Annotated in this window: 46 protein-coding genes, 1 tRNA gene, 1 pseudogene and 1 other annotated feature (1 of these 49 running past the window's edge); of the genes and pseudogenes, 18 read left to right on the forward strand and 30 right to left on the reverse strand. The window is 69.6% G+C overall.

Going from position 1 to position 57,671, the window contains the following annotated elements; genetic code table 11:
* Window positions 1–371 precede the first annotated feature (371 nt).
* From JOD31_RS14355 to JOD31_RS14365, 3 genes are all read right to left on the reverse strand, one after another.
* Window positions 372–448: transfer RNA gene (locus JOD31_RS14355), tRNA-His, on the reverse strand.
* 211 nt (window positions 449–659) lie between these two features.
* Window positions 660–1,136, reverse strand: coding sequence for a phasin (locus JOD31_RS14360; RefSeq protein ID WP_204951099.1), 477 nt, complete (start codon window positions 1,134–1,136; stop codon window positions 660–662).
* A 160-nt stretch (window positions 1,137–1,296) separates the two neighbouring features.
* Window positions 1,297–1,665 (reverse strand): phasin family protein, encoded by a 369-nt coding sequence (locus JOD31_RS14365; protein ID WP_204951101.1) that lies wholly within the window; start codon window positions 1,663–1,665, stop codon window positions 1,297–1,299.
* 260 nt (window positions 1,666–1,925) lie between these two features.
* Between JOD31_RS14365 and JOD31_RS14370 the strand changes: the two genes are divergently transcribed.
* The 3 genes from JOD31_RS14370 to bfr all read left to right on the forward strand — a co-directional run bounded on the left by JOD31_RS14370 (window position 1,926) and on the right by bfr (window position 5,843).
* Window positions 1,926–4,703, forward strand: a complete 2,778-nt coding sequence (locus JOD31_RS14370; RefSeq protein WP_204951103.1) for a PAS domain S-box protein — start codon at window positions 1,926–1,928, stop codon at window positions 4,701–4,703.
* A gap of 235 nt (window positions 4,704–4,938) precedes the next feature.
* The gene (locus JOD31_RS14375; RefSeq protein WP_204951109.1) at window positions 4,939–5,244 is read left to right on the forward strand and encodes a (2Fe-2S)-binding protein; all 306 of its coding nucleotides are present in this window, start codon (window positions 4,939–4,941) and stop codon (window positions 5,242–5,244) included.
* A gap of 119 nt (window positions 5,245–5,363) precedes the next feature.
* The gene (gene bfr, locus JOD31_RS14380) at window positions 5,364–5,843 is read left to right on the forward strand and encodes a bacterioferritin (protein ID WP_204951112.1); all 480 of its coding nucleotides are present in this window, start codon (window positions 5,364–5,366) and stop codon (window positions 5,841–5,843) included.
* A 161-nt stretch (window positions 5,844–6,004) separates the two neighbouring features.
* On the opposite strand, the gene modC is transcribed toward bfr, so the two are convergent.
* The 5 genes from modC to JOD31_RS14405 form a co-directional block, all read right to left on the reverse strand.
* A complete protein-coding gene (gene modC, locus JOD31_RS14385) occupies window positions 6,005–7,078 on the reverse strand; it encodes a molybdenum ABC transporter ATP-binding protein (RefSeq protein WP_204951113.1) in 1,074 nt (357 codons plus the stop codon).
* Window positions 7,075–7,776, reverse strand: coding sequence for a molybdate ABC transporter permease subunit (gene modB, locus JOD31_RS14390; protein WP_204951425.1), 702 nt, complete (start codon window positions 7,774–7,776; stop codon window positions 7,075–7,077). The genes modC and modB overlap by 4 nt, the downstream gene beginning before the upstream one ends.
* Window positions 7,777–7,789: 13 nt before the next feature.
* Entirely contained in the window at window positions 7,790–8,608 is an 819-nt protein-coding gene (modA, locus tag JOD31_RS14395; protein WP_204951114.1) for a molybdate ABC transporter substrate-binding protein, read from the reverse strand.
* A gap of 205 nt (window positions 8,609–8,813) precedes the next feature.
* Window positions 8,814–9,356 (reverse strand): GNAT family N-acetyltransferase, encoded by a 543-nt coding sequence (locus tag JOD31_RS14400; RefSeq protein ID WP_204951115.1) that lies wholly within the window; start codon window positions 9,354–9,356, stop codon window positions 8,814–8,816.
* A 44-nt stretch (window positions 9,357–9,400) separates the two neighbouring features.
* On the reverse strand, window positions 9,401–10,558 hold the full coding sequence (locus tag JOD31_RS14405; RefSeq protein WP_204951116.1) for a type III PLP-dependent enzyme: 1,158 nt from the start codon (window positions 10,556–10,558) through the stop codon (window positions 9,401–9,403).
* A gap of 644 nt (window positions 10,559–11,202) precedes the next feature.
* Here JOD31_RS14405 and JOD31_RS14410 point away from each other — a divergent pair.
* On the forward strand, window positions 11,203–12,783 hold the full coding sequence (locus JOD31_RS14410) for an OpgD/OpgG family glucan biosynthesis protein (RefSeq protein ID WP_204951117.1): 1,581 nt from the start codon (window positions 11,203–11,205) through the stop codon (window positions 12,781–12,783).
* A 480-nt stretch (window positions 12,784–13,263) separates the two neighbouring features.
* On the opposite strand, the gene JOD31_RS14415 is transcribed toward JOD31_RS14410, so the two are convergent.
* Complete coding sequence (locus JOD31_RS14415) at window positions 13,264–13,575, reverse strand: hypothetical protein (protein WP_204951118.1); 312 nt, start codon at window positions 13,573–13,575, stop codon at window positions 13,264–13,266.
* Window positions 13,576–13,838: 263 nt separating this feature from the next.
* Between JOD31_RS14415 and JOD31_RS14420 the strand changes: the two genes are divergently transcribed.
* Window positions 13,839–14,300, forward strand: coding sequence for a Ros/MucR family transcriptional regulator (locus JOD31_RS14420; RefSeq protein ID WP_204951119.1), 462 nt, complete (start codon window positions 13,839–13,841; stop codon window positions 14,298–14,300).
* 271 nt (window positions 14,301–14,571) lie between these two features.
* Here the strand turns inward: JOD31_RS14420 and JOD31_RS14425 are convergent, their stop codons facing one another.
* Window positions 14,572–16,371, reverse strand: a complete 1,800-nt coding sequence (locus JOD31_RS14425) for a pyrroloquinoline quinone-dependent dehydrogenase (protein ID WP_204951120.1) — start codon at window positions 16,369–16,371, stop codon at window positions 14,572–14,574.
* A gap of 283 nt (window positions 16,372–16,654) precedes the next feature.
* On the opposite strand from JOD31_RS14425, the gene JOD31_RS14430 reads away from it, so the two are divergent.
* The gene (locus JOD31_RS14430) at window positions 16,655–17,965 is read left to right on the forward strand and encodes a UDP-glucose dehydrogenase family protein (RefSeq protein ID WP_204951121.1); all 1,311 of its coding nucleotides are present in this window, start codon (window positions 16,655–16,657) and stop codon (window positions 17,963–17,965) included.
* A gap of 30 nt (window positions 17,966–17,995) precedes the next feature.
* On the opposite strand, the gene JOD31_RS14435 is transcribed toward JOD31_RS14430, so the two are convergent.
* From JOD31_RS14435 to JOD31_RS14465, 7 genes are all read right to left on the reverse strand, one after another.
* Entirely contained in the window at window positions 17,996–18,730 is a 735-nt protein-coding gene (locus JOD31_RS14435; RefSeq protein WP_204951122.1) for an ABC transporter ATP-binding protein, read from the reverse strand.
* Complete coding sequence (locus JOD31_RS14440; RefSeq protein WP_204951123.1) at window positions 18,723–20,531, reverse strand: branched-chain amino acid ABC transporter ATP-binding protein/permease; 1,809 nt, start codon at window positions 20,529–20,531, stop codon at window positions 18,723–18,725. The genes JOD31_RS14435 and JOD31_RS14440 overlap by 8 nt, the downstream gene beginning before the upstream one ends.
* Complete coding sequence (locus tag JOD31_RS14445; RefSeq protein ID WP_204951124.1) at window positions 20,524–21,357, reverse strand: branched-chain amino acid ABC transporter permease; 834 nt, start codon at window positions 21,355–21,357, stop codon at window positions 20,524–20,526. The genes JOD31_RS14440 and JOD31_RS14445 overlap by 8 nt, the downstream gene beginning before the upstream one ends.
* A gap of 208 nt (window positions 21,358–21,565) precedes the next feature.
* Window positions 21,566–22,723, reverse strand: a complete 1,158-nt coding sequence (locus tag JOD31_RS14450; protein WP_204951125.1) for a substrate-binding protein — start codon at window positions 22,721–22,723, stop codon at window positions 21,566–21,568.
* Window positions 22,724–22,770: 47 nt separating this feature from the next.
* A complete protein-coding gene (locus JOD31_RS14455; RefSeq protein WP_204951126.1) occupies window positions 22,771–23,616 on the reverse strand; it encodes a nitrilase family protein in 846 nt (281 codons plus the stop codon).
* Between the two features lie 173 nt (window positions 23,617–23,789).
* Window positions 23,790–24,416: an ANTAR domain-containing response regulator gene (locus tag JOD31_RS14460; RefSeq protein WP_204951127.1), complete on the reverse strand. Its 627-nt coding sequence runs from the start codon at window positions 24,414–24,416 to the stop codon at window positions 23,790–23,792.
* Entirely contained in the window at window positions 24,413–25,567 is a 1,155-nt protein-coding gene (locus JOD31_RS14465; RefSeq protein ID WP_204951128.1) for a transporter substrate-binding domain-containing protein, read from the reverse strand. Before JOD31_RS14465 ends, JOD31_RS14460 begins: the two co-directional genes overlap by 4 nt.
* A gap of 354 nt (window positions 25,568–25,921) precedes the next feature.
* Between JOD31_RS14465 and JOD31_RS14470 the strand changes: the two genes are divergently transcribed.
* Genes JOD31_RS14470 through JOD31_RS14480 form a run of 3 tightly spaced genes read left to right on the forward strand, consistent with a single transcriptional unit; the run spans window position 25,922 to window position 32,045 of the window.
* Window positions 25,922–30,967, forward strand: coding sequence for a galactose oxidase-like domain-containing protein (locus tag JOD31_RS14470; RefSeq protein WP_204951129.1), 5,046 nt, complete (start codon window positions 25,922–25,924; stop codon window positions 30,965–30,967).
* Window positions 30,964–31,392, forward strand: a complete 429-nt coding sequence (locus JOD31_RS14475; protein WP_204951130.1) for a hypothetical protein — start codon at window positions 30,964–30,966, stop codon at window positions 31,390–31,392. The genes JOD31_RS14470 and JOD31_RS14475 overlap by 4 nt, the downstream gene beginning before the upstream one ends.
* A complete protein-coding gene (locus JOD31_RS14480; RefSeq protein WP_204951131.1) occupies window positions 31,389–32,045 on the forward strand; it encodes an SCO family protein in 657 nt (218 codons plus the stop codon). The genes JOD31_RS14475 and JOD31_RS14480 overlap by 4 nt, the downstream gene beginning before the upstream one ends.
* Here the strand turns inward: JOD31_RS14480 and JOD31_RS14485 are convergent.
* On the reverse strand, window positions 32,042–32,722 hold the full coding sequence (locus JOD31_RS14485) for a TetR/AcrR family transcriptional regulator (RefSeq protein ID WP_204951132.1): 681 nt from the start codon (window positions 32,720–32,722) through the stop codon (window positions 32,042–32,044). The genes JOD31_RS14480 and JOD31_RS14485 overlap by 4 nt on opposite strands.
* A gap of 253 nt (window positions 32,723–32,975) precedes the next feature.
* Between JOD31_RS14485 and JOD31_RS14490 the strand changes: the two genes are divergently transcribed.
* From JOD31_RS14490 to JOD31_RS14505, 4 genes are all read left to right on the forward strand, one after another.
* Complete coding sequence (locus tag JOD31_RS14490) at window positions 32,976–34,031, forward strand: efflux RND transporter periplasmic adaptor subunit (RefSeq protein ID WP_487345446.1); 1,056 nt, start codon at window positions 32,976–32,978, stop codon at window positions 34,029–34,031.
* A gap of 6 nt (window positions 34,032–34,037) precedes the next feature.
* Entirely contained in the window at window positions 34,038–37,163 is a 3,126-nt protein-coding gene (locus JOD31_RS14495; RefSeq protein WP_204951134.1) for an efflux RND transporter permease subunit, read from the forward strand.
* 6 nt (window positions 37,164–37,169) lie between these two features.
* Entirely contained in the window at window positions 37,170–38,654 is a 1,485-nt protein-coding gene (locus JOD31_RS14500) for an efflux transporter outer membrane subunit (protein WP_428980909.1), read from the forward strand.
* Window positions 38,655–38,733: 79 nt separating this feature from the next.
* The gene (locus tag JOD31_RS14505) at window positions 38,734–39,000 is read left to right on the forward strand and encodes a hypothetical protein (RefSeq protein ID WP_204951136.1); all 267 of its coding nucleotides are present in this window, start codon (window positions 38,734–38,736) and stop codon (window positions 38,998–39,000) included.
* Window positions 39,001–39,114: 114 nt separating this feature from the next.
* Here JOD31_RS14505 and JOD31_RS14510 read toward each other — a convergent pair whose 3' ends face one another.
* Window positions 39,115–40,593: a SulP family inorganic anion transporter gene (locus JOD31_RS14510; protein ID WP_204951137.1), complete on the reverse strand. Its 1,479-nt coding sequence runs from the start codon at window positions 40,591–40,593 to the stop codon at window positions 39,115–39,117.
* 68 nt (window positions 40,594–40,661) lie between these two features.
* Window positions 40,662–40,717, reverse strand: a sequence feature (sul1 is cis-regulatory element that is thought to sense ions involved in sulfur or methionine metabolism; They are found in Alphaproteobacteria).
* 180 nt (window positions 40,718–40,897) lie between these two features.
* On the opposite strand from JOD31_RS14510, the gene JOD31_RS14515 reads away from it, so the two are divergent.
* The 4 genes from JOD31_RS14515 to arsH are packed head-to-tail and all read left to right on the forward strand — an operon-like array spanning window position 40,898 to window position 43,489.
* Entirely contained in the window at window positions 40,898–41,290 is a 393-nt protein-coding gene (locus tag JOD31_RS14515) for an ArsR/SmtB family transcription factor (RefSeq protein ID WP_204951138.1), read from the forward strand.
* 3 nt (window positions 41,291–41,293) lie between these two features.
* Window positions 41,294–42,349 carry an ACR3 family arsenite efflux transporter gene (arsB, locus tag JOD31_RS14520; RefSeq protein WP_204951139.1) on the forward strand — a complete coding sequence of 352 codons (1,056 nt, stop codon included), beginning with the start codon at window positions 41,294–41,296 and terminating at the stop codon, window positions 42,347–42,349.
* Window positions 42,350–42,359: 10 nt separating this feature from the next.
* Window positions 42,360–42,782 carry an arsenate reductase (glutaredoxin) gene (gene arsC / locus JOD31_RS14525; protein WP_204951140.1) on the forward strand — a complete coding sequence of 141 codons (423 nt, stop codon included), beginning with the start codon at window positions 42,360–42,362 and terminating at the stop codon, window positions 42,780–42,782.
* Window positions 42,779–43,489, forward strand: coding sequence for an arsenical resistance protein ArsH (gene arsH / locus JOD31_RS14530; RefSeq protein WP_204951141.1), 711 nt, complete (start codon window positions 42,779–42,781; stop codon window positions 43,487–43,489). The genes arsC and arsH overlap by 4 nt, the downstream gene beginning before the upstream one ends.
* A 135-nt stretch (window positions 43,490–43,624) precedes the next feature.
* Here arsH and JOD31_RS19840 read toward each other — a convergent pair whose 3' ends face one another.
* From JOD31_RS19840 to JOD31_RS14575, 9 genes are all read right to left on the reverse strand, one after another.
* Window positions 43,625–43,774 (reverse strand): ribosome modulation factor, encoded by a 150-nt coding sequence (locus tag JOD31_RS19840; protein WP_428980910.1) that lies wholly within the window; start codon window positions 43,772–43,774, stop codon window positions 43,625–43,627.
* Window positions 43,775–43,878: 104 nt separating this feature from the next.
* Window positions 43,879–44,091 (reverse strand): hypothetical protein, encoded by a 213-nt coding sequence (locus tag JOD31_RS14540; protein WP_204951142.1) that lies wholly within the window; start codon window positions 44,089–44,091, stop codon window positions 43,879–43,881.
* Between the two features lie 167 nt (window positions 44,092–44,258).
* Window positions 44,259–44,465, reverse strand: coding sequence for a hypothetical protein (locus JOD31_RS14545; protein ID WP_204951143.1), 207 nt, complete (start codon window positions 44,463–44,465; stop codon window positions 44,259–44,261).
* A gap of 68 nt (window positions 44,466–44,533) precedes the next feature.
* Window positions 44,534–45,220, reverse strand: a complete 687-nt coding sequence (locus tag JOD31_RS14550; protein ID WP_204951144.1) for a response regulator — start codon at window positions 45,218–45,220, stop codon at window positions 44,534–44,536.
* On the reverse strand, window positions 45,220–47,907 hold the full coding sequence (locus JOD31_RS14555; RefSeq protein WP_204951145.1) for a sensor histidine kinase: 2,688 nt from the start codon (window positions 47,905–47,907) through the stop codon (window positions 45,220–45,222). The genes JOD31_RS14550 and JOD31_RS14555 overlap by 1 nt, the downstream gene beginning before the upstream one ends.
* A gap of 35 nt (window positions 47,908–47,942) precedes the next feature.
* A complete protein-coding gene (gene kdpC / locus JOD31_RS14560; RefSeq protein WP_204951146.1) occupies window positions 47,943–48,518 on the reverse strand; it encodes a potassium-transporting ATPase subunit KdpC in 576 nt (191 codons plus the stop codon).
* 32 nt (window positions 48,519–48,550) lie between these two features.
* Window positions 48,551–50,587 (reverse strand): potassium-transporting ATPase subunit KdpB, encoded by a 2,037-nt coding sequence (gene kdpB, locus JOD31_RS14565; protein WP_204951147.1) that lies wholly within the window; start codon window positions 50,585–50,587, stop codon window positions 48,551–48,553.
* Between the two features lie 177 nt (window positions 50,588–50,764).
* Window positions 50,765–52,474: a potassium-transporting ATPase subunit KdpA gene (gene kdpA, locus JOD31_RS14570; RefSeq protein WP_204951148.1), complete on the reverse strand. Its 1,710-nt coding sequence runs from the start codon at window positions 52,472–52,474 to the stop codon at window positions 50,765–50,767.
* Window positions 52,475–53,092: 618 nt separating this feature from the next.
* Window positions 53,093–53,710: a TetR/AcrR family transcriptional regulator gene (locus tag JOD31_RS14575; protein WP_204951149.1), complete on the reverse strand. Its 618-nt coding sequence runs from the start codon at window positions 53,708–53,710 to the stop codon at window positions 53,093–53,095.
* Between the two features lie 47 nt (window positions 53,711–53,757).
* Between JOD31_RS14575 and JOD31_RS14580 the strand changes: the two are divergent.
* A pseudogene (locus JOD31_RS14580) lies at window positions 53,758–54,607 on the forward strand (oxidoreductase).
* Between the two features lie 36 nt (window positions 54,608–54,643).
* On the opposite strand, the gene JOD31_RS14585 reads toward JOD31_RS14580, so the two are convergent.
* The gene (locus JOD31_RS14585) at window positions 54,644–56,755 is read right to left on the reverse strand and encodes a TonB-dependent receptor (RefSeq protein WP_204951150.1); all 2,112 of its coding nucleotides are present in this window, start codon (window positions 56,753–56,755) and stop codon (window positions 54,644–54,646) included.
* Between the two features lie 119 nt (window positions 56,756–56,874).
* Window positions 56,875–57,671, reverse strand: the 3' portion of a protein-coding gene (locus tag JOD31_RS14590) for a GTP-binding protein (protein ID WP_204951151.1). Its footprint extends 418 nt past the window's final position; 797 of the gene's 1,215 nt are visible here — the last part of the coding sequence; its start codon lies beyond the right edge, outside the window; its stop codon occupies window positions 56,875–56,877.

Below are 57,671 nucleotides of genomic sequence, written 5' to 3' on the forward strand. Positions count from 1 at the left end.
GATCTCCGGTCCTCGACCCGCCGGAGATTGATGGGGACCCGAGCTGCGGGCGACGACCCAGCGTCCCCACGCGTCGCCCGCAGCTCACCCTTCCCTGTCGAACGGCGCTTGTACGTCGCGATGCGGCGGCCTTTCGCCGTCGCTCCAACGTCATGGAAATCGTGCACCACCTCGGCCGCGGCGAACGCCGAGGCGGCCCGCTCCGAACGTCAGGACGGGCCGCCTCACCCATCGCCCCGCGTCGGCGGCCAGGCACGGCCGCGAACAGGCCGAGACGCAAAGCCAGGAGGAGAGTTCGCGCGCCGACGGCGACGCGAACGCAGATCATCCCGCGCGCAGGGTTCGTCAGACTCTCAATCTCAAGAGAATGTTGGTACCACCACCTGGGCTCGAACCAGGGACCTCTAGATCCACAATCTAGCGCTCTAACCAACTGAGCTATGGCGGCACCGGGCCTTTTCGGCGCGGCGGAACCTAGGCGAAACCGGACGCGCAGGCAAGCGGCGGCGGCGCATTTCCGACATGGGTTTCGCGCCGTTGGCGACGACGCCGCCTGGCGCGGGCGGCGCCTCTTCCATAACCCTTGCTCACGAACGAAAACGCCCGGGCCTTGGGAGGCCCGGGCGCGATGTAGGCGACGGTCGCCTCTCGACGAAGCGTCAGCGGGTCGGGGCGAACTTGAGGCCCTTGGCCGCGACGTCCTGGAACGGCTTGGCGCTGTCGGCCGCCGCGCGCTGCGCGAGCGCCGAAAGCTCCTTCGCCTGCGAACCGATAACTTCGAACTGCCGGCGGGCGTAGGAGGCCTGAAGCTCGACCGCTTCGCTGAGCGACTTGGCGGCGGCCAACGACGACAGGAAGTCGAAATGCGCGTTCACGTTGCTGCGCGTCGCTTCGACCGACTTCTTGCCGAGCTCCTTGTAGTTCTTGGACAGCGTGGCGTAGACGTCCTCAAGCGCGTCCGTGGCCTCTTCAGACGCGCTCTTCAGACGGCTGTAGTTCTGCTTGGCCTGCTGTACGCCCTTCTCAGCCAGTTCGCGCACCTGAGCGGGGGTCTCAAAGGTCTTGTTCGCCGCCGCAGCGACGTCGTCGATCACATCATCCGCCTTGGTGGCGGCGGCTTTCGGAGAGGTTACCATAATCGCAGTCCTCAGCTCGTGCGGCGGAATCCGTCAACACGAAAGCCGCGCGATCCGCCGTGCCGCGCCGACCCGCAACCCGTCGAACGACAGGTCTTGTGTGCAGCGCAACATAAGCGGCCGGCGGTGACGCATCAACCCCTCCGCCGGCCGGAAACCGTCATTTTGTTTCCGGACGACGTCCTGAGAACTGTCCTTTTTCGTTTATCTGCTTCGTAAGTGTTTCGACTTGCGATTTTGCGAACTCTGTCTGGATCGCCACCATCTCGTGCAGATCCCGCGCGCGCACGAGTTTTTGCGCATATGCGAAGGTGGCCGCGATGTTCGCTTCGGCGTAGGCGACCGCGGAGGCGTTCGCCTGGCGCGCCCGCTCGCCGACCTCTTCCTGCTGGCTTTCCAGCGTCGTCGAAGCTTTCTGGGCCGCGTCCATGAAGCTGTCGAACGCCTTGCGGGCCTGCTCGACGCTCTTCTCCGCGAAATCGCGCATTTCGTTCGGTATTTCGAACTTGGGGTTCGCGTCGTTCGCCATCGGTCGCTCCTTGAGTTGGCGCTTGATCCCGAAGCCCTCGACGCGCGACGCCTCGTCGCGGACGAGCCCTCCCGTCCGTTGGTAGCAGCGGCCCCGGAGCCGCGCAAACGTCCATTCGGCGAGCCGCGTTAACCTTCCCGCCCGATGCCGTTGGACGAGGGGTCGGCGCGGATGGACGGCGTTTCGCCCGACCGATATTTAAGTGTTTGTTAACGCACGCCGCCGCGATCCAGTCGGCCGGCGCGCGCCGGAGTGGCCCAATGACCGATAACGCCCCCCTCGACGCGATCGCAGCCGACCCTCGGCTGGCGTCGCTCGACGGCGTCCCCGGTCCTGTGATGGCGCTGCGCGCCGACGGGGCGCTCGTTTGGGCGAACATGGCGGCTCGCGCGCTGGATCCCGCCGCCCGTTTCGAGCCATCCGCCATGCGGGCGGTGGCCGCCGCCGCGCGCGGAGGCCTTGCCCGGCTGCGGGTCGGCGCCGCCGGGGCGTTCACCCCTCAACTGTTCAAGGCGCAGTCCGTCGTGGTCGCCGGCGAACCGCTTGTGGTGCTGGCCTCGCCCGAGGTCGCGCTCGCGGCGCTCGACGCGGCGGCGGCGGCGCCTGCGCCCCCCGAACCCGCTCTTCCGCCGGCGGCCGCGCCGTCGCTGTCAGACGGCGCCGTCTCGGGGCCCGAGGCCCCTCTCGCGGCCGAGGACGCCGACGCGCCGGCTGCGGATTCCGCCTCCGACGCCTCGACGGAGAAAGGAGCGTCCGCTTCGGAGGAGGCGCCCGTAGTTCCCCTCGCCGACCCCGCGGCGCTGCGTTTCGTGTTCGAGATCGACGCCGACGGCCGCATCGCCTTTCTCTCGCCGGACCTGGCGGACGTAGTCGGCGCGTCCGGGCGCGGCCTCGTCGGTCGCGACTGGACCGAAGCGTCGGTGACCCTTGGGCTCGACCCGGACGGCGCCGTCGCGCGCGCGCTGCCGCAGCGCAGCGGCTGGAACGGGCTGCTGGTCTCCTGGCCGATCGCGAGCGGCGGCCGCCTGCCCCTGACGCTTTCGGCGCTGCCGATGTTCGACCGCGGTCGCACCTTCATCGGCTTCCGCGGCCTCGGGCTCGCCGTCGCGGCCGAACCCGCGCTCGAGGCTCCGGCCGATGAGATCGACGCCTCGGCGCCTGAGGCCGGCGTCGCGACGTCGGCCGACAGGGCGGCGGACGCCGAAGCCGAGCCCGAGGCCGAGGCCGAGGCGGAAATTTCAATCGCACGGCCCGACGAGGAGCCGGCGCCGCACGAGCCGGAGGCGCAGCCGGAGGCGCAGCCGGAGGCGCAGCCGGAGGCGCAGCCGGAGGCGCAGCCGGAGCCGCTGGCGATTTTCGCCGCGCCCCCTCCGCCGCCCTTCCCCGCGAACGTGGTGCATCTCCGCGAGACCTCTGCGCCGCGCGCCGTGCTGACCCCGGTCGAGGAAAGCGCGTTTGACGAGATCGCCCGCCGCCTGCGCGGGCTCGGCGGGCCGGACGCGCCCGCTCCGGCGCGCGCGGTCTGGGAGGACATCGCCGCGGACGCCGAGATGTCGCTCGGCTCCGACAAGCCGCCGGTCCCCGCAGCGGATGAGGGCCACGTCTCCGCCGACGACTTCGCCCGGATGCTGGACCGCTTGCCCCTCGGGGCGATCGTGCTGTCGGGCGGACGCATCGCCTATGCGAACAAGGCCGCGCTCGACCTGACCGGCGACGGCGACTTCGCGAGCCTCGCCGCCCGCCCGCCCGAGCGGCTGTTTGCGGAGGCCGCCGCCCCCACCGAGAGCGCCCCGTCGACCTTGCAGTTGCTGAGGACGAACGGCTCGGCGGTCGAGGTCGAAGCGACCCTCGCCGCGATCGCCTGGAACGAGATGGCCTCGACGCTCGTGGCCCTTCGACGGCCGGGCCTCGGCGTGGAAGCCGCGCGGCGGCGCGAGCAGGAACTCGCGGCGATCCTCGACACCGCGACCGACGGCGTGCTGACGCTCGATTCCGCCGGCCGGATCCTCTCCATGAACCGCAGCGCCGAGGCGTTGCTCGGCTACGAATCCCGCGAGATCGTCGGCAGCCTGTTCTCTCTGGCGCTCGCGCCGGAAAGCCGCCGGACGGCCTTCGAGTATCTGGACAGCCTGCGCGACAACACGGTCGCCTCGTTGCTGAACGACGGCCGCGAGGTGCTGGGACTTGTGCGACAGGGCGGCGCCGTGCCGCTCTACCTCACGCTCGGCCGCATCGGCCGGGACGAGGACGTCCGCTTCTGCGCCGTGCTGCGCGACGTCACGCACTGGAAGCGGGCGGAGGAGGAGCTGATCGCCGCCAAACGCCAGGCGGAGCGCGCCAACGCCCAGAAATCGGACTTCCTGGCCAAGATCAGCCACGAGATCCGCACCCCGCTCAACGCCATCGTCGGCTTCGCCGAGGTGATGATGGAGGAGCGGTTCGGCGCGATCGGCAATGAGCGCTACAAGGACTACCTCAAGGACATCCACCTCTCCGGCCGCCACCTCGTCAGCCTGGTCAACGACCTGCTAGACCTCGCCAAGATCGAGGCCGGCAAGCTGGAGCTCGAGTTCCGGGAGGTCGACCTCAATGAAATCGCGGCGGAAGCCGTCGCGCAGCTTCAGCCGGAGGCGAACCGCGGACGGATCATCATCCGCACCTCGCTCGCCCGCAGCCTGCCGCTGGTGCGCGCCGACCTGCGCTCCGCCCGCCAGATCGTGCTGAACCTCGCCATGAACGCGGTGAAGCTGACGCCCGGCGGCGGTCAGGTCATCGTCGCGACCGCGATCAACGACCTCGGCGAGCCGGTGGTGCGGGTCCGCGACGCGGGCGCCGGCATGTCGAAGAAGGAGCTGGCCGTGGCCCTGGAGCCGTTCCGCCCGCTGACGACGTCCGGTCCGGAAAGCGCTGGCGTCGGCCTGCCGCTCACCAAGGCGCTGGTCGAAGCCAACAACGCCAAGTTCGCCATTCAGAGCGCGGTCGGCGCGGGCACGCTGATCGAAGTGACGTTCCAGACCTTCGCCAAGGCGCGCCGGTGAGTCCGGCGCGATAGCCGTCCGACAGCCGGAACATCCCGTTCGCGGAAGCCGGCGTCCCGGAGCAATTTTAACGACAATCCAGACGATTCCGCGTCGGGCGCCGCCTTGCGCTCGAATCCACGTTGACGTCGGCGCGCTGAGTCCCTACTTAAAATTGCAAGCAAGACCAATAGTTTAGATGAATTCCAAACTGTAATCTTCCTGCAATCCGCCCTCGGGACTCGACGGACGCCTCATGATCGTCTGCTCCTGCAACGTGCTGAGCGACACCCAGATCCGGACGACCATCGGCGACGAGTCCGCGAATCCGCGGACGCCGGGGCAGGTCTACCGTTGCCTTGGCTGCAGCCCCCAGTGCGGCCGCTGCGCGCGCACCATCAAGGCCATGCTGGACGACATCAAGGGCCTGAAGGCGCATGAGCCGTCCGCCTGCGGCACGTGCCCGGCGGCATGCCCGGCGGTGACGCACGGCCATGGCGAGGTCGTCGATTTCATCGGCGACGTGGTTGGCGTGGCGACCCTCGAGCGCGCGCGCCGCTGAACGGTTTTTTCCTGTTTGGGCGTCAAATCGCGCATGCAAGGGCGCTTGCGGGGCTCCGCGCTGTAGTTTAGAACTCCTCCAATGTTTGGACGGGCGGCTCTGCCGCGGAGGAGGACGCCATGAAGGGCGACGCAAAGGTCATCGACTATCTCAATCGCGGGCTTCGGTCCGAGATGACGGCGATCAACCAGTACTGGCTGCACTACCGCCTGCTGGACGATTGGGGCTACGCCGCCCTCGCTAAGAAGTGGCGCGCCGAGTCGATCGAGGAGATGCAGCACGCGGACAAGTTCGTCACGCGCATCATCTTCCTCGAGGGCTTCCCCAACATGCAGGTCCTCGATCCGCTGCGGATCGGCCAGACCGTCAAGGAAGTGCTGGAGTGCGACCTCGCCGCAGAGAACGAGGCCCGCGCGCTGTACCGCGAAGCCGCGCTCTACTGCCAGCAGATCGGCGACCTGCCCAGCAAGAACCTGTTCGAAGAGCTGATGACCGACGAGGAAGGTCACATCGACTTCCTCGAGACCCAGCTCGACCTGGTCGCCAAGCTCGGCGAGCAGCTCTACGCCCAGCACCACATCGGCGAGCTCGAAGACTGAGTTCGAGCGACGCCGCGCAATCGATAAAAGGGCCCCGCCGCGGCGGGGCCCTTTTTCGTTCGGGCGGGCGGACCGATCGGTCGCCTTGCCAAGCGCCCGCCTCGCGCCGGATCTGCGCAAGGAAGCGTCCAGCGCTCCCCTCCCGCCCACGTGCGCCGGCGTCACGCTCGCGCGGTCGCCACGCTCTTCACCAGCGCATGCACCACACGGCCCGGCGCAAGCTTCAGCTCGTCGGCGGAGCGGCGGGTGATCTCGGCCTTGAGCACCGCGCCACCGACGTCGACGAAAGCCAGGACATAGGGTCCGCCGGTCCGCTTCAGCGTGCGCACCACGCCCGTCAGAACGTTGCGGGTGGAAATCCGCCCCGGCGGATCGAGCGCAAGCGCGACGTCGCGGGCGAGAAGGCGCAGCCGCACCGGCTCGCCGACGGGGCCTAGAAGACCCGGGACCCAGACGAGATGAGCGCCGAGCGCCACGCCGGTCAGTTCATAGGCCTCGTCCAGTTGCGCGATGCGGGCGTCCACCGTGACGCCGTCCGCGAAGCGGTCGCCGGCGGTCGCGAGCCCAGCCTGCGCGATGGCCGCCTCCACGCCGCCCTCGGCGACGACGACTCCCGCCTCCAGCACCACGAGCCGATCGGCGAGGCGGCGCGCCTCTTCCAGCGCGTGGGTCACGTAGAGCACGGGCAGCGCGGTCGCCCGCGTCAGCGCTTCGAGGAACGGCAGAACCTCCGCCTTGCGCTCGGCGTCGAGGGCCGCCAGCGGCTCGTCGAACAGCAGCGCGCGGGGGCCGGACAGCAAAGCGCGACCGATCGCGATCCGCTGGCGCTCGCCGCCGGAGAGCGAGCGCGGACGGCGGTCGAGCAGATGGCCGACGCCCAGCGTCTCCACCACCTCGTCGAAGGTCGGCGCCGCGGCCTCGCGCCGTCGCTTGCGGCCGAACAGAAGGTTGGAGCGCACGGAGAGGTGCGGGAACAGCCGGCTTTCCTGGAACACCACGCCGACCCGGCGCTTGGCGGCAGCAAGGTTCACCCGGGCCGAGGAGTCGAACAAAGCCTCGCCATCGAGCGCAATGCGGCCGGCGTCAGGGCGCGTCAGCCCCGCCACCGCCGCGACCACCGTCGACTTCCCGGCGCCCGACCGGCCGAGCACGGCCGTTACCCCTGCGGGCGCCGAAAATCCGACGTCGAGCGTGAAGGCGCCGACTGCGCGGCGGATGTCGACCTCGAGCGTCATCCGGCGATCCGCGCGGAGAGCCGGCGAGCGAGCAGTTCCGACAGGATCAGCGCGCCAAGCGACAGCGCGATCGCGACCAGCACCAGGCGTCCCGCCGCGGCGTCGCCGCCGGGGGTCTGGGTCAGGGTGTAGATCGCGGCCGGCAGGGTGCGGGTCTCGCCGGGGATGTTCGAGACGAAGGTGATGGTGGCCCCGAACTCGCCGAGCGCCTTGGCGAAGGCGAGCACGGCGCCCGCCAGCACGCCCGGCAGGCTGAGCGGCAAAGTGACAGCGAGGAAGGCGCCGATGCGGCTCGCCCCCAGCGTCTCCGCCGCCGCCTCAAGCCGTTGGTCCACCGCCTCGATCGACAGCCGGATCGCCCGCACCATCAGCGGAAAGCCCATGATCCCGGCCGCGAGCGCGGCTCCGGTCCAACGGAACGAGAACACCAGCCCGCAGCAGCTTTCGAGCGCGGGGCCGAGAATCCCGCGACGGCCGAAGGCGATCAGCAACAGGTAGCCGGTGACGACCGGCGGCAGCACCAGCGGCAGATGGACGAGCCCGTCGAGCAGGATCTTGCCGGGAAACCGGCCGCGGGCGAGCGCGACCGCGACCAGCACCGCCAACGGCAAGCTCGCAAGCGTGCCGACGGAGGCGACGAGCAGGCTCAGGCGGATGGCGTCGGCGTCGCCGACCTCCAGCCCCAGCGCGTGCTCGATCCCCTCCAGCGCCTCAGCTCCCCGAGACGGGCGGCAGCACCGCGAAGCCGGCGGCCTCGAAGGCCTGGCGGGCGGGCGCCGCGGTGAGGCGCTTCAGCAGGGCGTCGGCGTTGGCGCTCTTCGAGTCCTTGAGCTTCGCGACGGGGTAGACGATCGGCGGGTGGCTGTCGGTGGGGAAGGTCCCGACGATCTTCACCTTCGGATCAGCGGCGGCGTCGGTCTTGTAGACGACGCCGAGCGGAGCCTCGCCGCGGGAGACCAGAGCCAGCGCCGCGCGCACGCTCTCGGCGCCCGCGACCTTGGCCGACACGCCGTCCCAGGCGCCGAGCTTTTCGAGCGCGGCCTTGCCGTACTTGCCGGCGGGGACGGAGGCGACCTCGCCCATGGCGAGACGGCCGTCGCCGAGAACGGCGGCGAGATCGACGCCGGGGTTCAGATCCACGTCCCCCTTCGACCAGTCGCTGGCGGCCACCAGCACGAGGCGGTTGCCGAGCAGGTTCTGGCGCGTGTCGGCGACGATCAGGTCCTTCTTCGCGACGTAGTCCGTCCAGTCGAGGTCGGCGGAGATGAACAGGTCGGCGGGCGCGCCCTGCTCGATCTGCTTGGCGAGCGCGGAGGACGCGGCGTAGCTCACCTTGACCTCGACGCCGGTCTCCTTGGTCCAGTCCGCGCCGATCCTGTCGAGCGCGTTCTTGAGCGAGGCGGCGGCGAACACGGTGACGGGCGCCTTGTCGCCGGAAGGCTTGGCCTCATCGGCGAAGGCGAGGCCTGCGGGCGTGGCGATCAGGGCGAAGGCAAGCGCGAGGCGCCCGAGAACGGTGCGGCGGAACATGTGCGGTCTCCACGCCGCGGCGCTTCGGACCACGGCGTCACGATCGGTGGGGACGCGAATCGACGCCCTCTCCATCGGGAGGGCCGAAGACCCACGCGGAAACCGCCGTCAGCGGCGGATGCGTCGCGTGCGAAAATGCCTGAGCAACGCCGGCGGAGCAAGCGGGGACGGCGAGGCGCAGAGCGCCTCGCCGCAAAGGCCGCCGTCAGGCCGCGCGCTTCGGGGCCGCTGCCGGGATTTCGCGCGTCGGCAGGGCGACGGCGCCGGTCGCGCGGACCAGGCCGGCGGCGCCTGCGAGCGCGCCGGGGATGAGCTCGAGGCCGAGGAAGCGCGCGCGCTCCACCGGTCCGGGCATGGCGAGGCCCCCGACCGAGCCGGCGTCGAAGCCGAACCGGGCGTAATAGGGCGCGTCGCCGACGAGGATCACCGCCTGGTGGCCGAGCGCCGCCGCGCGGGCGAGGCCCTCGTGCATCAACGCGGCGCCGACGCCGCCTTCGCGCACGTCCGCCTCGACCGCGAGCGGCCCGAGCATCAGCGCGGCGCGGTCGCCGGCGGCGACATGCCAGAATCGCAGCGTACCCACCAGACGGCCGTCGATCTCGGCCTTTAGCGCAAGACCGCGGGCGGCCAGACGGCCGGCGCGCAGGCGCTCGCAGGTCTTCGCGAAGCGGGCGGAACCGAACGCGCGGTCGAGCAGCGCCTCGCGGGCCCCGGCGTCGGCCGGGGCCTCGTCACGAATGACGGCCATGAAACCCTCCTGAAGGGGTTAGATGACGACGTGTGAGGTCGGGGTCAGATGACGACGGAGGCGAGCGGCGCGAAGCCGTTGAACGCCACCGCGGCGTAGGTCGTGGTGTAGGCGCCGGTCGCCTCGATCAGCACCTTGTCGCCGATCTCGAGGCTCACGGGCAGCGCGTAGGGCGCCTTCTCGTACATCACGTCCGCGGAGTCGCAGGTCGGACCGGCGAGCACGCAGGGGGACATCGCATCCTGGTCCCGTCCGGTGCGGATGGGGTAGCGGATCGCCTCGTCCATGGTCTCAGCCAGGCCGCCGAACTTGCCGATGTCGAGATAGACCCAGCGGATCTCGTCCGCCGCGTCCGACTTCTTCGACACCAGCACCACCTCGGCCTCGATCACGCCGGCGTTGCCCACCATGCCGCGGCCCGGCTCGATGATCGTCTCGGGGATGCGGTTGCCGAAGTGCGCGCGCAGGCCCTCGAAGATCGCCTCGCCATAGGCTTCGACCGCCGGGATGTCCTTGAGGTAGCGGGTCGGGAACCCGCCGCCGAGGTTGACCATCGAGAGCGTGATGCCGCGCTCGGCGCAGTCGCGGAAGATCTGCGCGGCCGAGCCCAGCGCCGCGTCCCACGCGCCGGTGTTGTTCTGCTGCGAGCCGACGTGGAACGACACGCCGTAGGCCTGCAGGCCGAGACGATGGGCGTGGTCGAGCACGTCCGCGGCCATCTCGGGCGCGCAGCCGAACTTGCGCGACAGCGGCCATTCGGCGCCGGCGCCGTCCGCCAGGATGCGGCAGAACACGCGCGCGCCGGGGGCCGAACGCGCGATCTTCTCCACCTCGGCGCGGCAGTCGACCGCGAACAGGCGCACGCCGCGGGCGTAGGCGGCGGCGACGTCACGCTCCTTCTTGATGGTGTTGCCGAAGGAGATGCGGTCGGGGCCCACGCCGGTCGCGAGCGCCATGTCGATCTCGACCACGGAGGCGCAGTCGAAGCACGAGCCCATCTCGGCCAGCAGGTTCAGGATCTCCGGCGCCGGGTTCGCCTTCACCGCGTAAAACACGCGGGTGTCGGGCAGCGCATGGGCGATCTTGGCGTAGTTGTCGCGCACGATCTCGCTATCGACGACCAGGATCGGCTCGTCGGACTGCTTCTCGGCGAGGAAGCGTCGGATGCGGTCGTTGTCGAGGGCGGAGAGGTGCGAGGCCATGGCGGTGTCCCAACGGAAGTCAGAGTGACGGTTGAGGGACGCCGATCGCCCGGAGCGCGCGTTGGAGACGCGCTTCGGTCGTCGTCAGCATCCCGCGGGCGGATCCAACTGGACCCGACCGTTCGATCACGCCGTAGTCACGACGACCTTTCGCGACGGAACGAACCGTCTCGGACAAGGTCGGCGCCACGTTTGGGGCTTGGGGAACACCCGCGACCCGCACGCCCGGCAAGGAAGTAGTCGCCTCTTCAGTGACCCCGGCGTTTGGACAGCCGGCAGAGACCAAAAAAGCCCTCTACGTCGTTGCTTCACGTCGCGTCCGCCGTCGGAGAGACGACTTAGAGCCGGTTGGGATTTCCGGCCATCGGGTTGCCCGGCGGGGAGTTCCCGCCAACCCGACACACGACACAGGCACGCGTTCATTGGGCAAGCGACGAGATAGGGACGTTCGCCGTCGCATGCAACAGAAACTTTGAATTGTGACGGTGTTTTTTGTCGAGCGAGTCCAGATGGTTCAGGCCGGCCAGCGGCTTGCCCGCGCGGGGTCCGCCCGTTACGACTTAAGCCTCGTGCGGGCGGCCCGCGCGTCCGAGCTTTTCCGATGCGCCTCCGGCGGGGGACGGCGCGCTCCCATTAGAGTTTCGATGAGCGATTTTTCGATCAGCCAACTCACGCGCCGCGACGCGCTCAAACTCGGCGCGGCCGGCGCGGTCGCAGCCGCTTCCGTACCCGCCTTCGCCCAGCAGCCGACGCCGCAGCCGGCTTTCGGCTACGAAGACGTCGTCCGCCGCGCGCGCGATCTCGCCAAGCAGCCCTACGACCCGGCCGCGCGGGAGCTGCCGGAGGAGCTGCGCAACCTGAGCTTCGACCGGTACCGCGACATCCGTTTCCGGCCGGACCGCTCGCTGCTCGCCGCCGGCGGCGGCCCTTTCCGCATGCAGATGTTCCACCCCGGCTTTCTCTACCGCCGCCCGGTGGTGGTGAACGTGGTGCGGGACGGGATCGCCACCCCCGCGCCCTACTCCAGCGCGCTGTTCGACTATGGGGCCAACAAGTTCGAACGCCCGCTTCCGGTGGACCTCGGCTTCGCCGGGTTCCGCCTGCACTACCCGTTGAACGATCCGCGGGTGTTCGACGAACTGATCTCCTTCGTGGGCGCGAGCTACTTCCGGGTGCTCGGCCGCAACCAGGTCTACGGCCTCTCCGCGCGCGGCGTCGCGGTCGACTGCGGCGGCCCGAACCCGGAGGAGTTTCCGGACTTCCGCGAGTTCTGGGTCGAAATGCCCGGACCGGGCTCCGACCGCGCCACGATCTACGCTTTGCTCGACGGACCCTCGCTCGCAGGCGCCTATCGCTTCGTGGTCTATCCCGACGTCGAGACCGTCGTGGACGTCACGGCGACGCTCTGCATCCGCAAGCCGATCGCCAAGCTCGGCGTTGCGCCGCTGACGTCGATGTTCTTCTACGGCGAGAACCAGCGGCGTCATTACACCGACTTCCGGCCCGAACTGCACGATTCGGACGGCCTGCTGGTCCAGACCGGCGGCGGCGAATGGGTGTGGCGACCGCTTCGGAACCCGAAGACGCTGCAGTCCTCGTCGTTCTGGGACACGAACCCACGCGGCTTCGGCCTGATGCAGCGCGACCGGCTGTTCGAGCACTACCAGGACCTCGACCTCTCCTACCAACTTCGTCCGAGCTACTGGATCGAGCCGCGCGAGGGCTGGGGCCAGGGCCACGTCGAGCTGATCGAGATCCCGACCGACGACGAGACCAACGACAACATCGTGGCCTTCTGGGTCCCCGCGGGCCCGGTCGAGGCGGGCCAGGAGCGCGTCTTCGGCTACCGGCTGAAGTCGCTGTCGTCGGACGGGCGCATGCACCCCGGCGGCCGCGCGCTCAACACCTTCCCGACCCGCGCCGCGGCGCTCGGCTCGGCGGAGCCCGTGCCCGCCGGAACCCAGCGCTTCATCATCGACTTCGCCGGCGGCGACCTTCCCTATTATCTGGGCGACCCGTCGCGGGTGGAGGTGGTGCCCTCCTCGTCCTCCGGCCGTATCAGCCGCACCTTCGTGACGCCCAACCCGAAAATCGGCGGCTTCCGCGTCGGCGTCGACGTGCAGGCCGACACGGGCCAGACGATGGAGCTCCGCGCCTTCCTGAAGGCGGGCGAGCGGGCGCTGACTGAGACTTGGACCTTCCCCTACGCGCCCGAGAACGGCTGACCGCTAACGATCAAGCCGCCAGCGCTGGGCGTCGCGGGGGCTGGCGGCTCGATGGACCTTGGGCGAACGCTCGCCGCACCGCCGGCACACCAGCGCCCGGGCGAGCCGCTCCGGCGGCTGCGCTGTCGGCGGACTGCCTGCCTCGAACACGCAGCGATGGCCGCAGCGGCGACACTCCACGCAAAGCCAGCCGATGAATCGCGCGAGATCCTCGCGCCGCGCGGCCGCGCATGTCAGCTGCGCTAGGACCTCGGACGGCGGCTCGATCCTGGGCATCATCCATCTCCCTTGAGAGAGACATTTCATAAGAACAAATAAAGAACAATACCTGAGCGTTCGCGGGCGCTCGGCGACAGGCGCGCAGCGCGGCGCCTCGCATGATCGGCGGACGGCTGAACCAACGCGCGTTGGGCTGGGGGCCAATGCGACGCGGTGAGAGCATGCGCCGGCCTTTCGCCGCAGCCGGAAGAGTTCGGGAGATCAGTTCAGGCGGGACCACGCCATGGCGGCGACCGAGCGCAGCACGGCGGCGATCTGGCCCGCGGTCGCCAGCCTCAGGTCGGCCAGATACTGCGCGAAGACCGCCTCGTCGTCGCTCGTCCAGCTGGCGGAGCCGCGCCGGTGGTGCCGGCTTCGCCCCGCGCGCAGGACGGTCATGGCCTCCGCCTGCTCGGCGATGCGGGTCTCGATGGCCGCGAAACGCGCGCGGGCGGCCAGCGCCCCCGACGCCCCATACGCCTGCGTCGACTGCGACGCCGCCCCCTCGGTCTCCATGAACGCGACATTAATCATGACGCCTCGCCGCGCAACCGCGTCCGCTTGGCTGTGCACAGGCGATCCGACGCAGTTGCCGCGGCCCCGACGGCGCGCCCAATTGCGCGCTTCGTCCATTGTTCAGATCACGTCTCAGCAGACGGCGGGGCCTGCGTCTGCTGATATCGGCGCGACCATTCAATAACAACGGCAGAAACGGATCAGGATTTTTGGAAATTTATCTTGCAGCACCTACTCAAATCAGAACATGAATATAAAATGGAAGATAAATGGAGAGTGACATGAGCTATGCGCACGACCCTATCACGCTAGCCGGCGACATCGTGGCAGCCTATGTCAGCAACAACTCCGTTCCCGCCGCCGATCTTCCAGAGCTGATCGCGAGCGTGCACGGCGCGCTGGTCAAAGCTGCGACGGGCACCGTCGAAGAACCGAGGATCGAACTCAAGCCCGCGGTCGCCGTCAAGAAATCGATCTGGCCCGACTACATCATCTGCCTGGAGGATGGGAAGAAGTTCAAGTCGCTGAAGCGCCATCTTCGCACACGCTACGACCTGAGCCCCGAGGACTACCGCGCCAAGTGGGGCCTGCCGCTGGACTATCCCATGGTCGCCCCGAACTACGCCGCGGCCCGGTCCGAACTTGCCAAGAAGATGGGCCTTGGCCAACAGCGGGCCAAGCCGGTCGAAGCTCCCGCGCCGGCCCCGGCGAAGCGCGGTCGCAAGCGCGCCGCAGCGGAGTAGGCGCCAGCCCCGGCTCTCGCGCCGCGCTGAGAAGCCTGGCTCACAAAGCAGACCCCTGACATGAGTAAGCCCGGCCGATCCCCATCGGCCGGGCTTACTTCGCTGGTTCGTGACGGAGAGGGGCGGGAGACCGTCACGACGCCGTTCAGGGCGGGGGATCCAAATGCGAAGCTTGCGTCTTTGTAGACCGAGGTCCCTGAACGCTTTCCCGCCGTGGCGTTCATCGCGCGTTCATTGGGGCAAGCACGGCCGGGCTGAAGCCGCCCTCGCCTCAGTCCGGCAGGCCGAACACGATCACCGCGCCGCCTTGCCGGAAGCCCCAGATCTGGCTGCCGCCTGCCGCCACCGCCACGTACTGCTTGCCGTCGACCGCGAAGCTGATCGGCGGCGCGTTGACGCCGGCCCCGCAGTTGAAGCTCCAGAGCTTCTCGCCGGTGGCCGCGTCGAAGGCCGAGAAATCGCCGCCGCCCTCCCCCGTGAAGACCAGCCCCCCCGCGGTCGCCAGCGCCCCACCGATCAGCGGCTGCGGCAGCTTCGTGCTCCAGGCGATCTTGCCGCCCGCCTTCAGGTCGATCGCCGCCAGAATTCCATAGGTCCCTTCCGACACGGGTTCGATCGAGAAGTAGCGGACTTCGGGCTTGCCGTCGGCCGCGGGGATCACCTGCGAACGGTAGGTGGCCGGCCAGTGCATCGCGGCGACGAACGCCATCTGGCTGGCGGGGTCGACGGCGGCCGGCGACCAGTTCACTCCGCCGCCGACGCCGGGCGCCACCACGACGCCGTCCGGCGTCGGCGCATGAAACAGGTTCGACTGCGGCGAGTAGGGTTCGGACTTGAACAGCAGCGCGCCGGTGGCGCGGTCATGGACGAAGTACCAGCCGAGCTTGCTCGCCTGCCCCACCGCCGCGACCGTCCTCCCTCCGACCTCCACGTCGAACAGCGAGGGCGGGCTCGCGACGTCGTAGCCCCAAAGGTCGTGCGGCGTCTGCTGGTAGCTCCAGACGAAACGCCCGGTCCTGGCGTCGAGCGCGACCAGCGACGAGGTGTAGAGATTGTCGCCCGGCCGGCTTTCGCCCGCGGCCTGCGGCGACGGATTGCCGACCCCGAAGTAGATCAGCCCCGTCTTCGTATCGAGCGCCGGCGCATGCCAGATCGAGCCGCCGCCGAAGCGCCAGGACTCCTTGTGGTCGGGGGCCGCCGCCTTCTCCGCCGCGGCGTCCCGCGGCAGCTTTTCGCCATAGGCGGTCTTTTCCAGGAACTCGCCTTCCCAACCCTCCTTGGTGGTGTCGAACCGCCAGACCTCCTTGCCCGTCGCGGCGTCGTAGGCCGCGAGGAAACCCGGCCGCCCGTAGCGCCCGGCGACGCCGACCACCGCGCCCAGCGGCGCGCCCGGTCGGTCGCTGTCGAGGTGCAGGCCGTACCCGACCCCGGTGATGCCGATGATGATCTTGCCGTCATAGACCAGCGGCGCGGCGTTGGCGCCGACGCCCGTGGCCCCCGACACGGCGCCCTTCAGCGTCGCGTCGCCGGGGCTGATCGAGCCGCGGTCCTCGCTCGGGCCGTCGGTCGCGGCCGGATCGAGCGCGACGTCCCAGACGACCTTGCCGGTGGACTGGTCGAGCGCGACGAGGCGCGCGTCCACCGTCGCCACGTAGACCCGGCCGTAACCCAGCGACGCCCCCCGGTTCGCCGGTCCGCAACACAGTTTCTTCGTCGCCGCCTTATGCTCGTAGCGCCAGATCTCGCGCCCCGTCCGGGCGTCGACCGCCATGACGTGGGAGAACGGGGCGGTGACGTACATCACCCCGTCGGCCACTAGCGGGGTGGTCTGAAAGGTCGCGGCGGTTCCGGTCTGGTAGATCCACTTCGGAACCAGACGCTTGACCGTCTCCCGACTGATGTCCTTCAGCGGCGAGAACCGGCGGTCGCCGTAGTCGCGGCCGGGCAGGATCCAGTTCGCAGCGTCCTGATCGGCCGACTGCAGCCGGGCGTCGTCGATCGCCGCTGCGACGGCGGGCGGCCCCAGGAGGCAGAGAGCCGACGCGACGATCAGGCGGCGAATGAAGGTCATCGGAAGTTCCTGACGCTTGGGACGATCAGCACGGTCGGCGGGACGATCTCCCGCCGCCAGACGACTTAAGGTCTACGCGCGAAGCGCCGCGGCGGCTCAAGCGCATCGTGTCATCGGACTGTTATTGCGTTCCGCCAAGATTTGGGCAGACGCCGAGGGGCGAAGCGGCGACGGCCGGACGCCGGGCGTCAGCGGCGTCCATGGCTGTTCCCACCGCCTCCGACGTGATAACCGGCGGCGTCCGGGCGCCGGCGCCCTCCCTCGAGAACGGACACCAACGCCTTTGCGTATCGTGATGATCGGCGCCGGCTATGTCGGCTTGGTCTCGGGCGTCTGCTTCGCGGACTTCGGCCATGACGTGACCTGCGTGGACACCGACGCCGGCAAGATCGCCGCCCTCGAGGCCGGGGGCATCCCGATTTACGAGCCGGGCCTCGAGGATCTCGTCGCAAGCAACGTCCGCGGCGGACGGCTGACCTTCTCGACCGACGTCGCCGCAGCCGTCGCGGGCGCGGACGCCGTCTTCATCGCGGTCGGCACCCCTTCGCGCCGGGGCGACGGCCACGCCGATCTGTCCTACGTCCACGCCGCGGCGCGCGACATCGCGAAGGCGGTTTCCGGCTTCACCGTTGTGGTGACCAAGTCGACCGTGCCGGTCGGCACAGGCGACGAGGTCGAGCGCATCATCCGCGAGACCAACCCGGACGCCGACGTCGCCGTGGCCTCGAACCCCGAATTCCTGCGGGAAGGCGCCGCGATCTCAGACTTCAAGCGGCCGGACAGGGTGGTGATTGGAACCGTCGACGAGCGCGCCCGAGCCGTGATGAGCGAGATCTACCGCCCGCTGTCGCTCAACGCCTCGCCGCTGATGTTCACCGAGCGCCGCACGGCGGAGCTCATCAAGTACGCCGCCAACGCTTTCCTCGCGATGAAGATCACCTTCATCAACGAGATCGCCGACCTGTGCGAGAAGGTCGGCGCGAACGTGCAGGAGGTCGCCCGCGGCATCGGCTCGGACAACCGGATCGGCTCCAAGTTCCTGAACGCGGGCCCGGGCTACGGCGGCTCGTGCTTTCCGAAGGACACGGTCGCGCTGGTGAAGACCGCCCAGGACCACGACAGCCCGGTCCGGTTGATCGAAACCACCGTCGCGGTCAACGACACGCGCAAGCGCGCCATGGCCCGCAAGATCGTCGCCGCCATGGGCGGCGACGTCCGCGGCAAGACGATCGCCGTGTTGGGCCTGACCTTCAAGCCGAACACCGACGACATGCGCGAGGCGCCGTCGCTGTCGATCATCACGGCGCTGCAGGACGCCGGGGCGACGGTTCGGGCCTACGACCCCGAGGGCATGGAGCAGGCGAAGCCGCTGCTCGAAGGCGTCGTCTTCTGCGCGGACGCCTATGCCGCCGCCGAGGGCGCGAGCGCCGTCGCGCTCGTGACGGAATGGGACCAGTTCCGCGCGCTGGATCTCCCCCGCCTGAAAGCCGCCATGCGCGACGCAGTGATGGTCGACCTGCGCAACGTCTATCCCCCGGCGGAGGTCGTCCGTCACGGATTCGCCTATGCGAGCGTCGGCCGCAACGCCGGCTGAGATGGCCGGACCCGCTAGGCGGGTCCGCGATCAGACGCTCAGGTGACGAAGGATGCGTTCGCGCGCATCGGGGCTCGTCGCGCCCTCGTCGTCGATCTCGCCGAGCTTCAGCACCGCCCAGCGGTCGGCGACGCGCAGGGCGAAGTCGAGGTTCTGCTCGACGATCAGCATGGTGGCGCCGCTCGCCGCCCGCTCGGCCGAGAGGGCGGCGGCGATGCGGTCGACGACGGAGGGCTGCAGGCCTTCCGAAATCTCGTCGATCAGCAGCAGCCGCGGCTTCAGCATCAGCGCGCGGGCGAGGATCAGCATCTTCTGTTCGCCGCCCGAAAGCGTTCCCGCACGCTGCGCGAGCCGGTCCGCGAGAAACGGGAAGTGGCCGAACACGCGCTCCAGGGCCGCGGGCAGCAACCGGTCGCTGGAGACCGCGAGCCGCAGGTTGTCGCGGATCGACAGGTCCTGGAACAGCGGCTGCTCCTGCGGCGCGTAGCCGACGCCGAGCGCGACGAGCTTCGCCGGGGAGAGCCCTGCGACCGAAACCCCGTCGACCGCGATCGCGCCGCCGCGCAGGCCGACCATGCCGAGGATGGTCTTGAGCAAGGTGGTCTTGCCCATGCCGTTCTTTCCGAGCAGCGCCACGATCTCGCCGGGCGCGACCTTGAGCGAGACGCCCTTCACGATCGAGACGGCGCCATAGCCGCTCGTCACCCCGTCGAGCGTGAGGGCGCCGCCCCGCGAATCCGCCGACTGCCGCGCCGCGTCAGACATGCGCGCCTCCCGAATAGATGGTCCGGACGAGCTCGGAGTTGACGACCTCGTCCACCGTGCCGTCGAGCACCAGGCGCCCCTGGTGAAGCACCACGATGCGCGAGGAGATCTGCCGCACGAAGTCGAGGTCATGCTCCACCAGCACCGCCGCGATGCCGAGGTCGGCGGTGAGGGTCTTCAGGACGGCGCCAATGGTGGTGCGCTCGGCCTTGGTGAGGCCGGCGGTCGGCTCGTCGAGCAGGATCACCCGCGGCTCCAGCGCCACCACCATCGCAAGCTCGAGCGCCTGCTTCTGGCCGTGCGAGAGCAGACGCGTCGGCTCCGCCAGCATGCGATCGAGGCCGGTCATCCGGAGCACGTCGAGCGCCGCCTGCGGCAGGGTCAGGGTCTCGGCGCGACCGAGGGCGCTCAACCCGTCATGCGGCGCCCGGGCGAGCAGCAGGCAGTCCGCCACCGTCAGGCTCTCGAACACGCTCGCGACCTGGAACTTGCGGCCCACGCCGAGCGTCACGATGCGGTTGGGCGTCAGGCCGGCGGTCGAGACGCCCGCGATCGAGACCGCGCCCTCGAAAGGCTCCGTCCCGTCGCTCAGGCAGCGCATCAGCGTGGTCTTTCCCGCGCCGTTCGGGCCGACGAGGCTGACCAGTTCGCCCGCGCGGATATCGAGGTCGATGTTCTCCAGCACCGTCAGGCTGCCGTAGGACTTGGCGAGCCCGTCGATCTTGAGCAGCGGGCCGTCGGAGGCGTCCGCCTCCGGGCGTGGGGGACTCACGACCAGCCGCGGCGCGAAGCCTGACCGGCGTCCGACCGGCAGCGCGCCCCAGGCCCGACGGGCGAGTTCCGCGAGCCCGCCCGGCAGCAGGATGATGACCGCCACGAAGGCCGTGCCGAGCAGCAGCTGCCACAGGAACGGCAGGTCGCCGGAAAGGTTCGCCGCGAGATAGTCGATCGCGATCGTGCCGAGAACCGGCCCGAGCAGCGTGCCGCGGCCGCCGAGCGCGACCCAGATCACGAGCTCTGTGCCGAACAGGAACCCGGCGTTCTCCGGCGCGACGACCGACGAGGCGTTGGCGAAGACGAAGCCGGCGAGACCCGCGACGCCTGCGAGCACGGCGGTGAGCGCGATCTGCAGCCGCTTCGGGCTGAGGCCGAGATAGGCGCAGCGCGCATCGTTGTCGCGGACAGCGATCAGCGCGCGACCGGCGTCGGAGCGCACGAACACCCAGGCCGCAAGCGTCACCGCGATCAGCACGAACGCGGCAAGCCGGAAGAAGCCCTCGAGCTCGAGCGGCAGCACGTCGAAGCCGACGAGGCCGCTCGACGACCCGGTCCACTCGCCGCCCGAATAGATCAGCTGCGTCACCACGATGGGCGTCACCAGCGAGATGACGGAGGCGTAGAGCGCGGTGGAGCGGTGGTAGAACGACAGCCAGCCGACCGCGAGGCCGAGCGCCATCGGCGCCGCGACGGCGAGCGCGAGGGCGACCGCAATCCACGCCGGGGTCGCCCCGAGATAGGTCAGCGCCATCGCGGTCGCGTAGGCGCCGACGCCGAAGAACGCCGCCTGCCCGAAGGTGAGGATGCCGGCGAAGCCCCACAGCAGGTCGACCGTCACCGCAAGCACGGCATAGATCATCGAGCGGGTCAGGACGTTGACGGCGAAGGTGTCGAGCACGAGCGGGGCGATCCACAGCGCCACGGCGGCGAGACCCGCGGCCACGAAGGGCGCGGTCCGCGACAGCCGCGCGCGGCCCCGCTCGGGCCGAGCGGCGCGCCCGAGGGCGGAGACGTCGTCAGGCACGGGAGAATCCTTTCGGGCTGATGCGCAGCACGAGCGCCGCAAGCACGGCGATGGCGATGCTTCCCAGGATCGGGCTGACGAAGGTGCTGATCAGCACCTGCGCCGCCCCGAACACGAGGCAGGCCACGCCAAGCGCGAGGAAGGACGCGTCGGCCACCATCACCAGCATGAAGGCGCCGATCAGCCAGCTGACGCCCATGTTGGGATCGACGCTGGTGAGCGGGGTGAGCAGCACGCCCGCAAGCGCGGCGAGGCCGGCCCCGATCATGAAGGTGAAGAGCCGCACGCGGGCGGTGTCGATGCCGAGGCCGCGGGCGAGCGTCTCGTTCATGATCACAGCGCGCGCCGACAGCCCGAGCCGCGTGCCCTCGATGGTGAGCGCGAAGGCGACGCCGATGACGACCGCCGCTCCGAGCGCCACCAGCCGGTAGGCGGAATAGTCCGCGCCGAAGACCTCGACGGTGCCGGAAAACAGGTTCGGGGTCATCTGCACGTCGCGGCCGAAGCCGAGCGTGATCAGCTGGCCGATGACGATGCCGAGCCCCCAGGTCGCGAGGATCGCGTCAAGCGGCCGGCGGTAGAGCGGTCGAATGATGAAGTGCTCCGCCAATCCGCCGAGCGCGCCGCCGATCACGAAGGCGAGCGGCAGCGCGGCCCAGGGATTGAGGCCGAGCTTGGCGGCGACCACGGCGCAATAGGCCCCGATCGTCAGCCAGGCGCCGTGGGCGAAGTTGATGATCTTCAGCACGCCGAACACCGCCAGCAGGCCGATCGAGACCACGAACAGGATTCCGGCGGTGGTCAGGATGTCGAGGATGAGGAGCATCTTCGGACTTTCCTTGAGGCGTCATCGCGACGCGTGGAAGCGCGGTCCTCGGTCCCCCTCCCCGTTGCGGGGAGGGGTTAGGGGTGGGGGTCGCGCAGAACCAAGCTCGTCAGGGGAGAGAGGCGCCGGCGGCCAAGCGCCGCCGTACGAACTCAGCCTGCCCCCACCCCGGCCCCTCCCCACAAGGGGGAGGGGAGAAGGACTGGCGTCAGTTCAGCTTGGGGCACTGCTCGCCGGGGTCGACGTCCTTGAAGGAGCCGACGACCTTGACCGAGCCGTCGCCCTGCACCTGGCCGAGGTACATGGTCAGCGGCGCGTGGTGCTGCTTCGACATGCTGATCGCGCCGCGCGGGCCGGTGAAGCTGACCGTCGGCAGCGCTTCGAGCACCTTCGCGGTCTCCGTGCCGCCCGCCTTCTCGACGGCGGCCTTGTAGAGGTAGATCGCCTCGTACTGCGGCACCGAAAGGTCGTTCGGAGTCTTCAGGCCGGCGCCGAACTTCTTGCTCATCGCGGCGAGGAAGGTCTTGTTCTCGGGGCTTTCGATGCCGGTGACATAGGAGGCCGAGAGGTAGACGCCCTCGGCGTCCGCGCCCATGCTCTTCGCCGTGCCTTCGTCGACCGCGAGGTTGGCGTAGGGCAGCGCGACGCCCGCGCCGCGCAGCTGCTTGGTCAGCGTCACGTTCGGCGCGCCGCCGGCGGTCGAGGTGATCAGGGCGTCCGGCTTGGCGTCCTTGAGCTTCGAAATGATCGCGGTCCAGTCGCTGCCGTCCATCGGCAGATACTCTTCGCCGACGACCTTGCCGCCGATTTTCTCGATGTAGCTCTTGGTGAACGCAAGCATGCCCCGGCCGAAGGCGTAGTCGCTGCCGATCAGGAAATAGGTCTTGGCGCCCTTGTCCTTGGCGAAGGCGTCGACCACCGGCGGCACCTGCTGCTCGGGCACCCAGGCGTTGACGAACATGTTCTTGTTGCAGGAGCGGCCCTCGTAGAACGAGGTGTAGATGTACGGCACCTTGCCCTTGGTGACGGCGGGCAGGCCGGCGTTGCGGGCGGCGCTGGTCTCCATCGAGATCAGCACGTCGACCTTCTTCTGGTAGATCAGGGAGTCGAAGGCCTTCTGGGCGCCTGCGGCGCCGGAGGCGTCGTCGGCGACCTCGAGCTTGAGCTGGCGGCCGAGCACGCCGCCGGCGGCGTTGATCTCCTCGACGGCGAGTTCGGCCGACTGCACGACAGACGGGGCGACGACGCTGTTCGCGCCGGAGAGGCCGACCGGCACGCCGATCACGATCGGTTTGTCGGCCGCGAAGGCGGGCGACGCCGCGAGCGCGAGAGCGGCGGCGACGCCGGCGAAGTGACGCTTGAGCATGGAATATCGGCTCCTCGGAAGCAGGGTGTGACGGCGAGGCATGGGCTTCAGCCGTAAACGTCGCTGCGCCGGTCGCGCAGGACGGAGTTGAACTCGTTGAGGTCCTTGACGGAGGCCTCGTCCAGGTCGATGATCGCAGTGAGCGTCTCGGGCCGGTCGCGGCTCGCCGGGCCGGCGATCGTCCAGCCCTTCGGCCCGATGATCAGGCTCTGGCCCTCGAAGGGCTGGCCGCGCTCGACGCCGACGCGGTCGGCGCAGGCGATGAAGATCCCGTTGGAATGCGCCGCCGCGCGGTGCAGCGTGTTGGCCATCGCCGCCTCGCCCTCGGGCTGGCTCGGCATCGGCACCCAGTTCGTAGGAATGCAGACGATCTCCGCGCCGGCGAGCGCGAGCTGGCGGAAGGTTTCCGGGAACCAGCCGTCGTAACAGATGGCGACGCCGATGGTCCCGATCGCGGTGTCGAATACGGGAAAGCCGAGATCGCCCTTCTGGAAGAAGATGTTCTCCCGATACCAGAGGTGCGACTTGCGGTAGACGCCGATGAAGCCCTCCGGGCCGAGGATCATCGCGGAGTTGTAGAGCGCGTCGCCGTCGCGCTCGGCGAAGCCGGCGACGAGGTGGACGCCAAGTTCCTCGGCGAGCGCGCCCCAGGCGAGCGCGGTCGGCCCGCCCTTTGCGGGCTCGGCCAGCGCGGTCGCCTCCTCCATGCTCTCGAAGACATAGCCGGTGTTGGCGAGCTCCGGCAGCACGATGAGCCGGCTCCCCGAGGCCGCGGCCGCGCGGATGAGCTCCGACGCCCGCGCGACGTTGTCGGCGACCGCGCCCATCCTTGGCTCGAACTGGATGCAGGACACCTGCAACGGCGGACGCGCGGGTTCGTTCGCTTGGATCATGTGAGCTCCAAAACGCAAAAAGCCCCTGGACGCGGAAGTCATCCGCAGACCAGAGGCTCCATAGCCGAGATGTGATGCAGCAATCTTGCTGCGGGGCAATCTTGCCCGAAGTCGCTACGATAGCCGCGATGACGCGGCGAGCAAGACGATAAATGCAGCAGGACCTGCTGTAATCATGATCTTTCGGCCAATGAGATGTGCAATCCCAAGCCGCTCATCGCCTCGTGCGCAGCCACCACGCTTTCGGCCACGCTCGCCAGCGGCACGCGGGCCGCGGTGGCGCGGTCCCGCAACAGCTTGTAGGCCGCGTCCTCGTCGATCCGGTTGAGGTCAGTCAGGAGGCGCACCGCCTTCTCGACCATCCGCCGGCCCTTCATGGTGTCTTCGAGCTTGACGATCTTGGCCGCCAGCCGGCCCTCGTAGCCGCGCCGGTAGCGGGCCAGCGCGAACTGGGTCAGCACGCCGCGCGGCCGGAGCGGCTTGCTCAGCACCCCGTGGGCGTTGAAGTCCACGATCGCCTTAAGCGACGTCGGGCTCTCGTAGGCGACGATGGCGATCACCGCGGGCTCCGTCTCCTCGATCGAGGGCAGCAGATGCCCGACCTCCGCATCGTCGAGCTGGATGAACAGCGTATCGATGTCCGGCGGCAACGCCGCGGGCGGCGGCCAGGCCATCGAAACCTCACAGCCGAGACGGCGCAACTGGTCGACCAGCGAGGCGCCCTCCTCGTCGCGGGGATGGACGACCAGCGCCCGGGCGCGGCGAAGATCCTCGAGGATCCTGCGGGCCGGCCCGCTCACGAGGCGAGCCCCTCCTCGAGCCAGTTCGCTTCGAACCGCGACGCCGCGAGGTAGGGATCAGGACGCACCGGACGTCGGGACCGCCAGACGACGTCGAACTGACCGTCCGCGCGGGCGACGCCGATGCCAGGGGTCAGCCAGATGTGGCGGGTCTCGCCGTCGAAGGCCAGTTCGCCCTCGGGCGCGGCGAGGCTCTGCCGCATGGCCGCGGCGCTGAGCCGCTCGGCGTCCAGTGTGCCGGCCTCCGCGAGCGCCTTGGCGAAAAGATGCACCTGCGCATAGGCCGTCTCGGACCACATGCTCGTCGGCCGCTCCTCGCCGAAGCGCGCCCGGAACGCCTGGACGAACCTCCGATTTTCGTCGCTGTCGAGCTGCTCGAAATAGTGCGCGGCCAGCACGTGGCCGGAGCATCGCTCCGGGCCGATCGCCTGGATCTGGCCCTCCGACATGGTGAGGCTCGCGATCGGTCGCCGCGCACGGTCGATCCCGGCGTCGGCATAGGCGCGGTAGAGCCGCTCCGCGCCGCGCCCCACCACGGTCGAGAACACCGCGTCGGGCGCGGCGCGCAGGATCTCCGCCACCATCGTCTTGTGGGCGTCCTCGCCGGCGTCGAGCGGCGCATAAAGCTCGCCGACGATCGTCCCGCCCTTGGCCTCGATCAGGTCGCGCATCACCCGGTTGGACTCGCGCGGATAGATGTAGTCCGAGCCGACGATGAAGATGCGCGGCCCGTACTCCTGCAGCAGGAAGTCCGCCAGGGCGAACACGTTCTGGTTCAGCGTGGCGCCGGTGTAGATGACGTTCTCGGAGTACTCGAACCCTTCGTAGATCGACGGGTACCAGAGCAGCCCGTTGTGCCGCTCGATGGTCGACAGCACCGACTTGCGGCTCGCCGACAGCGAACAGCCGAAGATCACCCCGACGCCGTCGTCGGCGAGCAGCCGGCGCGCAAACGCGCGGTAGGCCTCGTTGTCGGCGGCGGGATCGTAGCAGATCGGCTCGATCTGCCGGCCAAGCACGCCCCCCGCGGTGTTGATCTCTTCGATGGCGAGCGCCGTGCCGAGAAAGTGCTCGGTCTCGGTGACGCCGCTCACCCCGCTGCGCGAGAACAGCACCCCCACCCGCCACGTCGCGTCGTCCTCTTTCGCCATCCCTGCCCGTCTCATCCTTGTTCGTGCGACCCCGGCGCGAAAGTCGGCCGCAGCCGACGGCGCATGTTTGGCGCCCTATCGATCTTCAGCGTCCGTCGGCCGCCGGTTCATCGTCCGGCGCCATAGTGTCCGGAGCGAGGGCGCTCGTCATCAGCGCCGGGGGCGAATGATGTTTGCGAAGCAAACCGATCAGGACATAAGCATATTTCCAACATTGAAGCATTTATTCCGAAGCGCGCGTTAATCATCGAACAACGAAGCTTTTGACTCTTTTTCCTAAACATTGAACCAATTGATCGCAGAGAACGGTGATCGGCGGGGTTGATGGATCGGCCGATCACCTTGGGGGCTGACATGAAACTCAGCATCGCGGCCGCCGCCGTCGCGGCGTTGGCGGCGTGCGCCGTTTCCCCGGCGAGCGCGGGGGGCGAAAACGTGTCGGGCAAATGGTCCGGCGTCGTGACGCTGCCTCTGATCCCGTCCTCAGGCGCCGTGCTGGCGGACGGCAAGACGCTGCTGTGGTCCGCGGACGACGAGTTCACCTTCGGCGCGGTCGGCCAGGTGAAGGCGCTCCTGTTCGACCCCGCGACGTCGACTTACGTGCGGCAGGACGCCGACGTCGGCCACAATATGTTCTGCACCGGCACGACCATGCTCGCGGACGGGCGCGTCCTCGCCAACGGCGGTTCGAACGCCGCGGTGACGAGCATCTACGATCCGAAGACCAAGAGTTACGCGCGCGCGCAGGACATGAACATCCCGCGCGGCTACAGCGGCAACACGATCCTGGCCGACGGCTCCGTGCTGACGCTCGGCGGCTCGTGGTCCGGCCAATGGGCGGACCGCAAGGACGGCGAGATCTGGACGCCCGACGCCGGCTGGCGCGTGCTCCCCGGCGTCACCACCAACGGCATGACCACGCCGGACGCGGCCTCCGGCTTCGCCTACGACAGTCACTACTGGCTGATCCCGGCGGGCAACGGCAAGGTGCTGTTCGCGGGCCCGTCCCCGGCCATGAAGTGGATCGACGCCACGGGCGGAGGCGCGGTGAGCGACGCCGGCCTACGGGGCGACGACGCCTTCGCGATCAACGGCGTCGCCGCGATGTTCGACGCCGGCAAGGTGCTGAAGGCCGGCGGCTCGATCACCTACAACGGCAATCCGGCGCGCGCCGGCGCCTATGTCATCGACGTCTCGACCGGCGACGCGGCGGTGACCAAGGTCGCGCCGATGGCCTACGCCCGCACCTACCACAACGCGGTCGTGCTGCCTGACGGCGACGTGATGGTCATCGGCGGCCAGACCTACGGCCAGAACTTCTCGGACTCGAACGCGGTGCTGGCGGCCGAGATCTGGAGCCCGAAGACCAACGCCTTCCGGACGGTCGCGGCCGCCGCACGGCCGCGCAACTACCACAGCATCGCGCTTCTGCTTCCTGACGGGCGCGTGCTGTCCGGCGGCGGCGGCCTGTGCGGCTGCTCCGCCGACCATCCCGACGTCCAGATCTACTCCCCGCCCTATCTCTTCGACCCGAACGGGGCTCCGGCTTCTCGGCCCCGGATCCTGTCGGCGCCGGACGAGTTCGGTTTCGGCGCGGAAGCCGCCGTCGTCACCGACCGCGAGGTCGTCGCGTTCTCGCTGGTGCGGATGTCGGCGACCACCCACTCAATCAACAGCGACCAGCGGCGGCTGTCGCTCGCCTTCCGCCGGACCGGCGCCAACGCCTACGCCGTCAGCGCGCCCTCGAATCCCGGCTACCTGCTGCCGGGCAACTGGATGCTGTTCGGCCTCGACGCGGCCGGCGTCCCGTCGGTCGCGAAGATCGTCCATGTCAGCCCCAACAGGGTGGCGTCGATAGTCAGCCCGGGGACGATCGTCGCGAGCGTCGGCGCGGGGCTTCTGGTGGAGCCCAACGTCGTCCCGCTGTCGAGCGACACTATCTTCAGCGCCGTCGGCCTGCCTGCCGGAATGACGGTCGACCGCAAGACAGGCGCCATTTCCGGCGCGCCCTCCGCCGCCGGCGCGTTCCAGGCGACGCTGATCGCCACGGCCGGGGGGCAGACGGTCTCGACCGACCTCAAGGTCGCGGTGGACGGCGCGCTGGCCGCCGGGGACGGCCTCCTCGGCGAGTACTACGCCTCCACGGACCTCACCGGTTCGGTCGCGATGCTCAGGCGCGAGGCGCCCTATTTCTCGTTCCCGCAGACGGGGCCGGGCGGAAACGTGCCGGGCGCCTTCTCGGCGCGCTGGAGCGGCGAGATCACGGCGCAACGCAGCGGGGTCACCCGGTTCCGGGTCGAATCCGACGACGGCGTGAGGCTGTGGATCGGCGGCAAGCAGCTCGTGGACGACTGGGTCGCCCACGCGCCGTTCGCCAGGGAAGGTCAGGTCGAGCTGACGGCCGGACAGGCGGTTCCCGTCTTCGTCGAATACTACAACAGCCGGGACGCCGGCGTGCTCCGCCTGAGCTGGCTCAGACCTGGAGACGCCGACTTCGCTCCCGTTCCGGCGGCGCAGCTCAGCGGCCCGGCCGCGCGGCTTTCGACTGCGAACCTCGCGCGCGGAAAGACCGCGACCCAGTCGAGCGTCGCGAACGGAGGCGCGCCGGCGCGCGCCGTCGACGGCGACCCCAACGGCGACTGGGCGGCAGGCTCGGTCACGCACACCGCCGCCGAGGACAATCCGTGGTGGCAGGTCGACCTCGGCGGGCGCGCGGCGCTCGATTACGTCAGGCTGTGGAAGCGGTCCGACTGCTGCGCGGAGCGGACGAAGAACCTCTCTGTGTTCCTGTCGGCTTCGGACCCGACCGGCCGCAGCTACGCCGAGCTGATGGCGGACCCCGCCGTCATCAAGCGCTATCTCGGTCCGGACGTGACGATCCCGCAGTTCATCGACGTGCCGCTGGGCGGCGTCGGGAGGTACCTGCGCGTGCAGGCCGCGGGCGCGGCGACGCTTCAGCTCGCGGAGGTTCAGGCGTTCGGCGTCTTCGCGAACAAGCCGCCGACGCTGACGGCGCCCTCCGCGCAATCGGCGGCCGTAGGCGCGGCGGTCTCGCTCGTCGTCAAGGCGACCGATCCGGACCGGGACGCCGTCACCTTTAGCGCGACCGGTCTTCCCGATGGCCTGACCATCACCGCCACTGGCCGGATCTCGGGAACGCCGACCACGCCCGGATCCTACGTCAGCTCGGTCACGGCGGCAGACGCGCTGGCGGCGACGACGGCGAGCTTTTCCTGGACCATCACCGACGCCGTCCCGTCCGTGCGGTCTCTCATCGTCAAGCCGGCGCCGGTCGGCAGGACCGTGACCTATGCGCCGAGCATCCTGAACGGCGACGGGGTTCGCTACCGCTGGAGCTTCGGCGACGGCGCGGCCGCCACCGCCTTCTCGGCCAGCCCGGTGACGACGCATGCCTTCAAGGCGGCCGGCAGCTTCGACGTCACCTTGACGATGCAGACGGCGAACGGCCGGCAGACGACCTACAGCTTCGACCAGGCGGTCTATGTGAAGCCGGCCGCCGACGCCCGCGGCGCGACGAGCGGCGCCGCCGGCTACGAGGCGCGCGCCGGAATGTCGCCGCGGCTTTGGATCGCAAACCCCGACAACGACAGCGTCGCCGTCCTCGACCTCGGAACCAACACGCGCGTCGCGGAGATCCCGGTCGGCGCCTCGCCCCAGAGCCTCGCGATCGCGCCGAGCGGCAAAGTGTGGGTCGTCAACCGCGACAGCGCGACGGTCAGCGTTATCGATCCGGCGTCGCTCGCGGTCGTCAAGACCATCGCCCTGCCGCCGGCCTCCCGCCCGTTCGGCATCGCGTTCGCGAACGGGAACGGGAGCGCCGTGGTCACGCTCGAGGGCCTCGGCCAGGCCGCGTTGATTTATCCTAACGGGGTTTACGGCGCCGCCGCGTCTGTCGGGCCGTCGCCGCGCTTCATCACCGTCAACCAGGCGCAAGACCGCGTCTACGTCTCCCGCTTCGTAACCGCTCCCCAGCCCGGCGAAGGTACGGCGGAGGTCAAGAGTGTGGACCCCGCCGGCAATCCGACAGGCGGAGAGGTCCGCGTCGTGACGCTGGACGGGAGCGTCGAGAAGACGATCGTGCTGCGCCACTCGAGCGCGCCGGACAGCGAGGCCGGCGGGCGCGGCGTGCCGAACTACGTCGGCGCCCTCGCCCTGTCGCCCGACGGCAAGACCGCCTGGGCGCCCTCCAAGCAGGACAACATCGCCCGCGGGACGCTCCGGGACGGCCAGAACCTGACCTTCCAGAACACCGTGCGCGCGATCGTCTCCAAGATCGACCTCGCGTCCGGCCAAGAGGATCCGAGCGCGCGGATCGACCTCGACAATTCCGGCGTGGCGAGCGCCGCCGTGATGCATCCGACGGGGGCCTATCTCTTCGTCGCGCTGCAGACCACGCGTCAGGTGGCGGTCGTCGACCCGGTCGGCCGGCGCGAGCTCTTCCGTTTCAACGTGGGCCGCGCGCCGTCATCGCTTACGCTCTCGCCGGACGGCGACAGGCTCTACGTCGGCAACTTCATGGACCGCACGGTGTCCGTCGTGTCCCTGACGTACATCCTCCGCTACGGCCAGATGCGGGAGCGCGTTCTCGCGACGATCCCGACAGTCGCGCAGGACAAGCTGTCGCCCACGGTGCTCAAGGGAAAGCAGTTCTTCTACGACGCCGCCGATCTTCGCCTTGCGCGGGACGGCTATCTCAGCTGCGCCGCCTGCCACGACCGCGGCGAGGACGACGGCCGCACCTGGGACTTCACCGGGTTCGGCGAAGGCCTGCGCAACACCATCTCGCTCGTGGGACGCGCCGGGGTCGGCCAGGGCTTCATGCACTGGAGCGCGAACTTCGACGAGGTGCAGGACTTCGAAGGCCAGATCCGCAGCTTCGCCGGAGGCCGAGGCCTGATGTCAGACGCCGCCTTCGCGCTTGGAACCCGCTCCGATCCGCTTGGAAAGAGCAAGGCGCGCGCTAGCGCCGATCTCGACGCCCTCGCGGCGTTCGTACAGTCGCTCACCGTCTTCCCGGCGAGCCCCTACGCGCAGGCCGACGGGACGCTGACCCCCGCCGGCGTGACCGGCAAGGCGACGTTCGACCGCCTGCGCTGCGCCTCCTGCCACGCGGGCGACGCGATGACGATCAGCGGCAACGAGCGTCGGGTGAAGGACGTCGGCACGATCAAGGCCTCCTCGGGACGTCGCCTCGGCGGGCCGCTGCCCGGCATCGACGTGCCAACGCTGCGCGGCGTCTGGGCGACGGCCCCCTACCTCCACGACGGCTCCGCGCCGACGCTCGCCGACGCGGTGAAGGCGCACGCCAACGTGCGCGCCTCCGCTGCGGACATCAACGCCCTCGCCGCGTACCTCGAGCAGATCGGGCCGACGCCTTGAGGCTGAGCCGGCGGAGCTGGGCGGCGGTCGCGGCGCTGGCGATCGGATCGGTTGGCGCCGCCTCGGCGGCCGCGTTCCTGCCTGGGGTTCGCGGCTACGCGCTCTACCATGGTTACGCGACGCTGCAGGCCTCGGTCGCCGCGACGGAGGTGCCTTTGCCGACCTCCGCCTCGCGGTGCGTGAACTGCCATGACGCCGCGCCGTCAGGGGCGCCGCGGCGGGTCGTCCGCCTCGATCGCGCGAGCCTCGTCCAACCCACCGCCCGGCGCGGCGGACCGGTCTCGGCTTACGACGCCGCCTCGTTCTGCGCAGCGGTCCGCGAGGGCCTCGACCCCTCGTTCGTCATCCTCGACCGAACGATGCCGCGCTTCGCCCTCTCCGACGACGACTGCGGCGCGCTGTGGCGCTACGTGAGCGCGCGATGAGCGTCCGGCGCGCGGCGATCGCCGGGGCGCTGGTCGGCTGCGGGCTCGCCGCCGCAGGTCTCGGCGCCGGCCTTCTGCTCTCGGCCCAGCGAGCCGCGCCGCCGACGCTTCCGCCCGTCGCCGCAGCGCTGCAGGAGACACATCTGCCATTCGGTCCGATCCGCCCCCCGCGCGCCCTTCCCGCGGTCGCGCTGAGGGCCGACGACGGCGCCGCGACGACGCTCGCCGCATTGACGCAGGGGCGCTACACGCTGCTGCAGCTGATGTTCACCGGCTGCTCCGTGACCTGCCCGATCCAGGGCGCGATCTTCAAAGCGACCCAGGCCGCGCTGACGGCGGAGGGCGTGGAGGCGCAGTTGCTGTCGATCAGCGTGGACGTCGTGGGCGACACGTCCGAGGCGCTGGCTCGATGGCTGAACGGCTTTGACGCCCGAACGGGCTGGCGCGCCGCGGTCCCCTCCCCCGACGGGCTCGGCCCCTTGATCGATGCGCTCAATGGCCGGGGATCCGGCCCGGACGTGCACGACGCCCGGGTCTATCTCCTCGCGCCCTCGGGCAAGCTGATCTTCGTCACGGAGGACATGCCCAGTCCGCGCTACCTCGCGAAGCTGCTGCGCGACGCCGCCGCCTTCGAGGCGCGCACGCCGGGCTAGACCGCGCTCTCTTGCGCCGCGCCGTCGCGTCCTCGCGGGCGCACGCCGTTGAGAAACACGGAAATGCAGTACCGCTGGTGCGCCGCCCGCGACGCGAGGTCGGGCCAGGGGCCTGGCCGGAACGCCGCCGCTCCCGCCGAGGCGAAGATCAGGTCCATCAGCAAGCGCGCGGTCTGTTCGGCGTCGGCGAAGGCGAGCCGGCCCTCCCGCCGACGCTCGTCGAGCCACTCCGCAAGGGCGCGGCGCGAAGGCTCGACGCCCTTGGCGACGACGAGATGGTGGACCTCGGGGAAGGCGTCGCCGTCCTTGAGCGCCGCGCGGATGAAGGCGTTCCGGATGCGATCGCTGTCCTCGTCGATGTCGAGGCGGAAGATTTCCGCGAGCGCGTCTTCGAGCGACATACCGGCGTCGGCAGGCGGCAGCCGAAGCATCTCCGGGCGATGCGAGTCCACGATCGCGCCGAACAGTTCGGCCTTGTTGGCGAACTGTTCGTAGATCGTGCGCTTCGAGACCTGACAGCGGGCGGCGACCGCGTTGGTCGTCATCGCGCCGTACCCCGCGTCGACGAAGATCGCGCGCGCCGCGGCGACGATGCGCGCGCGCCGCTCGCCTGACGGCGTCCGCGGCCGACCGCGTGCGGTTCGGTCGGTTGACGGCGCTGGAGCCGCGTCGGGCATGTTCTGGGAAACCTTCCGAAACCTTTGGGGCGTTGACAGCATGATGCGCCGCACAATAGTGGTACCTCACGGTACCGTAAATAGCGTGGGACGGCGCACAATGACGATCGAACAGCGCGCCTCGTGCGCTCGGCGCGGCTTTTCGGCTGCGGCCTTAGGGCTCGTCCTCGCCCTCGCGCTCTCCGCATGCGATGGCGAGGACGCCAGCGGCCGTCAGGCTCAACCGGCCCAGCGTCCCACGGTCAGCGTCGTCGTGATCGACGGTCGCTCGGTCGCCGTCACCGCCGAGTTGCCCGGGCGCGTGAGCGCCTCGTTGGTCTCCGAGGTCCGGCCGCAGGTCGGCGGCATCATCCAGACGCGGTTGTTCAAGGAGGGCAGCGAGGTCAAGCAGGGCGACCCGCTCTACCAGATCGACCCCGCCTCCTATAAGGCGAGCTACGACAGCGCCATCGCGGCCCAGCAGAAGGCCGAGGCCGCGGTGCCGAGCGCGCAGGCCAAGGTTGACCGGTACCAGGGGCTCGCCAAGGGCTCCGCGGTCTCGAAACAGGATCTCGACGACGCCGAGGCCGCTCTCGCCCAGGCGATCGCGGACGTCGCCTCCGCCAAGGCCGAGGTCGACACCGCGAGGATCAATCTGGACTACACGACGATCCGCGCGCCGATCGGCGGCCGCGTCGACGCGTCGTCGCTGACGCCCGGCGCGCTGGTGACGGCGAGCCAGGATACGGCGCTGACGACCGTGCGCACGCTCGATCCGATCAACGTCGACGTCACCCAGTCGAGCACCAACCTGCTGCGCTTCAGGGAGGCGGTGAAGACCGGCCGCCTCAAGTTCCGCGGGCCCGACGTGGCCGTGAAGCTCCATCTCGAGAACGGCTCCACCTATGGCCAGAACGGCGCGCTGCAGTTCGCCGAGGCCAACGTCGACGAGACGACCGGCACCTTCACGGTGCGCGCCTCGTTCCCCAACCCCGATCGGCTGCTGCTGCCCGGCATGTATGTGCGAGCTGTGATCGAAGAGGGCGTGGCGCCGAACAGCGTGCTCGTCACCCAGCAAGCGGTCGGCCGCAACACGAAGGGCGAGGCCACCGTCAAGGTCGTCGGGGCCGACAGCAAGATCGAAGAGCGCGTGATCGTGGTCGGCCGCCAGATCGGCAATTCCTGGCTCGTCGACCAGGGACTGAAGGCCGGCGACAAGGTCGTCGTCGAGGGCGGCCAGAACGTTCGCGCGGGTCAGGAGGTGACGGCGGCCGAGGTCTCGGTGGACGACGCCACCGGCGACATTCGCGATGCGGCTCACAAGGACTGATCGCCCATGTCCCGCTTCTTCATCGATCGCCCGATCTTCGCCTGGGTGCTGGCGATCGCAGTGATGCTCGGCGGCGCGCTCGCCATCGTGAACCTGCCGATCTCGCAGTATCCCGAGATCGCGCCGACGACCGTCAACATCTCCGCCACCTACTCCGGCGCGGACGCGCAGACCATCGAGAACTCGGTGACCAAGGTCATCGAGCAGGGCATGACCGGGCTCGACAACCTGGACTACATGACCTCGACCTCGACCTGGTCCGGCTCGGCGGAGATCAAGATCACCTTCACCAACGCGGCCGATCCCGACGTCGCGCAGATGCAGGTCCAGAACAAGCTCAACCTCGTCGAGTCGCAACTGCCGCAGGCCGTCCGCGACGTCGGGCTGACGGTGACGAAGTCGACCGGCGGCTTCCTTCTGGTCGCGGCCTTCACCTCGGAAGACGGGCGGCTGAACTCGACCGATCTCGCCGACTACGTCGACTCCACGCTCAACGACACGCTGAAGCGCATCGAAGGCGTCGGCCAGACCCAGCTGTTCGGCTCCGGCTACGCCATGCGGATCTGGCTCGATCCGGCGAAGCTCCAGAAGTACGCGCTGATGCCGAGCGACGTGACCTCCGCGATCGAGGCGCAGAACACGCAGGTCTCCGCGGGACAACTCGGCGGCCTGCCGTCGGTCAGGGGCCAGAAGCTCAACGCGACGATCACCGCGAAAAGCCGGCTGCAGACGCCGCAGCAGTTCGAGAACATCATCCTCAAGAGCGCCGAGGGCGGCTCCATCGTCCGCCTCAACGACGTCGCGGCCGTCGAGCTCGGCGCTGAGGACTACACCACCACCGCGTCCTACAACGGCAAGAACACCGCCGGTCTCGCGGTCAGCCTCGCGACCGGCGCCAACGCGCTCGACACGGCCTCCGCCGTGAAGGCTGCGATCGAACGTCTGAAGGCGACCTTCCCCGAGGGCGTCGAGGTCTACTACCCCTACGACACCACGCCGTTCGTCCGGCTCTCGATCGAGGAGGTGGTGAAGACCCTGCTCGAGGCGATCGTGCTCGTCTTCGTGGTGATGCTGGTCTTCCTCCAGAATCTGCGCGCGACGCTGATCCCGACGCTCGCCGTGCCTGTCGTGCTGCTCGGAACCTTCGGCGTGCTGGCGCTCGCCGGCTACACCATCAACACGCTGACCATGTTCGCGATGGTGCTCGCCATCGGCCTGCTCGTCGACGACGCCATCGTGGTCGTCGAGAACGTCGAGCGGGTGATGGAGGAGGAGAAGCTTCCGCCAAAGGACGCCACCATCAAGTCCATGCACGAGATCACGGGCGCGCTGGTCGGCATCGCCCTGGTGCTCTCGGCGGTGTTCGTGCCGATGGCGTTCTTCTCGGGCTCGGTCGGCGTCATCTACCGGCAGTTCTCGGTCACGATCGTCAGCGCGATGGCTCTCTCCGCCCTCGTGGCGCTGATCCTGACGCCCGCGCTCTGCGCCACGCTGCTGAAGCCGAAAAAGCATGGCCCCCGGCGCGGCTTTCCGGGCTGGTTCAACCGAACGTTCGACAGGCTCGCGACGGGCTATCGCAACGCCGTGGGCGGACTGGTCCGACGCTCACTCCGCGCGCTGCTGGCGTTTGCGGTGATCTGCGGCGCGACGGCGTGGCTGTTCGCCAAGCTGCCGAGTTCGTTCCTCCCCGAGGAGGACCAGGGCATGCTCATCACGGCGGTGCAGATGCCGGTCGGCGCGACCGCCGACCGGACGCTGAACGCGCTGAAGCAGGTTCGCGAATACTACATGACCAAAGAGGCGGACGCCGTCGACGGCGTGTTTTCCAGCGTCGGCTTCGGTTTCGGCGGGTCGGGCCAGAACGTCGGCATCGCCTTCATCAAGCTCAAGGAGTTCGCCAAGCGGAAGGACGCCAGCCTCTCGGCGCAAGCGGTCGCGCGCCGCGCGCAGGCGGCGTTCTCCGCGATCCGCGATGGGCAGATCTTCGCGCTGGCGCCGCCCGCGATCCAGGGCTTCGGCAACAACAGCGGCTTCAGCTTCTATCTGCAGGACATCAATGGCGCGGGCCACGCGGCGCTGATGGCGACCCGGAACAGGCTGCTCGGCGAGGCCGCCCAGAACGCCGCTCTGGTGGGCGTCCGGCCGAACGGCATGGAGGACACGCCGCAGTACTCGGTCGCGATCGACCAGGAGAAGGCGAGCGCCTACGACCTTAACCTGTCCGACGTCGACACCACGCTCTCCACCGCCTGGGGCGGCGCCTACGTCAACGATTTCATCGACCGCGGCCGCGTGAAGACCGTCTATGTGCAGGCCGACGCGGCGTTCCGCATGCAGCCGGACCACCTCGGCCTCTGGTACGTCCGCAATTCGAACAGCGAGATGGTGCCGTTCTCCGCTTTCGCGACGGGCGACTGGAGCTACGGCTCCCCTCGGCTCGAGCGCTACAACGGCTCCTCCGCCGTTGAGATCCAGGGCACAGCGGCGCCGGGCGTCAGCTCCGGCGACGCGATGGACGAGATCGACCGCATGATCGCGGCGCTGCCGCCGGGCTACGCCCACGAATGGACCGGCCTGTCGCACCAGGAAAAGCTCTCGGGAAGCCAGGCGACCGCGCTCTACGCAATTTCGATCCTCGTCGTCTTCCTCTGCCTCGCAGCGCTCTACGAGAGCTGGTCGGTCCCGCTCGCCGTCATGCTCGCCGTGCCGATCGGCGTGTTCGGTGCGGTCGCCGCCGCGACGCTCTTCGGCCAGACGAACGACGTCTACTTCAAGGTTGGCCTGCTCACGACGATCGGCCTCGCGGCGAAGAACGCGATCCTGATCGTCGAGTTCGCGATCGAGCGGCAGGCGGCGGGCCAGGGCCTGGTGGAGGCGACGCTCGAAGCGGCGCGTCAGCGCCTGCGGCCGATCCTGATGACCTCCTTCGCCTTCATCCTGGGCGTCACGCCGCTCGCCATCGCCAGCGGCGCCGGCTCAGGGGCGCAGAACTCGATCGGCATCGGGGTCATGGGCGGCATGATCGCGGCCACCCTGCTCGGGGTGTTCTTCGCGCCGCTGCTTTACGTGCTGGTCCGTCGGCTCTTCCCGGGCCGACCCGCGGCCGCCGCCGCCACCCCGTCGGAGGCCTGAACGATGATGAGCCTTTCCACCGGCCGCCTCCTGCGCCGCCTCGCGACGGTCTCGATGGCGGCCCTTCTGGCCGGCTGCGCGGTCGGTCCCGACTATCGGACGCCGTCGCTGTCGCTGCCCGCCCGCTGGGGCGCGGAGGCCGAGGCGACCAAGCCGGCCCGGCCCCAACTCGCCGAGTGGTGGCGCAACCTGAATGACCCGCTGCTCAACGCGCTCGTCTCCGAGGCGGTGGCGGGCAATCTGGACGTTGCGACCGCAAAGGCCTCGATCCGCGAAGCGCGGGCGTCCCGGCGCCAGGCCGCCGGCGGCCTGTTCCCGACCCTCGACGGCGTCGGGTCGGGCGACCGCGCCAAGACCGCCGCAACCCAGACGGGGACGGGAAAATCGGCGCTGACCAGCACTTTCCAGGCCGGCTTCGACGCCAGCTGGGAGCTCGACCTGTTCGGGGGCACGCGCCGCGAGGTCGAAGCCGCGACCTACGGCGTCGACGCCGCCGAGGAGGATCTGCGCTCCACCCTGCTGACGCTGATCGGCGACGTGGCGCAGAACTATGTCGAAGCGCGCGGCTACCAGGCGCGGATCGCCCTCGCCCGCCGCACCGCCGCCTCCCAGCGCGAGACCGCGAGCCTCACCGAGCAGAAGCTGGAGGCGGGTTCGGCCTCGGGCGTCGACGTCGCCAACGCGAAGGGGCTGGCCGCCTCCACCGAAGCCGAGATCCCGACGCTCGAGACCTCGTTCGCGCAGTCGGTCCACCGGCTGGGCGTGCTCACCGGCCGTGCGCCGAGCGCGCTTGGGCCCCGCCTCGCCGCGGCCAGACCGATCCCCGCGCCGAAGGGCATGCCGGCGGCGGGCGTTCCCGCCGACGTGCTGCGGGCGCGGCCCGACGTGCGGCTCGCCGAACGCCAGCTCGCGCAGTACACGGCCAAGATCGGGCAGGCCGAGGCCGCGCTCTACCCCAGCGTCAGCCTGACCGGATCCATCTCCACCACCAGCGCGAAGGTCGGAGACCTCGCGAAGCGCTCCACGATCGGCTGGTCCTACGGACCCTCGGTGAACGTGCCGCTGTTCGAGGGCGGCTCGCTCGTCGCCGCGGTCGACGTGGCGCGCGCCCAGCGGGACCAGTACTTCGTGGCCTTCAGGGCCTCGGTGCTGACAGCGTTCGAAGACGTCGAGAACGCGCTCGTCGCCCTGCGCAAGGAGCGCGAGCGGACCGCGAAGCTCGGCGCATCGGCCTCCGCCTACCGGGATTCAGCCCGGCTGTCCCGCGAGCTCTACAGGGCCGGCAGCTCCGCCTTCCTCGATGTGCTCGACGCCGAGCGCTCGCTCTACGACGCGGAAGACGCGCTGCTCGCCAGCCGCGTGCTGGCCGCCACGAACTATGTGGCGCTTCAGAAAGCGCTCGGCGGCGGCTGGGGCAAACCGGTCGAGGTGTCGAAGCCGGAAGTTGTCGACGTCGCGACGGGACCTCGGCTCGCCGCCCGGGCGCGCTGATCGCGCGCGGTCCGACGCTTGCCGCCACGACGATCGCTGGTTACGTCTCGCTGCGTTCGTTGTCGAGAGGAACCGCAAAGTGGCGCTGAAGGACTGGAAACGGCATCCGGGCGGCGGCCTCGCCGTCAATCCGATCGTCGGCTACGAGACCGCCGCGATGACCGATGGGATGGCGGGCATGCTCCGGATCGAGTTCGCCCTTGATCCGACCATGCGCAACAGCGAGGCCGTCCAGCTCGTGGCGACCGCCAAGCAGCTGGAAGACCTGATCCTCGTGCTGCGGGATCTGGCGGACAACCTTGCCGTCAACGTCGCGTCCGACAAGCCGGCGGGACGGCTGAGCTGATCGGACCGGCCTGACGGGGAACAGATCGCGACGGTCCGGATTCGTTCCGCGTGATCGGACAGGGAACGCTTTCCCCGCACGACATCCTACCCAAAGGTTAAGCCCGCTCCGCCGTCAGTGGGCGGCGCGGGACGCCGGCGCCTCTTTGTCGTGCTCGGCGAAGCGCTCGACCATGGTGGCGCTGGCCTCGTTCAGGCCGACGATCTGGACCTCGCGTCCGAGCGCCCGCGCCTTCAGCACCACACGGTCCAGCGCCGCGATCGCCGAGATGTCCCAGAAATGCGCTGCGGCGACGTCGATGACGAGGCGATCGACGTCCTCCAGCAGATCGATCCGCTCGGCGAAGGCTCCGGCGGACGCGAAGAACACCTGGCCTTCGACCCTGTACGTCCGCGTGCGCCCATCGGGGGAGAGCGCCGAGACCACGCGGCTGAGGCGCGAGACCTTTCCCGCGAAGAACACGCCCGACAGCAGCACGCCGACGATCACGCCCTTGGCGAGGTCATGGGTCGCGACCACCGTCGCCACCGTCGCCACCATGACGACCGAAGAGGGCCACGGATTGGTGCGCAGCCGCTTCAGCGACCCCCATGAAAAGGTGTTGAGCGACACCATGATCATGACGGCGGTCAGCGCCGCGACCGGCACGAGCTTCAGAAGGTCCTGCAGGAGCACCAGCAGGACCAGCAGGAACGCCCCCGCCGTGAAGGTCGACAGCCGCCCCCGCGCGCCGGACGAGACGTTGATGACCGACTGACCGATCATCGCGCAGCCGCCCATGCCGCCGAAAGCGGCCGCGGCCATGTTGGCCGCGCCCTGCCCCAGGCATTCGCGGTTCTTGGACGACGGCGTGTCGGTCATGTCGTCGACGATCTGCGCGGTGAGCAGCGACTCCAGCAGGCCGACCGCCGCGAGCGTCAGCGCGACAGGGGCGATGATGCGCAGGGTCTCGAAGGTGTAGGGCACGGCGGGCAGCCCGAGCGTCGGCAGGCTGGACGGCAGTTCGCCCAGATCCGCGACCGTGCGGACGTCGAGGCCGAGCCATGCCGCGAGAGCCGTCAGCGCGACGATGGCGACCAGCGGCGAGGGGATCGCGCTCGTCACCCGCGGCAGCAGGTAGATGATCGCCAGTCCGAGCGCGATCAGCCCATAGGTCGCGGGCGGGACGTTCACGAGTTCCGGCGCCTGGGCGGCGAGGATCAGGATCGCGAGCGCGTTGACGAACCCCGTCATGACGGACTGCGAGACGAACCGCATCAACCGGCCCAGCTTCAGCAGCCCGGCGACGATCTGGAAGACGCCCATGAGAAGGGTCGCGGCGAAGAGGTAGTCGACGCCGTGGTCGCGCACGAGCGGCGTCATCACGACGGCGGTAGCCGCCGTCGCCGCCGAGATCATCGCCGGCCGGCCGCCCACCACCGAGATGACAATGGCGATCACCACGGAGGCGTAGAGGCCGACCTTGGGGTCGACGCCGGCGATCACCGAAAAGCCGATCGCCTCCGGGATCAGGGCGATGGCGACGACGACGCCCGACAGGACGTCCGCTCGAAAGCGGGACAGCCGGCTGGAGGCGAGAGAGGTTTGGGTCATGGAAACATCCGCAAGACGCAAGCGCGCGCCGCCGCGAGGCGCGGCGTGAAACGCTGTGGGGTCGATTGCGTGGTCCGGCGGATCGGCGGCCGGAAGAGCCACCCGGGCTTGCACCGGGTCCGAACGAATGTCCGCTTGTAGCGGCATGGCGCTTGGCGTTGCAACATAAGAAACCGCGGCGCAGGGAAGCTGACAGGACGGTCGCGAAAGGGCGACGACCGCCGCCACGCCCCGGCGTCGATCCCCATATCGACATTCTTCGATTTATCGATAAGAATGGGTCCATGATCGCACGGAGCCGCGAATGCCCGCCCCTGCCTCTCCGAGCGCCCGCCTCCACGAAGACGGGGCGCTCGACGCGCTGTTCGCGCTTGGCCAGCCCACGCGGCTCCGGGTCTTCCGGCACCTTGTGACGATCGCGCCGAATCCCCTTCCCGCAGGGGGGATCGCCGACGCCCTCGGCTGCCTTCAGAACACGCTTTCGACGCACCTCGCGATCCTGTCGCGGGCGGGCCTGATCACCGGCGTCCGCGACGGGCGGTCGATCCTCTACGCCGCGAACTTCGACGGCATGCGCGGCCTCGTGAACTACCTGCTGGAGGACTGTTGCGGGGGACGGCCCGAGGTGTGCGCCCCGGTTTTCGAGCAGCTCGAGCGGAGCTGCGGTTGCGCCCCCGCGCCGACTGCGGGGTCCTGACCGATGTCCCTGTTCGAGCGCTACCTGACCGTCTGGGTCTTCCTGTGCATCGTCGTAGGGGTCGCGCTGGGTTACGCCGCGCCGGACCTCTTCCAGGCGATCGGCGCCCTGGAAGTCGCGCGGGTCAATCTGCCCGTCGCGGCGCTGATCTGGCTGATGATCATCCCGATGCTGGTCAAGGTCGACTTCGCGGCGCTGCGAGAGGTCGCCGCGCATTGGCGCGGGATCTCGGTGACGCTGTTCGTCAACTGGGCGGTGAAGCCGTTCTCGATGGCGCTGTTGGGCTGGCTCTTCGTCGGCTGGCTGTTCCGGCCCTGGCTGCCCGCCGAGCAGATCGACAGCTACATCGCAGGGCTGATCCTGCTGGCCGCCGCGCCTTGCACCGCGATGGTGTTCGTGTGGTCGAACCTGACCAAGGGCGACCCGCTGTTCACCCTCTCCCAGGTCGCGGTCAACGACGCGATCATGATCGTGGCCTTCGCGCCGATCGTCGCTCTGCTGCTCGGACTGTCATCGATCACCGTGCCGTGGGAAACATTGATCCTCTCGGTCGCCCTCTACATCGTCGTGCCGGTGATCGTCGCTCAGGCGCTGCGGCGGCAGGTTTTGGCGTCTGGCGGACCGGCTGCGCTCCAACGCCTGCTGGCGCGGATCCAGCCGCTGTCGCTCGCCGCCCTGCTCGCGACGCTGGTTCTGCTGTTCGCCTTCCAGGGCGAGCAGATCATCGCCCAGCCGGTCGTCATCGCCCTGCTTGCCGTTCCGATCCTGATCCAGGTCTACTTCAACTCCGGCCTTGCCTACCTGCTCAACCGCGCGACTGGCGAGGCCCATTGCGTGGCCGGCCCGTCGGCGCTGATCGGGGCCTCGAACTTCTTCGAGCTCGCGGTGGCGGCCGCGATCAGCCTGTTCGGCTTCAAGTCAGGCGCGGCGCTCGCGACGGTCGTCGGCGTGCTGATCGAGGTTCCGGTGATGCTGTCGGTCGTCTGGATCGTGAACCGCTCGAAGCCCTGGTACGAGGCCCGCGGCGTGCGCGCGGCCGCCCCCGAAACCCGTTCCTGAGGAGGCCGCTGTGAGCGAGGCCGTCACCATCTGGCACAACCCCGCCTGCGGGACGTCGCGCAACACGCTGGCGATGATCCGCGCGGCGGGCGTCGAGCCGACCGTCGTCGAATACCTGAAGACGCCGCCGACGCGCGACGAGTTGGCGAAGGCGATCTCCGACGCCGGACTGAGCCCGCGGGAGGCCGCCCGGGAGAAGGGAACGCCCTTTGCGGCGCTCGGTCTCGGCCAGCCGGGCGTAACCGACGACGGGATTCTCGACGCCATGCTGGCGCACCCCATTCTGATCAACCGCCCGTTCGTGTTCACGTCGCGCGGCGTGCGGCTCTGCCGCCCGTCGGAAGCCGTGCTCGAGATCCTGCCTACGCCCCTAGCCGACGACTTCACCAAGGAGGACGGCGAGGTCGTGGCGAGCGGTCGAGGCGCGGGATGACCGACCTGCCGAACGTGACGGACGCCCTCCTCCCGACGCCGGACCTCTCGCGTCTCCACGGACCGCGCTCGACCCACGCCCCCCGCGTGCTGCTGCTCTATGGCTCGCTGCGGCCCGTCTCCTACAGCCGCCTGCTGACCCTCGAGGCCGAGCGCCTGCTGAAGCGCCTGGGCTGCGACACGAAGGTGTTCGACCCCACGGGCCTTCCCCTGCCGGACGGGGCTCCCGTCGATCATCCCAAGGTGCAGGAGTTGCGCGAACTGTCGCTGTGGTCCGAGGCGCAGGTCTGGACGAGCCCCGAACGGCACGGCGCGATGACCGGCGTCATGAAATCCCAGATCGACTGGATCCCCCTCGCCCTCGGCGCGGTGCGGCCGACGCAAGGACGCACGCTCGCGGTGATGCAGGTATCCGGCGGCTCGCAGTCGTTCAACGCCGTGAACCAGATGCGCATCCTCGGCCGGTGGATGCGCATGCTGACGATCCCGAACCAGTCGTCGGTCGCGAAAGCCTTTGAGGAGTTCGGCGACGACGGACGCATGAAGCCCTCCGCCTATTACGACCGCGTGGTCGACGTCATGGAGGAGCTGGTGAAGTTCACGCGTCTCACCCGCGACGTCTCCGACCATCTGACCGACCGCTACAGCGAGCGGAAGGAAAGCGCCGCGGCGCTCGAGGCGCGTGTCTCGCTCACGCAGGCGACCTAAGCCGCCGGGAGCGGATCGCGCGCGGAACGCGTCGACCGACGCACGCGGCGCCTCTCCGCCCGGAAGCGGCCGTCCAGGCGCGAAAAAGCCGCCCGACGAGATGCCGTCGGACGGCTTTTTGAAAGCGGACGGATGTCAGTCCGGCGCGCGTGAGGTCTGACGGGCTTCGACCCAACCCTTCAGCCAGGCGTCCCGCCGGCTGGAGTCCTTGTAGGGGCAACGCCGCATTTCAACGCCGGCGACAAAGGCCTCACGGCCCTCCTGAATGACCTGATCCAAAAGCAAACTCCTTGTGCAAGTTCGCCATCATACAGGAGACGCGACCGATCCGCGACGTTCCCCTGCGCAAATCGGCGATAGTCCCCTCGCCTGCCGCGCGGAACCGCGTCTCAGCCAGCCTCGTCGGCGGCCGCGTTGGCGATCTTCGCGACCTTGCGATCGAGACGCTTCGCCTTCTTGATCGCCTCCTTGTCCGCAAGCTTCTGCGCTTGCGCCGCGGCTTTCGGATCCGCCGCCAGCTTCCTGGCCCGAGCCTTGGCCGTTTGCCGATCGGCGCGCTTCTTCGCCTGAGCGTCGCTCACTTGCTTGGTGTTTTCCGGCATATCCAGCTCCCAGTCTTGCGGCTTCGCCAGTCAGCATCAGGTACGGCGGAGGTCAAGCGAACGCGGGGCTCGTCGTCCGCCGCGCGCGATCTGCGCGGCGCCGCTCCTGAAGAGCCGCCGCCATGCCCCGAGAGTCGGGACGGCGCGGCTCGGGCAGCACGTCGCAGTCAGGTCGAGCTGTCCTTCGGCTCGTCCCGGCGATCCGTCACCGGGCGCCGCGGCGCGGAGTGGTCGTCCGGCTTGCGCGTCGCGTCTCGATCGCCGCCCGGTTTTGCGCTGTGCGCGCCGTTGTTCCGGCTGTCGCCCTGCGAGGGCGCCATGGCGCCCTTCGCGTCGTTCTTGACCTTCGACTTCGACGATGGGCTATCGGTCATGACCTGCTCCTTCAGCCATCAGGCTTGAAAACGACTTTGGCGCATTCTCGGACAGCCAGCGGAGACCGTCATCCTGAAAGTCGATAGCCGACGCCGGGTTCCGTCAGAACCAGCGACGGGCGGGCGGGATCGGCTTCGAGCTTGACGCGCAGCTGGCGGATGAAGACCCGCAGCGAAGTCTGGTCGCCGTCGTCCTGGCCCCAGACGGCGCGGAACAGATGCCGGTGGGTCAACACCTTCCCGGCGTGGACGATCAGCTCCCTCAGGATGGCGAACTCCTTGGGGCTGAGCTTCACCTCCGCGCCGTCGCGGGTCACGAGATGGCGCGCGAGATCGACGGTCAGCGGACCCGCGCTGAAGACCGGCTCGGCGCCACGGTCGGCAAGCCGGTGGCGGAGCGCCGCGCGCATGCGCGCCATCAGTTCGTCGGCCCCGAACGGCTTCGTCACGTAGTCGTCGGCGCCGAGATCGAGCGCCGCGACCTTGGCGGCCTCGTCGCCTCGGCTCGACAGCACGACGATCGGGACCGGGCTCCCGGCGCGGATGGCGCGGATCACGTCGAGCCCGTCCATGTCGGGAAGGCCGAGATCGAGCAGCACGAGTTCGGGCGAGACGTGGCGCAGCAGACGCAGCGCCTCGGCCGCGGTCTCGGCTTCGAACGTCCTGTAATCGTTGACAGCCAGGGTCGCCTTCAGGAAACGCCGGATCGGCGCCTCGTCGTCGACGATCAGGACGGTGATCGCGCTGGACGCCATCAGGACGGGCTCCGGGTTTCGGCGGCGGCGTCCGTCTTCAGGCGCAGCACGAAGCGCGCGCCCTGGCCGGACGGAGCGGGGCCAGCTTCCGCCGAGCCGCCCTGCGCTTCGAGAAAGCCCTTGGCGATGGCGAGGCCGAGGCCCGCGCCCGGGGTTTTGCGGTCGCCGCCAGCCGAGCGGTAGAAGCGGTCGAAGACATGCGGCAGATCCTGCGGCGCGATCCCCGGCCCGTCGTCCGTCACGGTCAGCACGACGTCGCCCGCGTCGCGCGCGCCGCGGATGTCGATCCGGGCGCTTGGCGGCGTGTGCTTGCCTGCATTCTCCAGAACGTTCATCAGCGCGTGCTCGAACAGCACGGGGTCGCCAAGGGCCACCAGCGGCTCGTCGGGAAAGTCGAGCGTCACGACGCGGTCGCCAAGCGCCGCGCTGGCGCGGCGGAGCGCGACGCCGGCCATGTCCTCGACGTCGAGCGGCTCCAGCTTCACGGCCATGCCGCCGGCGTCGAGCCGCACCACGTCCAGCAGGTTCGCCACAAAACGGTTGAGCCGCTCGGTCTCGCTCTGCGCGCTCGCGAGCATGTCGTCGCGGGTGGCGTCGTCGTAGCGGCTTCCGAAGCTCCGGAGGCTCGTGATCACCCCCATGATGGTGGCGAGCGGCGTCTTGAGGTCGTGGCTGACGGAGGTCAGCAGCGCCCCGCGCAGCCGTTCAGTCTCCGCCTCGAGCCGCGCCTGGTCGACGTCGGCTCCGAGCCGGACGCGTTCGAGCGCGACGGCGGTCTGGTCGGCCAGGGCGTCGAGCAGGCGGCGCTCGACCGGCGTCAGCACCGGACCGTCGACGCCGCGCGCGACGCCCACGACGCCGAGCCGGCCGCGGCTGGTCTTGAGCGGCAGGAACAGCCGGGTCGCGCCGGGAAGCGTCGGGGCGCCGCGGCCCGTGGGTTCGTCGTGCTCGTAGGCCCAGGTCGCGGCGGCGCGTTCGGCCGGAACGAGGTCGTCCTCCGGCGGATAGGCGCCGCCGATGGCGAGGCCGTCGGGCTGGGCGGTGAGCAGCACGACGTCGGCCTTCAGCATGAGCGCGACCTGATGGGCGGCGGCCCACAGCAGATCGTCCTCGGTCGCGACGGCCGCGAGCTTGCGCGAGAAGGCGTAGAGCTCGGCTGTCACGCGCGCCTGGGTTCGGGCCGAGATGGTCTGCGCCCGGGCCCGGGCCGCGACCGAGCTCGCCAGCACCGCGGTCAGCGAGAAGAACCCGAGCGCGACCACGTTCGCGGGGTCGTTGACGGTCAGCGAGTAGCGCGGATCGAGAAACAGGACGTTGTAGGCGACCGCCGACATGACCGAGGCCGCGAGCGACGGCAGCAGGCCGTAGCGGCCCGCGACCAGCAGCACCGCGGGCACGAAGATCAGCGAGATGTTGGGCAGGTCGATGGCGAGGTCGATCGCGAGCCCCACGCCGCCGGCGAGCGCGACCGCAAGCGCCGCCGCGGCGTAGGCCGCCAGGCCCGCCGTTCGATCGTCGGGGCGCGTCGCCACCGTCTTGGGCGGTGCGGTTTCGCTGTCGCCCGAGATCACCTGCACCGCGATCGAACCCGCGCGATCGATCAGGTTCGCGACCACCGAGCCGCGCGTGAGCGTGAACCAGGCGGAGCGCTTCGCCTTGCCCACGACGATCGTCGTGACGTTGCGGCTTCGCGCGAAATCCAGAAGTTCGTCCGCGACGTCGGCGCCGCCCGGCAGCATCAGCGCCTCGGCGCCGAGCGCCTCCGCGAGGCGGAGCGTGTCGGCGACCCGGTCGCGCTCGACCTCCGACATGCGCGCGTGTCGAGCGGTCTCGATCGCGACGCAGTGCCAGGGCGCGCGGGCGCGGTCCGCAAGACGCTTTCCAGCGCGCACCAGCGCCGCGGCGCCGGGGCGCTCGTCGATCGCGACCAGCACGCGCTCGCTCGCGGGCCATGGCCCCTCGATCGCGTTCGCGGCCATGTAGTCGCGCATGTCGCTGTCGACGCGCTCGGCGGTGCGGCGGAGCGCGAGTTCGCGGAGCGCCGTCAGGTTGCCGGGCTGGAAGAAATGCCGGACGGCGCGCTCCGCCTGCTCGCGGACGTAGACCTTGCCGGCCGCAAGCCGCTTTCGCAGCGCGTCGGGCGTGACGTCGATGACCTCGACCTCATCCGCGAGATCGAACAGCCGGTCGGGAACGGTTTCACGCACCCGCACCCGGGTGATGCGGGCCACGACGTCGTTCAGGCTTTCGAGGTGCTGGACGTTCAGCGTCGTCAGCACGTCGATCCCCGCCGCAAGCAGCTCCTCGACGTCCTGATGGCGCTTCGGATGCCGAGAGCCGGGAGTGTTGGCGTGCGCCAGTTCGTCCACCAGGACGAGGGCAGGAGCGCGCTTCCGCACCGCGTCCACGTCCATCTCCTGAAGCGTCCGGCCGCGATAGGCGACCTCGCGCTGCGGCAGCGCTTCGAGGCCTTCGACCAGCGCCAACGTCTCGGCCCGCCCGTGGGTCTCGACCACGCCGATCACGACGTCCACGCCCTCGCGCTTGGCGGCGTGGGCCGCGGTCAGCATCTCGTAGGTCTTGCCGACCCCCGGGGCCGCGCCGAAGAAGATCTTCAGCCGCCCACGCTCGCCGCGAGCCGCTGCGGCGAGGAAGCTTTCGGGAGAGGGGCGGGCGTCTGCGGCCATTCCGGCAGGTTATACGCCGCGATCGCGCCGACGCGTCATGGCTTCGCGCCGCCGTCGAGCGCGAGGTTGAGCGCCAGCACGTTCACCCGCGGCTCGCCGATCAGGCCGAACGCGCGCGGCTCGATCGAGCGCTCGACCAGCGCCCGCAGGTCCGGGGCGGCCAGGCCCCGCGCGCGCGCCACCCGGTCGACCTGCGCGAAGGCCGCGGCGGGGGAGATGTCGGGGTCGAGCCCCGAGCCCGACGCCGTGACGAGATCGGCCGGAACCGGGCCGGCGATTCCGTCCTCCGCCTTCGCCCTGCCGATGTCGCCGGCGATGCGCTCGGCGAGCGCCTTGGACGTCGGCCCGAGGTTGGAGCCGGAGGAAGCGGCCGCGTCGTAGCCCGCCGTTCCGGCGGCCGACGGCCGGTCGTGGAAGTAGCGCGGGCTCGCGAACGACTGGCCGATCAAGCGGGAGCCGACGATCGCGCCGTCCTTCTCGATCATCGAGCCGTTGGCGGCGGAGGGGACGATGGTCTGGGCGATCCCGGTGATCGCGAGGGGATAGGCGACACCCGTGACGAGCGTGAACAGCGTCAGGAGGACAACGGCGGGGCGGAGATGGGTAAGCATTGCGGTTGATCCGATCAGGAGCGGGATAGGCGTCACGCGAGACCGAGCGCCGAGACGCCCATGTCGATCAGCTTGATGCCGAGGAAGGGCGCGATCAGGCCGCCGAGGCCGTAGACGAGAAGGTTCCGCCGCAGCAGCGCCGCGGCGCTGGACGGCGTGTAGCTGACGCCCCGGAGCGCGAGCGGCACCAGCGCCACGATGATCAGCGCGTTGAAGATGATGGCGGAGAGGATCGCGCTCTCGGGCGAGGCGAGCCCCATGACGTTGAGCGCGCCCAGCGACGGGTAGAGCGTCACGAACATCGCGGGCAGGATCGCGAAGTATTTCGCGACGTCGTTCGCGATCGAGAAGGTGGTGAGGGCGCCGCGGGTCATCAGCAGCTGTTTGCCGATGCCGACGATCTCAATGAGCTTGGTGGGGTCCGAGTCGAGGTCCACCATGTTGCCGGCCTCGCGCGCCGCGACCGTGCCGGTCTGCATCGCCACCCCGACGTCGGCCTGGGCGAGCGCGGGCGCGTCGTTGGTGCCGTCGCCGCACATGGCGACGAGCTTCCCGCCGGCCTGCTCCCTCCGGATCAGCGCGAGCTTCATCTCGGGCGTCGCCTCGGCCAGAAAATCGTCGACGCCGGCCTCCGCGGCGATCGCGGCCGCGGTCATCGGGTTGTCGCCCGTGATCATGACCGTGCGGATGCCCATCGCCCGAAGCTCCGCGAAACGTTCGCGGATGCCGCCTTTGACGATGTCCTTGAGATAGACGACGCCGAGCGGCTGCGCGTCGCGCGCCACGACCAGCGGCGTGCCGCCGGCCTTCGCGACGCGCTCGACGATCTCGGCGAGCTCCGCGGGGATGGTCCCGCCAAGCTGCTTCACATGGGCGATGACCGCCTCGGCCGCGCCCTTGCGGATCTTCGAGGCGCCCATGTCGACCCCGCTCATGCGGGTCTGGGCGGTGAAGGGAATGAAGGTCGCCTCGAGCGGGCCCATTTCGCGGCCCCGCAGGCCGTGCGCCTCCTTGGCGAGCACCACGATCGAGCGTCCTTCGGGCGTCTCGTCCGAGAGGCTCGCGAGCTGCGCGGCGTCCGCGAGTTCGCTCGGGCGGACCCCCGGCAGGGGCAGAAACTCGGCCGCCTGGCGGTTTCCGAGCGTGATGGTGCCGGTCTTGTCGAGCAGCAGAACGTCGACGTCGCCCGAGGCCTCGACCGCGCGCCCGGACATGGCGAGCACATTGAAGCGCACCAGCCGGTTCATGCCCGCGATGCCGATCGCCGAGAGCAGGCCGCCGATCGTGGTGGGGATCAGCGTCACAAACAGCGCGACGAGCACGATCACGGGAACCACGCCCCCGGCGTAGGACGCGAAAGCCGGGATCGTCGCGACCGCCAGCACGAAGATCAGGCTGAGGCCCGCGAGCAGGATGGTGAGGGCGATCTCGTTCGGGGTCTTGGCGCGCTCGGCGCCCTCGACCAGCGCGATCATCCGGTCGAGGAAGCTCGAGCCGCTCGCGGCGGTGATGCGCACCTTGATACGGTCCGACAGCACCTTCGTGCCTCCCGTCACCGCCGAGCGGTCGCCGCCGGACTCGCGGATCACCGGCGCGCTTTCGCCGGTGATCGCGCTCTCGTCCACGGTCGCGACGCCTTCGATCACCTCGCCGTCGCCGGGGATGAGGTCGCCGGGCTCGACCAGCACGACGTCGCCGACCTTCAGCGCGGCCGCGGCGATCTCCTCGAGGCCGACGCCGTCGCCGAGGAGACGCTTCGCCATGGTCTCCGAGCGCGTCCGCCGCAGCGCGTCGGCCTGGGCCTTGCCCCGGCCCTCGGCGATCGCTTCCGAGAAGGTCGCGAAATAGACGGTGAGCCAAAGCCAGAACGTGAGCTGGCCGGAAAAGGCGGCGCTTCCGCCCGAGGCGAGGTCGCGCGCGAAAAGGACGGCGGCGACCGCCGCCGCGATCTCGACCGCGAACATCACGGGATTGCGGATCATCTGGCGGGGGTCGAGCTTGCGCGCCGCGGAGGCGAGCGCCGGCGCGATCAGTGCGAAATCGAACAGGGAGCGGGTCTGTGCTGACATGGGTCTGACCAGATGAGGTCCGCATCGGCGTGAGGCGCGGAGAACGCTCCGATCACGCTGGCGAACAGGACGAACAGGACAAGCAGAAGGACGACGCGCGCCGCGCGCCGGCGCTTCAGGGCGCCGGCGGCTTCGGCGTAGCGAATGCGGAACGGGCGGGCGTCGTGGGGCACGGCGTCACCACGTCGCGCCTGCGGCCGTCGCGAAGGCGTCGGCGACCGGGCCAAGCGTCAGCGCCGGGAAATAGGTGAGGCCGCCGACGATCAGGATCACGCCCACAAGCAGCCCGACGAACAGCGGCCCATGGGTCGGGAAGGTGCCGGCCGAGACCGGGACGACCGGCTTGCGGGCGAGCGACCCCGCGACCGCGAGCATCGGCACGATCAGCGCGAAACGGCCGATCATCATTCCGGCGGCGAGCAGGATGTTCCAGAACGGCGCGTTGGCGGTGAGGCCCGCGAAGGCCGAGCCGTTGTTGGCCGCGGCCGAAGTCGTCGCGTAGAGCATCTCGGAGAAGCCGTGCGGGCCGCTCTCCTGCAGCCCTGCGAGGCTGAGCGGACTGACGGACGCGATCGCGAGCCCGATCAGGGTCGCCGCCGGCGAGCAGAGCAGCGCCAGCATGGTGAGCTTCACCTCGCGCGACTCGATCTTCTTGCCGACGTACTCCGGCGTCCGCCCGACCATGAGCCCGGCGACGAACACCGCGACCACGGCGAACAGGAGAACGCCGTAAAGCCCCGCGCCGACGCCTCCGACGATCACCTCGCCGAGCTGCATGTTGAGCATCGGGATCAGCCCGCCGATCGCCGAGAAACTGTCGTGCATGGCGTTGACCGCGCCGCAGGAGGCGGCCGTCGTGACCACCGCGAACAGCGCCGACAGCGCGATCCCGAAGCGGACCTCCTTGCCCTCCATGTTGCCGGAGGCCGGGTCGAGCCCGAGCGCGGCATGGATCGGATTGGCGCCCACTTCCGCCCAGTAGACGAGCGCGACGCCGGCCAGGAACAGCGCGCCCATCGCGCCAAGGATCGCCCAGCCCTGACGCTCGTCCCCGACCATGCGGCCGAAGACGTTGGTGAGCGCGGCTCCGATCGCGAAGATCGAGACCATCTGAATCAGATTGGCGAGCTCCGACGGGTTTTCGAAGGGATGGGCGGAGTTCGCGTTGAAGAAGCCGCCGCCGTTGGTGCCGAGCATCTTGATCGCGAGCTGGCTCGCGACCGGTCCGAGAGCGATCGTCTGCTCGGCGCCCTCGAGCGTCTTGGCGCTGACATAAGGCTCGAGCGTCTGCGGGACGCCGAGCGCGGCATAGACCAGCGCGAGCAGGATGCAGGCGGGCAGCAGGACGTAGAGGACCGATCGCGTCAGGTCGGCCCAGAAGTTTCCGAGGCCCCCGGCGGACCGGCGCGCGAAGCCGCGCACCAGCGCGACGGCGACCGCCATGCCGGTCGCCGCGGAGACGAAGTTCTGCACGGTCAGCGCCCACATCTGGGAGCCGTAGGACAGCGTCGCCTCGCCGCCGTAGGACTGCCAATTCGTGTTGGTCACGAACGAGATCGCGGTGTTGAGCGCGAGGTCGGGGGTCACGCCGGAAAACCCTTGCGGGTTGAACGGCAGGACGCCCTGCAGGCGCAGAAGCCCGTAGACCGCGGCGAAGCCCGCGAGATTGAAGGCGAGCATCGCCAACGCGTAGGACGCCCAACCCTGCTCAGCCCCTGGCCGGACGCCGGAAAGCCGATAGAAACCGCTCTCGACTGGCCCGATCACGGGATGGAGAAACGTGCGTTCGCCAGCGTAGAGCCGGGCGAGGAAGCCGCCGAGGGGACGCGTGAGCGCGAGGACGAGCGCGCAGAACAGCGCGATCTGCATCCAGCCGTTGATTGTCATCTTTGAGATCCGAAAAGCGCAGCGCCGCTGCTTCAGAAGCGCTCGGGACGCAGCAGCGCGGCCACGAAGACCGCGGCGACGGCGAGAACGGCGCTCGCGCCGAGGGCGGCGTCGAGGACGGGCAGTCCGAGGACCGTCATGTCACAGCCGCTCAAGGACGAGCGTGTACCCGGCGAGCGCCGAGAAGGCCGCAACGCCGGCCAAGAGCATCAAGAAATCCATCGTGTTCCACGCTCCGCAGCGGCGGGTCGCCGCGTCTGGAACCTGGCACTGACGCACGTTGGGATTGGAGAGGGGGCTCGGCCATCGAGCGTTAAAGCTGCGTTGGGACAGCCGCGCAGTCGCACGAACCGACCGCCCGGAGGGAGCAGGCGCGTTCTCAGAGGGTCGGACCTTCCGCCCCGACCGCTGCGAGAGCCGCGCGCGCGACCTCGACGTCCTGCGCCGCCGTTCCCGAGCCGACGCCGATCGCGCCGGCCCGCACGAGTGCATGTCGACGTCAGCGCCGGCACTCGCGATCGAACGCGCAGCGAAGGTCGGCGCGTTCCTTTCGCCGCCGTCGACATAGGATGCAGAAATTGGCTGTCGTTGGCGACGTCGTGACGGAGGCTCAGACCGCTACCCGCGTCTGCCACGCCCTTCCGTGAAGCCAAGCAACAGGGTGCTCGCGAGCTCTCGCGCACTCGGTGCAAGCGCCTCATCGAGCAGTTCGCCCGCAGTCCAGAACGACAGCACCCCACGAAAGGCGAAGGCCAGTTGTCCCGGCAAGCTACGTAGCGCCTGATCCCGCCGCGCCGCGATCAGCCCGTCCCCCGCGCCCAGCGCGAGCGTCCAGAGCGCCGTCGAGCGCGTCCAGACCTGTCCGGGCGAAGAACTGGCGGCGCCAAGCCAGCCCATGACCGCGCGGTTGACCTCCGGCTCCTCCAGCATCACGGCGGCCGCCGTATCGATCGCCAGCAGGACGCGCTCGGCGGCGTCCGTCAGCGGCGGCGCGGCGACAAAGCGGCTTTCCATCGTATCGATCCGACGCGCGGAGAGCATTTGCATGATCGCCGCCTTGCTCCCGAACTGGTTGAACGGCGTCGCAAAGCTGACGCCGGCCTCGGCGGCGAGGTCGCGCATCGAGAAATCGGCTTTGCCGTCGCGAAGCAGCCGTTCGGCGGCGTCGATTACGCGCTGACGAAGCGGCTCGCCCCTGACGCCGGTGGGAGAGGGCTTGATCTTGTCACTTGCCATGCTGATATCTATATCATGATATATTAAATTTTCAACGGGAGTTGCCCATGGCGACCATCGCTTCGAAGACCTTCCTCATTACAGGTGTCAGCTCGGGCTTGGGCCGCGCGTTTGCCGAAGGCGCGCTGCACGCCGGCCATCGGGTGATCGGCACGGTGCGGCGGACCGGTGACGCCGAAGCCTTTGCCGCACATGCTCCTGGCCGCGCTCACCCCACTGGCGCTCGACGTGACCGATTTCGACGCCGTCCCGGCGGCTGTGGCGGATGCCGAGCGGCACCTCGGCGTCATCGACGTGCTGGTGAACAATGCCGGATACGGTCATGAGGGCGTGCTGGAGGAATCCTCCATGGATGCGCTCCAGCGTCAGTTCGCGGCCAACGTCTTTGGTCCGGTCGCGATGATCAAGGCGGTGCTGCCCGGGATGCGCGAACGGCGCCGCGGCCATATCGTCAACGTCACCTCCATGGGCGGCTTCATCACCATGCCGGGCATCACCTTTTACTGCGGCAGCAAGTTCGCTCTGGAGGGCATTTCGGAAGCGCTCGGCAAGGAATTGGCGGGTTTCGGGATACGGGTGACGGCGCTCGCGCCGGGCCAGTTCCGCACGGATTGGGCCGGCCGATCCATGGACCGCTCGCCGCGCTCCATAGCCGACTATGACGCAGTCATGGATCCGATCCGCGTCGCCAGGCAGGCCAAGAGCGGCAACCAGCCCGGCGACCCGGCAAAGGCCGCGCAGGCGCTGCTCGCGCTGGTCGGAGCTGAGACTCCGCCAGTCCGGCTGTTCCTGGGCGATGACGCGCTGGGGCTGGTCGAACAGAAGCTCGAAACGATGAAGATCGAACTCGACGCCTGGGATGCGCTCTCGCGTTCGACCAGCTTCGCGGCTGATTGACCGGCAGCCCGTCTGGCTTGCGCCGCAACCTTTGGGTCAGAACCTCGCGCGGACAAAAGCCCTCACCCCGGCGCCCGGGAGGAGGATCTCGTCCTTCTTGAACGAGGCCGCGTTCCGGATCCGGTCGTTCAGCAGGTTGTCGCCGACGAGACCGACCGTGATCGAGGTGATCCGCGTCGCCTCCCGGTTGAAGGCGCGCGTGTAGCTGAATTCGGCCTTGAGGTTGTCGTAGCCGGGCGTGCGGCTTTCCAGCTCCCCGGTCCTGGACTGCGCGAAGGCGTGCAGCAGGCCGACGCGGGCGTAGAAGCCGTCCTCGCTGCGCCAGAACACGCCGCCCCCGAGCCGATGCGGCGGGATTCTCGGGACGTTGGCGCCGTCCGTGAACTTCGCGCGAACGAAGTCGTACTGGCCGTCCACGCCGAAGACGTGGCGCCCCATGGTCACCGCGTCGAACTGCGCGGAAATCTCGGCGCCGTAGAACCTGGCGTTCTTCTGCGAATAGACGCTCTGGTCGAACTCGTCCTCCTCGCCGCAACTGTCGAAGTCGTGGCCGCATTGGACGCCCGTCAGACGGCGATAGATGAAACCGCTGTAGCGCGTGTAGTAGGCGCTGGCGTCGAGCCGCAGCGGTCCTTCCGCCCGCCGCAGGCCGAGCTCCACGGACGTCGCCTTCTCGAGCTTCAGGTTCGGATTTCCGATCTCGAACAGGCCGGCGGCGTGGTGCGAGCCGCGCGAGAACAGCTCGAGCCCGCTCGGCGCGCGCTCCACATACTGCCCCGTCAGGCTCGCGACGAAGCCGTGCGGGAGATGCTGCAGCAGGCCGATGCTCCCGCTGACAGGGGTGAAGCGCCGGTCGCGGCCCCGGTTCACCGGATCGCTTCCGTCCGGCAGAAGGCCGGGGAACGTCGTCGCGGTTCCGTCGACGTCGGCGTGCTCGATGCGGGCCGCGCCCTGGACCTTGAACCCGCCGCCGACGTCGAGCTGCTCGAACACGTAGGCCGCGACCGTCTTGGTCTCGGTCGGCGCGATCAGCCCCTCCGCCTCGCCCGAGGTCTTGAGCTTGCCGCGGCCGGCCTGGACGCCGAACGCGCCGGTCAGGCCGCCGAACGACAGCGCGACGGGCGCATGCTGCAGCTCGACGCGCGCCTCGGCTTCACGGTTCCGGAAGACGCCATGGACGCCGTCTTCCGCGGCCTCCTCATGGTCATGGTCATGGCCGTGGTCATGATCATGCTCCTCGAGGCCGAGCTCGCGGTGCTTGTAGCGCGACGCGTTGATCCAGAAGCGCACCGCCTCGAAGGGACCGCCCTCGAAACGGTATTCGCCCTGGGCCTGCAGCTTGTCCTGCCGGGGATCGAGCCGCGTGTTCAGCTCCGCGGATTCGCCGCCGGGCACGTGGTAGAACGCGTCGTAATGGCTGTAGGACAGCCCGATATAGCCGCGGTCGAAGACCTTTGAGAGGCCCACCGCCCCACCCGTCGAACGCGTCGCGGAGTTGGCCTGCCGCCCGTCCGGCGTGTCGTAGTTTCCGGATTTCGTGGCGAAGCCGTCGGCGTGGAGCACGAAGCCGTTGTGCCCCGCGTCGATGCGCGCGGCGACCGAGCGCCCCCGGTCCACGGACGACAGGCCGGCGATGGCTTCCGCCGAATAGCCTCCGGCCGGTTCGGCCTGCGGGATCCGCCCGTTCTCGACGCTCACCACGCCGCCGATGGCGGACGAGCCGTAGCGCAGCGTCGCCGGGCCGCGGATCACCTCGATCTGATCCGCGACGAGCGGGTTCACCGGGACGGCGTGATCCTCGCCGAGCGCCGACACATCGTGCACCCCGAGGCCGTTCTCGAGGATGCGGACGCGCTGGCCCTCGAGCCCGCGGATGATCGGGCGGTCGGCGGCGCCCGGCGCGAAGGTTGAGCCGCTGAGGCCCGGCTTGTCGCGCAGCGCGTCGCCCAGCGAGAACGGCTGGCGCCGGACGATCTCGTCCCGCGGCACGACCGTGACGGGCGCAAACGCGTCGGTCACGACCGGCAGCACGCCGTCGAGGTCCGACCCGCCCGCGGGCCGCCCGCCGGACCGTATCGGGCTGGGCGCCGTGACGAAGATCTCCTCGAGCTCCGTCGCCTCCTGCGCGCGCCCTTCGCCTGCCGACATGCAGACGCACGCCGCCGTCGCGAGGAGCCCGCTCCTCGTCCGCTGAGAGATGTTCATTATGTCCCCGATAGATAGCTTATGATCGTTGTGGTCAGGACCCGCGTCCGGACCGAGACTGTTCAGGCCGCGTCCCTGGTCCAGACCGGAAACGGGTCGGGCAGCCGGGCGAAGGCCGTCCAGTCCTGCTCGGTCGGCTTGTCCGGTCCGACGAGCGCGGCTTCGAGCGCCTCGCGGATCGGCGCTTCCTGCAGCCCCACCCCGATGAACACGAGCTCCTGCCGGCGATCGCCCCATGTCTCGTCCCAGCGGGCGTCGAGCCATGCGCGCCACTCGTCGGCTTGCGGCCAGCGCTCGCGGGGGGTCGCCGCCCACCAGGTCCCGCCGGCTTCCGTTCGGCAGATCGAGCCGGCCAGCGACATCTCGCCCGCCCAGTCCGGCCGGGTCGCGAGCCAGAAATGCCCCTTGGCGCGCACGAGCCCCGGCCAATCCCGCGCCAGAAAGTCGGCGAAACGCTGGGGTTCGAACGGACGGCGCGCCCGGAAGACGAAGCTCGAGACGCCGTACGCCTCGGTCTCGGGGACATGGTCCCTGAACCCGAAAAGCTCCTTGACCCAGAGCGGGTTTCGACGCGCCCGATCGAAATCGAAGCGTCCGGTCCCGAGCACCTCGGCAAGCGGCGCGCGGCCGAAATCGGCGTCGATGATCTTCGCGTCGCCGTTGAGCGAGCGGATCACGCCCCGGACCGTCGCCTTAAGGCCCACGTCCACCTCGGCCGCCTTGTTCAGGACGACGACGTCCGCGAACTCGATCTGCTCGGTAAGAAGGTCGACAAGCGTCCGGACGTCGCCGTCGCCGGCGGTCTCGCCGCGGTCCTTCAGGAAGTCGCGGCTCGAGAAATCGCGCAGCAGGTTCGCGG

It is taken from the genome of Methylopila capsulata, from assembly GCF_016907975.1.
GTDB classification, from domain to species: Bacteria; Pseudomonadota; Alphaproteobacteria; order Rhizobiales; family Methylopilaceae; genus Methylopila; species Methylopila capsulata.

Bases quoted from the DNA above. Each gene is read 5' to 3' on its own strand.
- JOD31_RS14360 (WP_204951099.1), bottom strand. From the start codon at position 1,136: ATGGTAACCTCTCCGAAAGCCGCCGCCACCAAGGCGGATGATGTGATC.
- JOD31_RS14365 (WP_204951101.1), bottom strand. From the start codon at position 1,665: ATGGCGAACGACGCGAACCCCAAGTTCGAAATACCGAACGAAATGCGC.
- JOD31_RS14370 (WP_204951103.1), top strand. From the start codon at position 1,926: ATGACCGATAACGCCCCCCTCGACGCGATCGCAGCCGACCCTCGGCTG.
- JOD31_RS14375 (WP_204951109.1), top strand. From the start codon at position 4,939: ATGATCGTCTGCTCCTGCAACGTGCTGAGCGACACCCAGATCCGGACG.
- bfr (WP_204951112.1), top strand. From the start codon at position 5,364: ATGAAGGGCGACGCAAAGGTCATCGACTATCTCAATCGCGGGCTTCGG.
- modC (WP_204951113.1), bottom strand. From the start codon at position 7,078: ATGACGCTCGAGGTCGACATCCGCCGCGCAGTCGGCGCCTTCACGCTC.
- modA (WP_204951114.1), bottom strand. From the start codon at position 8,608: ATGTTCCGCCGCACCGTTCTCGGGCGCCTCGCGCTTGCCTTCGCCCTG.
- JOD31_RS14400 (WP_204951115.1), bottom strand. From the start codon at position 9,356: ATGGCCGTCATTCGTGACGAGGCCCCGGCCGACGCCGGGGCCCGCGAG.
- JOD31_RS14405 (WP_204951116.1), bottom strand. From the start codon at position 10,558: ATGGCCTCGCACCTCTCCGCCCTCGACAACGACCGCATCCGACGCTTC.
- JOD31_RS14410 (WP_204951117.1), top strand. From the start codon at position 11,203: ATGAGCGATTTTTCGATCAGCCAACTCACGCGCCGCGACGCGCTCAAA.
- JOD31_RS14415 (WP_204951118.1), bottom strand. From the start codon at position 13,575: ATGATTAATGTCGCGTTCATGGAGACCGAGGGGGCGGCGTCGCAGTCG.
- JOD31_RS14420 (WP_204951119.1), top strand. From the start codon at position 13,839: ATGAGCTATGCGCACGACCCTATCACGCTAGCCGGCGACATCGTGGCA.
- JOD31_RS14425 (WP_204951120.1), bottom strand. From the start codon at position 16,371: ATGACCTTCATTCGCCGCCTGATCGTCGCGTCGGCTCTCTGCCTCCTG.
- JOD31_RS14435 (WP_204951122.1), bottom strand. From the start codon at position 18,730: ATGTCTGACGCGGCGCGGCAGTCGGCGGATTCGCGGGGCGGCGCCCTC.
- JOD31_RS14445 (WP_204951124.1), bottom strand. From the start codon at position 21,357: ATGCTCCTCATCCTCGACATCCTGACCACCGCCGGAATCCTGTTCGTG.
- JOD31_RS14450 (WP_204951125.1), bottom strand. From the start codon at position 22,723: ATGCTCAAGCGTCACTTCGCCGGCGTCGCCGCCGCTCTCGCGCTCGCG.
- JOD31_RS14455 (WP_204951126.1), bottom strand. From the start codon at position 23,616: ATGATCCAAGCGAACGAACCCGCGCGTCCGCCGTTGCAGGTGTCCTGC.
- JOD31_RS14465 (WP_204951128.1), bottom strand. From the start codon at position 25,567: ATGGCGAAAGAGGACGACGCGACGTGGCGGGTGGGGGTGCTGTTCTCG.
- JOD31_RS14470 (WP_204951129.1), top strand. From the start codon at position 25,922: ATGAAACTCAGCATCGCGGCCGCCGCCGTCGCGGCGTTGGCGGCGTGC.
- JOD31_RS14480 (WP_204951131.1), top strand. From the start codon at position 31,389: ATGAGCGTCCGGCGCGCGGCGATCGCCGGGGCGCTGGTCGGCTGCGGG.
- JOD31_RS14485 (WP_204951132.1), bottom strand. From the start codon at position 32,722: ATGCCCGACGCGGCTCCAGCGCCGTCAACCGACCGAACCGCACGCGGT.
- JOD31_RS14495 (WP_204951134.1), top strand. From the start codon at position 34,038: ATGTCCCGCTTCTTCATCGATCGCCCGATCTTCGCCTGGGTGCTGGCG.
- JOD31_RS14500 (WP_428980909.1), top strand. From the start codon at position 37,170: ATGAGCCTTTCCACCGGCCGCCTCCTGCGCCGCCTCGCGACGGTCTCG.
- JOD31_RS14510 (WP_204951137.1), bottom strand. From the start codon at position 40,593: ATGACCCAAACCTCTCTCGCCTCCAGCCGGCTGTCCCGCTTTCGAGCG.
- JOD31_RS14515 (WP_204951138.1), top strand. From the start codon at position 40,898: ATGCCCGCCCCTGCCTCTCCGAGCGCCCGCCTCCACGAAGACGGGGCG.
- arsB (WP_204951139.1), top strand. From the start codon at position 41,294: ATGTCCCTGTTCGAGCGCTACCTGACCGTCTGGGTCTTCCTGTGCATC.
- arsH (WP_204951141.1), top strand. From the start codon at position 42,779: ATGACCGACCTGCCGAACGTGACGGACGCCCTCCTCCCGACGCCGGAC.
- JOD31_RS14540 (WP_204951142.1), bottom strand. From the start codon at position 44,091: ATGCCGGAAAACACCAAGCAAGTGAGCGACGCTCAGGCGAAGAAGCGC.
- JOD31_RS14545 (WP_204951143.1), bottom strand. From the start codon at position 44,465: ATGACCGATAGCCCATCGTCGAAGTCGAAGGTCAAGAACGACGCGAAG.
- JOD31_RS14550 (WP_204951144.1), bottom strand. From the start codon at position 45,220: ATGGCGTCCAGCGCGATCACCGTCCTGATCGTCGACGACGAGGCGCCG.
- JOD31_RS14555 (WP_204951145.1), bottom strand. From the start codon at position 47,907: ATGGCCGCAGACGCCCGCCCCTCTCCCGAAAGCTTCCTCGCCGCAGCG.
- kdpC (WP_204951146.1), bottom strand. From the start codon at position 48,518: ATGCTTACCCATCTCCGCCCCGCCGTTGTCCTCCTGACGCTGTTCACG.
- kdpB (WP_204951147.1), bottom strand. From the start codon at position 50,587: ATGTCAGCACAGACCCGCTCCCTGTTCGATTTCGCACTGATCGCGCCG.
- kdpA (WP_204951148.1), bottom strand. From the start codon at position 52,474: ATGACAATCAACGGCTGGATGCAGATCGCGCTGTTCTGCGCGCTCGTC.
- JOD31_RS14575 (WP_204951149.1), bottom strand. From the start codon at position 53,710: ATGGCAAGTGACAAGATCAAGCCCTCTCCCACCGGCGTCAGGGGCGAG.
- JOD31_RS14585 (WP_204951150.1), bottom strand. From the start codon at position 56,755: ATGTCGGCAGGCGAAGGGCGCGCGCAGGAGGCGACGGAGCTCGAGGAG.